Raw genomic sequence first — 57,366 nt, 5'->3', positions numbered from 1 at the left:
TCGCCCGATCCGCGTACGGCGCCGCCCGAGGTGCTCGCGACCCCGCCCGCGGGCACGAAGCTCTGCGTGGCGTGCCGGGCCGGGCACGTCGACCGGGACGGCTACTGCGAGAACTGCGGGCACGCACAGCCGCGCGAGCGCGATCACATGGAGCAGGAGCTGGGCGCCGTCGCCGCGGTCAGCGACCGGGGGCTGCGCCACCACCGCAACGAGGACGCGTTCGCGATCGCGTCGGCCGCGCTGCCCGACGGGACGCCGTCCGTCGTCTCGATCGTCTGCGACGGCGTCTCCTCGGCGACCCGCCCCGACGAGGCGTCCCTGGCCGCGTCGCGCGCCGCGAGCGAGGCGCTGCTGGAGTCCCTGCCGCGCGGCACGCATCCGCAGCAGGCCATGCACGACGCGATCGTCGTGGCGGCCGAGGCGGTCAACGTCCTGGCGCAGGAGCCCGGTTCGGCCCGCGAGCACGCCCCGCACCAGAACGCGCCCGCGTGCACGCTGGTCGGCGCGATCGTCGCCAAGGACCTGCTGATCGTCGGCTGGGTCGGCGACTCGCGCGCCTACTGGGTGCCCGACGACCGCACGGCCCCCGCGGCCCGCCTCACCGAGGACGACTCGTGGGCGGCGCAGATGGTCGCCGCGGGCCTGATGAACGAGGCGGAGGCGTACGCGGACGAGCGCGCGCACGCCATCACGGGCTGGCTCGGCGCTGATGCGTACGAACTGGAGCCGCACACGGCCTCGTTCAAGCCGGACCGCCCCGGCGTGGTCGTGGTGTGCACGGACGGACTGTGGAACTACGCGGAGGCCGCGGAGGAGATGGCCAGGGTCATCCCGGCCGACGCGGCGCGCCGGCCGCTGCACAGCGCCCAGGTCCTCGTGGGCCACGCGCTCGACGGCGGCGGCCACGACAACGTAACAGTGGCGGTGCTGCCGTTCCCCGTACCGCCCGCGGGGGCAGGATCGGCGTAGACCGGGCGGCGCGGGGAAGTCGCCGGGTCGTCGGGGAAGTTCCACGTAGGTGCACGAAGGTGTAGGGGGGACCAACAACCATGGCCAAGTTCTCGAAGTCGAGCGTTCCGCAGTTCTCGGTCGACGTCTATCAGAACGAGTTCCTGCCGGAGGGCGGCCGCGAGGTCAACGCGATCGTGACCGTGACGTCGACGGGCGGCGGCACGGTCGGCGGCGCGGTGGCCGCTCCGCAGTTCTACGCCGCGGGCCGGGGGGCCGACGCGGCGGTCGCGCTGATGGTCGACTGCTCGGGCTCGATGGACTACCCGCCGACGAAGATGCGCAACGCCCGTGACGCCACGGCCGCCGCGATCGACACCCTGCGCGACGGTGTGCACTTCGCCGTGATCGGCGGGACGCATGTGGCGAAGGAGGTCTTCCCGGGCGGTGGCCGGCTCGCGGTCGCCGACGCGCAGACCCGTGACCAGGCCAAGCAGGCGTTGCGGAAGCTGTCCGCGGGCGGCGGCACGGCGATCGGCACCTGGCTGCGCCTCGCCGACCGGCTGCTCTGGGCCGCCGACGTCCCCGCGTCCTCGGTGCGTCACGGCATCCTGCTGACCGACGGGCGCAACGAGCACGAGTCGCCCGAGGACCTGAAGGCCGCGCTCGACGCGTGCGCGGGCCGCTTCACATGTGACGCGCGTGGCGTGGGGACGGACTGGGAGGTCAAGGAGGTCACGGGGATCGCCTCGGCCATGCTCGGCACCGCCGACATCGTCGCGGACCCGGCCGGCCTGGCCGCCGACTTCACGCGGATGATGGAGACGGCGATGGGCAAGGAGGTCGCGGACGTCGCGCTGCGGCTGTGGACACCGCTCGGCGCCGAGATCAAGTTCGTGAAGCAAGTGGCGCCCACCGTCGAGGAGTTGACGGACCGTCGCGTCGAGGCGGGGCCCCGCTCGGGCGACTACCCGACGGGTTCGTGGGGCGACGAGTCCCGCGACTACCACGTGTGCGTACAGGTCCCGAACGCCGAGCTCGGCCAGGAGATGCTGGCCGGCCGCGTCTCGCTGGTGATCCCGGGCACCGACGGCAGCGCGCAGAACCTCGCGCAGGGACTCGTACGGGCCGTGTGGACGGACGACATGACGGCGTCCACGTCGATCAATCCGCAGGTCGCGCACTACACGGGTCAGGCGGAACTGGCACAGGTCATCCAACAGGGTCTGGATGCCCGCAAAGCGGGCGATGCGGATGGGGCAACGGCCAAGCTGGGACGCGCAGTGCAGCTCGCCGCGGCCTCCGGGAACGCGGATACGGCCAAACTGCTCTCGAAGGTGGTGGACGTGGTCGACGCCGCGGAAGGTACTGTTCGATTGAAGGCCAAGGTCGCCGAGGCGGACGAAATGACCCTCGAGACCCGGTCCACGAAGACTGTCCGTGTCAAGAAGTGATGACGTAGCGAAGTAACGGAGGGGGAAGCGCCGACATGCCGACCTGCCCGAACGGACACCAGTCGGGTTCCGACGACTGGTGCGAGGTCTGCGGTCACCGCATGGCCGGTGCCGTACCCCCGCCCCCTCCGCCGCCGCCCCCGGCCGCCGGTTACGGCTCCCCCCGGGGTGGCCAGACCCCGCCTCCCGGCTACGGCTACCCGCCGCCGGGGAACGCGGGGCAGCCCGCCCCGCCGCCGCCCGGCGCCGGCCCCGAGCTGTGCCCGCAGTGCCGCACGCCCCGTGAGGGCGGCGCGCCGTTCTGCGAGGAGTGCCGGTGGAACTTCCTGACGAACACGGCCACGTCGTACACCCCGGCCGCGCCGAACCCGTCGGCTCCCGGCCCCGGCCCCGGCCAGGGCCCCGTCGGCCCGAATCCGGCGCTCCGCTTCCAGCAGCCGCCGCCCGGTCCCGGTGACTCGTTCGAGTACCAGGGCTCGCGGCCCTCGCAGATGAACCGGCCCGCCGAGCCGATCCCGCCGTTCGGCGGCGACCCGGCGCAGGCCCCGCCGCCCCCGCCGGGCCCCCGCACGGGTGGCGCCCCGCAGGCGTTCCAGCAGCCAGGTCCGCCGGCGGCCCCGCAGGCATTCCAGCAGCCGGGTCCGCCCGCCCCGCCCGCGTTCCCGCAGGAGACCGGCCGCCCGCAGGGTCCGCCGCCGCCTCCGCCGGGCCCCTCGGGTCCGTCCTTCGGCGGCGGTGACGACTGGGTGCTTTCGCCCCCGTCGGCCCCGGCGCAGCAGGCTCCGGGTCCCGGTGCGACCGAGGCGCCGGGCGGCCCGCAGGGCTTCCCGCCGCCGCAGCAGACCCAGGCCCCGCAGGCGCCCCAGGGTTTCCAGCAGCAGCAGCCGGTGTCCTGGAGCGCGACGATCGGCCCGGACCGCGAGTACTTCATGGCGATGATGCACCGCAGCGGGCCCGAGGCCTCGGGCCTGAACCTGCCCGCGTACTCGCCCGAGCAGCAGCGCCGGCTCATCGGGAACCAGATGACGATCGGCCGTCGCCGCCACTCCACGGGCGACACCCCCGACATCGATCTGTCGGTGCCGCCGGAGGACCCGGGCGTCTCGCATCAGCACGCCGTGCTGGTGCAGCAGCCGGACGGATCGTGGGCGGTCGTCGACCAGAACTCGACGAACGGCACCACGGTCAACGGCGGCGACGAGCCCATCCAGCCCTTCGTCCCCGTGCCGCTCCAGGACGGCGACCGGGTGCACGTGGGCGCCTGGACGACGATCACGATCCACCGGGGCTAGCCCCTACATCCGGTCGGGGCGCAGTGACCAGGCGTACGGCCCTTCGGGGTCGTCCAGCCAGGCCCACTCGTGCTCGCCGCTGACCGTGATGCCGAACCGTTCCCGCACGGGCCGTCCCTCCCGCTCCCACAGGGCGAGGGCCTCGTGCGGGTCGAGCCGGCCCGCGGTCAGCGAGAGCAGAAACCGGAAGAGGTCGTCGGCGAGCACCCTGCGGGGCAGCCCGCCGATGTGCTGCACCGGTTCCTCGCCCTGCGTCCCGCCGCGCAGGGGCACGAAGTAGGCGGGCGTGTGCAGGAAGCGGCCCTCGGCGTCGCCGGCCTCGCGCACCGTGAGCAGGATCAGGCCGGTCGCGAGGGGCGCCAGGATGCGCGCACCGGGCCGGCACTGCGCGGGCCAGGCACTGGGTACGGCCCGTAGCGCGCAGGTCGCGATGATCCGGTCGTACGGGGCGTGCTCGGGGCAGCCGGCCGCGCCGTCGCCCGTGACGACATGGGGCCGGAAGCCCGCCGTGGCGAGGTGCCGGCGCGCGGACTCGGTGATCTCCGGGTCCAGGTCGACGGTGGTGACGTTCTCGTCGCCGACGCGTCGGGCGAGCAGCGCGGCGTTGTATCCGGTGCCCGCGCCGATCTCCAGGACGCGGTGCCCCTCGCGTACGTCCAGCTCGACGAGCATCCGTGCCATCAGGGACGGCTGGCTGCTGGACGACACCAGCTCACCATCGCGCACCCGGGTGGCGAGCGGCTCGTCGGCGTAGGCGCCGCGCAGCCAGCGCTCCCGCTCCCTTGGGTCGGGGTCCTCGCGCCACAGCCGCCGGTAGCCGGTCGGCGCCGGAAGGTAGTAGTAGGGCACGAACACATGGCGCGGGACCTGCTCGAACACCTCGCGCCAGGCCGGGTCGCCGTCGAAGGCCCCGCTCACGGCGATCTCCCGCACGAGCGCGGCCCGTGCCGCGTCGGCTCCCGCATCCGGGTCCGTGCCCTGTGCGCCCATGCGTCCACTGTGCTGTGCCGGGGGCGTAAGAGCGAGCCCCCGTCCGGGGTGTAGTCGGGGGCCCGGCGTGATCCACGTGATCCAAACGAGAGGCCCTAGGCCTCAAGTCCTCGTCCCGGTCGTCTGAGACGATGGACACGTGCTGCATTTCCCGGGGGACGACCCCCGGACCCCCGGCCGGAAAGGCATCGGGGTGACCCGAGTGAGAGTTGTGAGGCCCACCGACGTGACCGAGATTCCGCGCGGCACGCTTCAGGAGCAGACCTTCTACGAGCAGGTCGGCGGCGAGGAGACCTTCCGGCGCCTGGTCCACCGCTTCTACGAGGGGGTCGCCCAGGACCCGCTGCTGCGGCCGATGTACCCGGAGGAGGATCTGGGTCCGGCCGAGGAGCGCCTCACGCTGTTCCTGATGCAGTACTGGGGCGGTCCCCGCACCTACAGCGACAACCGGGGCCACCCCCGCCTGCGGATGCGGCACGCGCCGTTCGCCGTGGACCGGGCGGCCCACGACGCGTGGCTGCGGCACATGCGGACCGCGGTCGACGGGCTCGGCCTGTCCGAGGAGCACGAGCACACGCTCTGGAACTACCTGACGTACGCGGCGGCTTCGATGGTGAACACGGAGGGCTGAGACGCCGTTATCCGACGCGCCGCCCCCGTTATCCGGTTCAGACCCCTTCCCCAACTCCGTTCGCTCTGAAAGCATCCGGACAGACTTTCGGGGGATGTACGGCGTAGAGCGGGTACGGGGGCAGGGGTGTCAGGATTTGTTCTCCTTCGGGTGCGCGCGCACCGGTTGCTCCTGACGGCTGCGCTTCTCGCGGTCCTGCTGACGACGTCGGTCCTCGCGATGCTCAGCGCCTTCTCGGGCGCGATCGGTGACGCCGCCCTGCGCAACAGCCTGCGCACCCGCGACGCCGCGACCACGGCGCTGACGGTCAAGGCCGATGTGCCGGCCGAGGGCCGCGAGGCGGCGGACGCGGCGGTCCGGTCCGGGGCGCGGAACACCTTCGACGGTCTGCCGGTGCGGGTGCAGACGCTGATGAGGTCGGGCCCGTACGCGCTGCCGCGCTCCCTCCAGCCGCCCGCCGCCCGCTCCGGGAACCCCTACCTGACGCAGTTCGCGGCGCTGGAGCGCGGCGAGGTCCGCATCACGAAGGGCCGCGGCCCCAAGCCGGCACAAGGATCCGAGGCATCACAGGGATCGAAGGCGCCCGTCGAGGCGGCGCTCCCCGAGACCGCAGCCCGGCAGCTGAAGCTGCGCCCCGGCGACAAGCTCACCCTGAAGGACCGCATCGGCGGCCCCACGGTGTCGGTCGTGCTCACCGGCGTGTACCGGCCCGTCCGGCCGACCGCCCCCTATTGGAAGCTCGACGACCTGGGCGGTCGCGGCGTCCAGAAGATCTCCTTCACGACGTACGGGCCGCTGCTCGCCGCCCCCTCCGACCTCGCGGCCGGCCGGGTCTCCGTCGGGAAGTCGGCCTGGCTGGCGTCCGCGGACTTCTCGTCGGTGACGACGTCGGACATCGACACGCTGCGCACCAGCGCCCGCGAAGGCACCAGGGCGCTCCTGCACGAGAAGGCGCTCGCGGGCACGACCGGGGTGACCACCTCGCTGCCGGAGACCCTCGACCGGGCGGAGCGCGCCCTGCTCGTCTCCCGCTCCACCCTCCTCATCGTCGCGCTCCAGCTCGTCCTGCTCGCCACGTACACGCTGCTGCTGGTCGCCCGGCTGCTGAGCACGGACCGGGCGGGCGAGACGTGGATGCTGCGGGCGCGCGGCGGTTCGCGGGCCCGGGTGACCTCGCTCGCTGCCATCGAGGCGCTGCTGCTCGCACTGCCCGCGGCCGTGTGCGCGCCGCTCCTCGCGGGCCCGCTGACCCGGCTGCTGTCCTCCTGGGGTGCCCTGTCGCGGATCGGGCTGCGGCTCGACGTGAGCGCCGACCGCGGGGTGTGGCTCGTCGCCGTGGCGGTCGCGGTGGGCTGCGCGCTCGCCGTGACGGTGCCCTCGCTGAGCGCCGCCGGTCCCGGGCGCGGCCGGGCCAGGGCCCTGCCCGCCCCGCTGCGGGCGGGCGCCGATGTCGGGCTCCTGGTCATCGCGGCCGTGGCGTACTGGCAGCTGGACCGGCAGACGTCCGGTTCGGGCACGCTCAGCAGCAACGCCTCGGGCACCCTCGGCATCGACCCGCTCCTCGTCACGGCCCCCGCTCTGGCCCTGCTCGCCGGTACGGTCCTGACGCTGCGGCTGCTGCCGCCCGCCGCGAAGCTCGCGGAGCGGCGCGCGGCCGGCGGGCGCGGGCTGCCGTCGGCGCTCGCGGGCTGGCAGCTCAGCCGCCGCCCGCTGCGCGGCGCGGGCCCCGTCCTGCTCCTCGTACTCGCCGTCGCCATGGGCATGTTGGCGATCGGGCAGGGCGCGTCCTGGAACCGCTCGCAGGAGGACCAGGCGGACTTCCGGGCGGGCGCCTCCGTCCGTGTCCTCGCGCCGGGCGGCGGGCTCGGCCAGGCCGGGGTCTACGCGGCGGCTCCGGGCGTACGAGACGCGGCTCCCGCCCTCCGCGCGACGATTCCCCTGACCGGAAGCCGCGAGGCGACGCTCCTCGCCCTCGACACGGCGCACGCCACGGACCACTTGATGCTGCGGGACGACATGTCGGCGAAGTCCCCGTCGCGGCTGCTGTCGTCGCTGCGCACCGGCGGCGACCGCCGCTCGCCCGGCGTCGTGCTGCCCGCGGACGCGGCCGGCGCCTCCCTCACGCTGCGCCTGAGCACGCCCGCCCGTCCGCACGACGCCTCGCCGTCCGATGTGCGGGGCACCGTCACCGCGCTCGTCGAGGACCGCTACGGAATCCCGTACCAGGTGTTCCTGGACGACCTGCCCGCCGACGGGCGCGCGCACCGGCTCGCGATGGACCTCGGCGGGGGCGGCTCCTCTTCCCTCGACCGGCCCGCGACCCCGCTGACCCTGACCGGCCTGGCCCTCGACATCAACCAGTCCGTCACCGAGACGGTGAAGCACCGCCTGACGTTCGAGGGGCTGCGGTCCGTGAACGCGGAAGGGGCGCAGCAGTCGCTGAAGCTGGGCACCCAGTGGCGGGCGTCCGTGCGGGGTGGCGGGGAAGGCACCGGTGACACCCGGCCCGGCGCCCCCGTGGTCGAGCGTCCGTCGGGCGGCCACGTGTCCGTCGGGTTCGACACCGGGCAGCTCAATCCGCTGACCATCCCGTTCGGAGTGCCGCCCAGCATGAGCGTCCGGCTCACCGCGAAGCGCCCCGCGGTCAAGGAGGTCACCGCCGTGGCCACCGACCGCTTCCTGAGCTCCTCCGGCGCGAAGGTCGGGTCCACCGTCGCCGTGCCCGTCAACGGCTCGCCCGTCAAAGTGCGGATCTCCGCGAGCGTGCGCGCCCTGCCGACCACGGGACCCGAGGCCGGGGCCGACACCACGACCGGGACGGCCACCGGCCCCAAGTCCGCCGACGGGGGCGCCCTGCTGCTCGATCTGCCCACCCTGAACCGGGCGCTCGCCGACCGGCACAAGGAGACCGTCCTGCCCGACGAGTGGTGGCTGAGCACCGAGCCCGGCCGCAGTGCCGAGGCCGCCGCCGCGCTGCGCGCCCGCCCCGACGCCGACCCGGCGCAGGTCGTCGTGCGGTCCGAGATCGCCGAGTCGCTGCGCGACGACCCGCTCGGCGCGGGACCGCAGTCGGCGCTCGCCGCGGCCGCCGTCGCCGCCGCACTCCTCGCCGCGGTCGGGTTCGCCGTGAACACGGCGGGCTCTATGCGCGAGCGCGGCGACGAGTTCGCGATCCTGCGGGCGCTCGGCGCGCCCCGGCGCCAGCTCGCCCGCCTCGTCGCCGCCGAGCAGGGCATCCTGGTCGCGCTCGCCCTCCTGGTGGGGCTGGCCCTGGGGTCGTTCCTCACGAGAGCCGTCGTGCCGCTCGTCGTCCTGACCGGGCAGGCCGCCCAGCCGATGCCCCGGGTTCTGGTCGAACTGCCGTGGGGGCAGGTCCTGTTGCTCCTCGCGGGCGTCGCGGTGACGCCCGTCCTGATCACCGCGGGCATCGCCCTGCGCCGGCCGCCGGACGCCGCCATCACACTGCGCCGCCAGGGGAGTGAGTGACATGACGCCACCGACCGTCGCCCCCTGGGTGCGCACCCGCCTGCGCACCGCACCCGGCGCCGCCTGCGCGCTCGCCCTCCTGGTCGCCCTCACGTCGTGCCTGGCCGCCGTGTTCCCGCGCGCCGTCCAGGACTACGAGGACGCGGGCCTGCGCCACGCGGTCTCGACCGCGGCACCCCAGCGCACCGTCCTGTCGCTCACCACCGCGCAGCCCGCCATCGAACAGGAGGCGGGCGCGCGGGACGAGATGATGCGCTCCGAGTCCATGCGCGCCGTGTACGAGGAGATCGTGGGCTCCCTGCGCGCGCCGCTCGCCGTGGACAAGGCGCAGTCCTCGTACGGGCTGCGCACCACCGCGCAGTTGCCGGCGAAGACCGACACGTGGCTGCCGCAGCCCGACGGATTGGCCGCCGAGTTCACCCTCTCCGCGCAGAGCGGCCTCGCCCGGCACAGCACGGTCACGGCGGGGCGCCTGCCGCGCGCGACGGGCAAGGTCACCTGGGAGACGACCGAGGTGGAGGGCGCCGTGACGGCCGCGACCGCCGAGGCGCTGCACATCGAGCCCGGTTCGGTGATCCACGTGCCCGCCCTGATCAAGGGCTACGTGTCCGTGCGCATCACCGGTGTCCTGAAGGCGAAGGACCCCAAAGCCTCGTACTGGGCGGCCGCTCCGGTCCTCGCCGCCCCGTCGCTGCGCCAGACCGAGACGAGACCTCCGTCGAATTTCTGGGTCGGCGGGCTCCTCCTGGCGCCCGACGCGGCGCCCGCGCTGCTCGGCACAGCTGGCGACCCCGAGCAGTTCTGGCAGCTCGCGCCCGACCTGGGTTCCCTCGACGCGCGCACCATGCCCGCCCTCAAGTCCGCTCTCGCCTATACGAAGGACGGCCCGGGCCTGCTCGCGGTGCGCCGGGCCACGAGCGGCGACACCGAGGTCGCCACCGGCCTCGACGAGTTCATCACCGGCTACCAGGAACTGCGGTCCCGTATCGGCCCGGTCGTCTCCGTCGCCGCGTACGGCACGGGGACGGTCGCCTGCATCGTGCTCCTGATGGCGGGCGGCCTGGCCGCCGAGCGGCGCCGAGCCGAGTTCACCGTCCTGCGCTCGCGGGGCGGTTCGGTGCGCGGGCTCGCCGGGCGGCTGCTCGCCGAGACGGCGGTCGTGGCCGTGCCCGCGGGCGCGGGCGGACTCGCGCTCGCGCTGGTCGCGGTCCGGCACGGCCGCTGGCAGCCCGCCGTGCTCGCGGCCGCCGCGGTCGTCGTGCTCACCTGCCTCGCGCTGCCCCTGCGGGCCGTCGCCGCGCACCGCCGCGTCCACGTGGGCAGCGCGCGCGACGATCTCGCCCACGCCCGTCCCTCGCGCCGCCGCACCGTCGCCGAACTCACCCTGCTCGTCCTTGCGGTCGCGTCCATCGTGGCGCTGCGCCGCCGGGGCACGTCCGACGGCGGGGACAGCCTCGTCGCGCTCGCGCCGGTCCTGATCGGGGTCGTCGCCGCGTTCGTCCTCGTCCGCGTGTATCCGCTGCCGCTGCGCTGGCTGGCCCGCCCCGCGGGGCGGCTGCGCGGCGTCGTCGGCTATCTGTCGCTCGCGCGGACGGGCCGCGCGACGGCCGGTGCCGGTACGGCGGTACTCCCCCTGCTGGCGCTGCTCACGGCGCTGACGACGGCCGCGTTCGGCGGTTCGGTCCTCGCGGGCATCGACCACGAGCGGGACCGGGCCGCGGTCCTCGCGACCGGCGCGGACGCCCGCGTCGAGTCCGGCTCCGCGCTGCCCGCCGCGCTCGCCGGGCACGTCAGGAAGATGCCCGGGGTGCGGGACGTTTCGCCGCTCACGCTGCGGTACGACGCCGAGCCGAAGGACGGCAGGCGCAAGGTGCCGCTCGCGGTCGTGGACACGCCGTCGTACGCGCGCCTGGCCGCCCGTACGGACCTCGGGGCGTTCCCCGCCGGCGCGCTGACGACGGACGCCGCGAAGGCCGGCACCGCCGCGTCCCCGCTCCCCGTGCTGGCCTCCCCCTCGATGCGGGACGTCTTCGGGACCGGGCCGTTCTCGCTGTGGATGGACGGCGAGGACGTCGTGCTGCGCATCTCCGAGGTCCGTACGACCACGCCCGCCCTGTCCGACGACTTCCTCGTGGTCGACAGGACGGCCCTGGCCCGCCGGGTCGGCATCGGGCAGAAGGCCAACGAGGACATCGCGTCCCGCTACCTGCCCAGCTCCCTCCTCGTCACCGGCGACCACATCGACGGGCCCGCCCTGCACAAGGCCGCGGGCTCCAAGGTGTCGGTGCGGCTGCGCGCCACCGAACGCGCCCGGTACGTCGACTCGCCCCTCCAGACCGGCGCCGCCCGCGTCTACTCGGCGGCCGTCGTCATCGGCGCGGGGTACGCGGCCCTCACCCTGCTCCTCGCGCTCGCACGCGCCGCCCCCGAACGCACCGCGCTCCTCGCGCGCCTGCGCACCATGGGCCTCACCCGGCGCCAGGCCCGCCGCCTCCTCGTCCTCGAAGCGCTCCCCCAGGCCGCGCTCGCCGCGGCGGGCGGCGCCCTCACGGGGTGGGCGGCGATCCGGCTCCTCTCGCCGGGCCTCGACCTGACGGGTCTGGCCCTGGCCACAGCCGGTGACGGGGGCCCGGTGGCGCAGCTGCGCGCCGACGCCCTGTCGCTCCTGCTGCCCGCGCTGTGCGTCGTCCTGCTCGCCACGGCCGTGGCGGCCGGTCAGGCCTGGTGGACCGGACGGCGGGGATTCGTGCGGGAGTTGAGAGCGGGGGAAGCGTCATGAACCGATGGGGACAGCAGGCGTACGACGTCACCACACCGACAGGATCGGCAACGTCAGCGGCGAGGGCCGAAGGGACACCGGGAGAGACATCATGACCACCACCGACCCCACCCTCGCCGATCTCGAACGGCGCGCCGCGGACCGCCGCGAGCAGCCCGCGTACGGCCATGACGCCCTGATCACCTGCGACCGGCTGGTGCGGATCTTCTCCACGGACGGCGTCGAGGTGCAGGCGCTCCAGGGGCTCGATCTCCTGGTGCGCGAGGGCGAGTTGATGGCCCTGGTCGGCGCGTCGGGCAGCGGCAAGTCGACGCTGATGAACATCCTCGCGGGGCTCGACGAGCCGACGGCGGGAGCGGCGAAGGTCGCGGGCTGCGACCTGCTCACGATGGGCGCGAAGGAACGCCTGCGCTACCGCAGGGACATCGTCGGCTTCGTCTGGCAGCAGACGGCCCGCAATCTGCTCCCCTACCTGACAGCAGCTCAGAACGTGGCGCTGCCTATGCAGTTGAGGGGCGGCACCAAGCGCTCGCACAAGTCCCGGCGGGCCGTGGAACTCCTCGATCTGCTGGGGGTCGGCGACTGCCGCGACCGGCGCCCGCAGGCGCTGTCGGGCGGCCAGCAGCAGCGTGTCGCCATCGCGGTGGCGCTGGCCAATGAGCCGTCTGTCCTGCTCGCCGACGAGCCGACCGGCGAACTGGACTCCCACACGGGCGAGCAGATCTTCGCCGCGTTCCGCACGGCGAACGAGGAGCTGGGCACGACCATCGTGATCGTCACGCACGACCAGACCGTCGCCTCCGAGGTCCGCCGCACGGTCGCCATCCGCGACGGCCGCACCTCGACGGAGGTCCTGCGCCGCACGGAGGTCGACGCGGCGACGGGCCAGGAGTCCCTGATCTCACGCGAGTACGCGATGCTCGACCGCGCGGGCCGGCTCCAGCTCCCCGCGGACCACACGCGGGCACTGGGAATGCGGGACAGGGTGCTCCTGGAGCTGGAGGAGGACCACATCGGGGTGTGGCCGGACGACACCGAGCCGGGCTGATCCCTGTCCGGCAAGAGCGTGTCCGGTGCCGTCGGTCAGGCGGGCGTCACGGAGAGGCCGGAGAGCCCGTTGCTGCGCCGCAGCGCCACGGAGCCGTAGGCCGTGCGCAGCCGTAGCCACGAGCCGCCGCTCAGGAGGTCGAGCGAGTCCCCGCGCAGGAAGCCGAGGGACTGGGCCGCGTGGGCGGCCCGCACCGGAACGCCGGTGTCGCCGATGGTCCGCGACCAGATCTCCCGCCCGATCCGGTCCAGTTCGGCGCGAGAGCGCGCGTCGGGAGCCAACTCCTCGACACGCGCCTTGAATTCGGCGACAGCGGCCCGTACGAGCCCGCGCACGACGTCCATGTCAGGGAAGCCGGGAACCAGCTCCCAGCCGCCGCGAGGGGGCAGGACACCGGCCCACGGAGGCCCGGTCACCGCGGCGGGCACACACGCGGTCCCGGCGGCCTCGTCGATCGACTCGAGCAGCTCACCGGCCGACACGGTCACGTCGAGCGAGCTGTCAAGACCGTACTCGTACGGCTTCAGGAGGCGGGCCGTGCGGATCGCGAGCACCTCGAACGACGGCGGCCGCCCGAAGACGGCCAGCGCCTGTCCGCCCGCCTGGAGCCGCACGGCGGCGGCCCGGTCGTAGTGCACCAGCCGGCCGAGGAAGGCGGCGAGGTCCGCCCCTTCCCCGGCGTCGGCGAAGTGCAGCACGGGTGCCGTCATGCGGCCAGCGCCCCCGAGCCGCTGTCGTCCATGTACTCCTGGAGGTACGCCTTCTCCTCGGCGGTGATCCGCCGGGGCCGCTGCGCCTCCAGGTTGAACGGCACGACCACGGTCGAGGCCCGCACGTAGACCTGGTCCTCGTCCTTGATCTCGTACGTGATCGTGAGCGACGCGGCGCCGATCTTCGTCACCCACGACTCGATGGTGACCGGCGTGTGCCGGTGCACCAGCGGGCGTACGTAGTCGATCTCGTGGCGGGCCACGACGGACCCGCCGGAGAACGACGGCGACCCGTCCCCGGGCGCCAGCTGGAACATGAAGTCGATCCGCGCTTCTTCCAAGTACCGCACGAAGACAGCGTTGTTGACATGCCCGAAGGCATCCATGTCCGACCAGCGCAGGGGGCAGGCGTAGATATGACGCACGATCAGCCTCGCGTCAGCTTCTTGTACGTGGCCCGGTGCGGACGCGCGGCGTCCGCGCCGAGGCGCTCGATCTTGTTCTTCTCGTACGACTCGAAGTTGCCCTCGAACCAGTACCACTTGGAGTCACCCTCGTAGGCGAGGATGTGCGTGGCGACCCGGTCCAGGAACCAGCGGTCGTGGGAGATGACCACGGCCGCGCCCGGGAACTCGAGCAGCGCGTTCTCCAGCGACGACAGGGTCTCGACGTCGAGGTCGTTCGTCGGCTCGTCGAGGAGCAGCAGGTTGCCGCCCTCCTTGAGCGTCAGGGCGAGGTTGAGGCGGTTGCGCTCACCGCCGGACAGGACGCCGGCCGGCTTCTGCTGGTCCGGGCCCTTGAAGCCGAAGGCGCTGACGTACGCGCGCGACGGCATCTCGACCTGGCCGACGTTGATGTAGTCGAGCTCGTCCGACACGACGGCCCAGAGGGTCTTCTTCGCGTCGATGTTGGCGCGGCTCTGGTCGACGTAGGAGATCTTGACCGTGTCGCCGACCTTGATCGAGCCGTTGTCCGGCGTCTCGAGGCCCTGGATCATCTTGAACAGCGTGGTCTTGCCCGCGCCGTTCGGACCGATGACGCCGACGATGCCGTTGCGCGGCAGCGTGAACGACAGGTCGTCGATGAGGACCTTGTCGCCGAAGGCCTTGGAGAGGTTCTGGACCTCGACGACGATGCTGCCCAAGCGCGGGCCCGGCGGGATCTGGATCTCCTCGAAGTCCAGCTTCCGCATCTTGTCCGCCTCGGCGGCCATCTCCTCGTAGCGGGCGAGACGGGCCTTGGACTTGGTCTGGCGCCCCTTGGCGTTGGACCGCACCCACTCGAGCTCTTCCTTGAGCCGCTTGGCGCGCTTCTCGTCCTTGCGGCCCTCGACCTTGAGGCGCGTGGCCTTCTTGTCGAGGTACGTCGAGTAGTTGCCCTCGTAGGGGAGCGCGCGGCCGCGGTCCAGCTCGAGGATCCACTCGGCGACGTTGTTGAGGAAGTAGCGGTCGTGGGTGACGGCGACCACGGCGCCCGCGTACTTCGAGAGGTGCTGCTCCAGCCAGTTCACCGACTCGGCGTCGAGGTGGTTGGTGGGCTCGTCGAGGAGCAGCAGGTCGGGGGCCTCGATGAGGAGCTTGCACAGCGCCACGCGGCGCTTCTCGCCACCGGAGAGGTTGTTGACGGGCCAGTCGCCGGGCGGGCAGCCCAGGGCGTCCATGGCCTGCTCGAGCTGCGCGTCCAGGTCCCACGCGTTGGCGTGGTCCAGGTCCTCCTGGAGCTTGCCCATCTCGTCGAGGAGCGCGTCCGAGTAGTCGGTCGCCATGAGCTCCGCGACCTCGTTGAAGCGGTTGAGCTTCTTCATGGTCTCGGCGGCGCCGTCCTGCACGTTCTCCAGGACCGTCTTCGACTCGTCGAGCTGGGGCTCCTGCATGAGGATGCCGACGCTGAACCCGGGCGAGAGGTAGGCCTCGCCGTTCGACGGCTGCTCGAGGCCCGCCATGATCTTCAGCACCGTGGACTTACCGGCACCGTTGGGACCCACGACACCGATCTTCGCGCCGGGCAGGAAGTTCAGGGTGACGTCATCCAGAATCACCTTGTCGCCGTGCGCCTTGCGCGTCTTGCGCATGGTGTAGATGAACTCAGCCAAGAGAAACCGTCCGGCAATCGATGTGTGGGCAGATACACCCCATCTTGCCTGACGTCCATCCCCGGACGGAAACCGCGTGGCGTGCATCACTCTTGGTGACGCTCCGGGTGCGGCCGGGAACGCATACGGCCCCGGCCGCCGTGGAGGCGGGCCGGGACCGAGGTCAGGCGTGGTGGGGGTCAGTCCTGGGTCGGGGCCTTCTTCTTACGGACCAGGAAGACCGCGCCGCCGCCGATCACCACGAGGGCGATGGCGATGCCCGCGATCAGCGGGGTGGCGTTCGAGCTGCCGGTCTCGGCGAGGTCGCCGGCCTGGGTGCCGGTGCCGCCCACGGAGGCCGGGCTGGGCTGCGACGACGGCTGCTCACTGCCGCCCGTGGTGCTCTCGGTCTTGCAGTCGAGGACGCCCTTGAAGCGCTTCTCGAAGCCGTTCGGACCCTTGATCGTGAAGTCGTACGCCTGGTCCTCCTGCAACGGGATCGTCACCGTCTGCGAGGCACCGGCCGCGATGGTGTGCTCGAGGCCCATCAGCTTGAAGGTGAACGCCTCGTCACCCTTGTTGGTCGCCGTGATGTCCACGCCGCCCTTGGCGCAGTTCTTCTGGGCCGACAGCGCGGGGGCCGCGCCCTTCTTCGCCCAGTTCGCCGTGGCGGTCGCGGAGACCGTGGACTCGCTGGAACCGGCGAGGATCTGCGTCTGGCTGCGAGTCTCGGAGGCGAAGGCCCGACCGACCGGCACGGTCGTCGACGCCTGCACCGTCAGCGCGGCCGTGCCGTCGGCGGCGTCCGCGGGGACATCGAAGAACAGCTGCCCGCCGTCGACGGCGGACGTCACGGGCTTGCCGTCCTTGTCGACGACCTTGACCCCGCTGGCGGCCGCGTCGGCGGGCGGCGTCACGCTCACGCTGTCGGCGTTCGTACGGACCGTGACGGGGCCGAGCCGGTCGCCGGCGCGGCCGGAGACGGCGGAGGGCTCCAGATTCAGCGAGGCCTTCGGCTCGGCGAGGGGCTGGGCGCTCTTGTGCAGGTAGTCGGCGAGCTTCTCGGCCGCGGGGCTGACCGCGTCCACGTCCGCGCCGTCCGAGTAGCGCCAGATGGCGACCTGGGTGCCGGCCGCGGCGTCCTTCTCGGTGAGGCTGCCGGCGCCGGCCTTGCGGGCCAGCTCGGCGAGGTCGTTGACCTGGGGGTAGGAGTTCTGCAGGATCCAGCGGATCTTGCCCGCGTCCGCGTTCCCGTTCAGCGACGTGCCGCTCCAGGGGGTCTCCTGGTACTTGGCGTCCCGCTGGGTCGGGTTGTGGATGTCGATGCAGTACGTCTGCAGCGTGCCGCCGTTGTCGACGGACATCTCGAAGAGTCCGGCGGAGACGGGCTGGTCCTGGCCGTGGTCGTGGATGACGGCCTGACCGTAGGTCTTGAGCCCGCCGATCGTGGCGGTCGCGCCGCCCTGCTGCTGGGGGACCTCGTCCGCAGAGGCCGCACCAGCGCCGGATATCGCGGCGGTGGCCACGAGTCCGGACACCAGGGCCGCCGCGGCGAGGCGGGCGGCGCCCCGCCCGCGTGGGGTGACCGCCGACAACACAGATACCGCAGAGAACACAGAATTCCCCTTCAGGCGGGAGACATTGGCACGAGGGGGGTGACGTCCCGCCGACAGAACGATGTGTGAATCAGACGCGTGAGCAGACGTCCGAATCAATGGCCCCGTGGGCTACGCCCGGCATCCTAAGGAAGCCGCGCACCACAGTCCCCAGGTCAGAGGGGTACGAGAGCGATCCGACTCGGAATCGTTATCGCCGCTAATGATTACGACCCTGGCTTATCGACAAATCCACGGCGTGGAACCGGTGTTCATTCGCCGATAAGCCGCACTTCGGGCCGCATTCGCAACGCGCCTCCGTCCGAGGGTTCAGCGATCTGTTTCAGCCGACGGCGGCCGGTTCTCGCTGTTCGCTCTGTTCACCCTGCTCCTTGGGTTCGCCCTCCCCCTGCGGATCGATCTCGAACGACGGCTCGTCGCCGTCCGGTTGGCGTCCCAGCTGACCCTGCCGGGCGCGCCGGAACGCGGCCGTCCCGCGCGACAGGTCGTGCCCGACGGCCGACGCCTGGATGTCCGCCGACGTCCAGTGCTGCCCGCCCCGCTCCTCGTCCCGCACCCTCAACCTCCCCTGGACGAGCACCGGTTCACCGATGGACAGCGAGCCCTGCACATTCGTGCCGAGCGCGCCCCACGCCCACACCGTGAAGAAGTTCGTGTGCCCGTCCACCCACTCGTTGCGCACCCGGTCGAAGCGCCGGGCCGTCGCAGCGAGCCGGAACCGCGCCACCGGCCCCTTCGGCAGCTCCCGGTACACCGGCGTCGTCGCGACGTTCCCCACGACCGTCACCGTCGTCTCGCTCATGTCGGTCCACCCCTCCCCTGCGCACGGACGCGTGCGGGCCCGTCCCGCACGGTCTCGTCCGTACCGCGTTCCCGGTCGGTTCCGGGTTCGCGATCTCAGAGTGCCTGTGCCGGGACGAGCCCGCTGAAGCCTGTGTTCTACCGGCCGGTTGTGGAAAACCCCGTCACCCGGCCGGGGCCAGGTGGGGGCCGCGCCTCACCCCGCCCGGAGGCCGCGTCTCACCCCGTCACCTTCACGTACTGTTCCCTGACCTCCCGGTACCGCAGCAGCTCGGCGGCCACCGGATCGAGGACGCGGGCCCGTCCGCACCCCGCCGCGGCCTCCCGCAGGCGCCGTTCCGCGTCGAGCCCGTAGCGCCGCGCCGGCCCCTTCGCCGCCATCCGGCACGACCACTCCACGCACGGTCCGCCGACGATGCCGCACAGCATCAGCAGCACCGGCACCCCGAGGTTCGGGTCGAGGACGCCGATGATCTGCCCCAACAGCCACAGCCCGCCGATGATCTGAACGATCGTCATGGAGATCTGGGCGAGGACCGCGACCGGCCACCAGCCGGGCCTCGGCAGCCGAGGCGGCGGCGACCCCGCCGAGACCGCCAGGTCGTCGAGCGCCTCCGGGAGCCCCTCGGCTCCCCGCGTCGCCGCCTCCCGCACCGCCTGCCCCCAGGGCCCCGGCAGTCCCGCCGACGCCCGCTCGCCCACCATGCGCACCGCGTGCTCCACGCGCTGACGCGCCGTCGCCTCTTCGTCGGAGGGGGCGGGCCTGACCGTCAGCGTGGCGCTCGGGGTGCGCCGGTCCTCGTACCAGCGCCAGAGCCGCAGCCAGGGGGTGCCGCACGCCTTGTTGGCGTTGCGGCGCCAGGCGCGCTCGGCCGCCTGCCCCGCGGCCTCGGCGCCCACGGCGTCGGCGAGCCGGTCGGTGAACTCCTCGCGGGCGTCCTCGCTGAGCCCGCTCTTGCGCCCGGTCGCGTAGACGGGCCGCAGCCGCAGCGCCGCCGCGTCGATGTCGGCCGCGATCCGGCGGGCGGCGGCGCCTTGCTCCCGAGTGAACTGGTCCAGGGACTCGCGCAGTTCATCGACACCGTCACCGGTGAGCGCGGACAGGGAGAGCACGGTCGCGCCCGGTTCGCCGTGCTCGCCGAGCGCGATCCCGTCCTCGTCGAGGAGGCGCCGCAGATCGTCGAGTACGAGGTCGGCGGCCTCGCCGGGCAGCCGGTCCACCTGGTTGAGGACGACGAAGGTGACCTCCGCGTGGCCGGCCAGGGGCCGCAGATAGCGCTCGTGCAGCATCGCGTCGGCGTACTTCTCGGGGTCGACCACCCAGATGACGGCGTCGACGAGCTCGAGGATCCGGTCGACCTGCTCGCGGTGCGCGACGGCCGCCGAGTCATGGTCGGGCAGGTCCACCAGGACGAGCCCCTTGAGCGGCGCGTCAGCATTCTGACCGGCCGGGCCGCTCTGACCCTGGAGCGGGCGGCGGCGCAGCCGGCCGGGGATCCCGAGCCGGTCGAGGAGCCCCGCGGCGCCGTCCGTCCAGCTGCACGCGATGGGCGCGGAGGTGGTGGGCCTGCGCAGTCCCGTCTCGGACAGGGGCACGCCCGCGAGGGCGTTGAAGAGGGTCGACTTGCCGCTGCCGGTGGCGCCCGCGACGGCGACGACGGTGTGCCGGTCGGAGAGCCGGCGCCGGGCGGCCGCCTGGTCGAGCACGTGGCTCGCCTCGGCGAGGGCCGCACCGTCGACGCGGGCCCGGGAGAGACCGACGAGTTCGCGCAGCGCGTCGAGGCGCGCGACGAGTTCCGCGTCGGCGCCGTGCAGCTCGTCCTCGTGCGCGTACGGGTCGGGTACGGCCTCCACGTCGAAGACGCCGGAGTCCGCGACGCGCCGGGCGATGAGCCCGTCGTCCCAGACGCCGCCGCCGGAGCCGTCCGCGTCGTCCCGGGGCGGATCCACCGGCCCGGCCGGTTCCGTCCCGTCGGCGTGCTCGGCGTGCTCGGCGTGATCGGCGTGGTCCGTGACGGCGGTCACCGCGGTCACCTCTCCTTCTGCAGTACGGACAGCGCGGCGATCAGGTCGGCCTGGGACTCGGGGTGTACGTCGAGTGCGTCGAGCGGCGCGAGCCTGCGTTCGCGTTCCACGGCGAGCACCTTGTCCAGGTAGTCGGTGAGCAGCCGCCCGCCCCGGTCACGCAGGCGCAGGGCCCCTTGGGCGCCGATGCGTTCGGCGAGGCTCTCGCCCGCGCTGCGGGCGCGGTTCCCGCCGAGGAGGGCGGTGGCGAGGAGCGCGGCGACGAGTTCGGTGTCGGGCGGCGGGCTGGTGTCCAGGGTGCGTACCTGTTCCTCCGCGTACTCCTCGAGCATGCGGCGCCAGCGGCGTACGGCCATGCCGATGCGGTGTTCCGCGGTCTCCAGGTCGGGGTCGCGGGCGGCGAGTCCGTCCGCCGCGCCCGCGGGGTCGCGGTGCCAGGCCTCGTCGATGCGTTCGTCGGCGGCGGTGACGGCGCACAGGAGGAGCGCGCCGAGGCTCTCGGTGAGCGCGTCGAGGAGTTCGGCGGGCGCGCAGTCGAGGGGGTAGCTGCGCCACCGCTTGAGGGCGTCCCCGGCGAGCACGCCGCCGCTCTGGAGCCGCGTGCGCACGCGCGCGTCCTCCCTCGCGTACGTCTCGTCGACGGTGGCGGTGAGGCGCAGGGCGGCGGCGTACTGGGAGGCGACGGCGCCGGCGAGTTCGGGGGTGCGGACCCGGAGGGAGTCGATGACGCCGTTGGCGGTGCGGGCGATGGCCGTGCAGCGGGCGGTGGGTTCCTGCACGCGGTGGGTGAGCCAGGCGCGCAGTGGGGCGACGGCGGAGGCCGGCAGGAGGCCGCCGCCGCCGGTGGACTCGGGCAGTTCGGGGACGGTGAAGCGCGGTACGTCGCCGAGTCCGGCCTTGGCGAGCAGGGCCCCGTACTGGCGGGAGACCTCGGCGACCATCTGGTGGGGCACGCGGTCGAGGACGGTGACGAGGGTCGCGTTGTTCTCCTTGGCGCTGCGCAGCAGGTGCCAGGGCACGGCGTCGGCGTAGCGGGAGGCGGTGGTGACCATGATCCAGACGTCGGCGGCGCTGATGAGCCGGGCAGCGAGTACGCGGTTGTGGGCGACGAGGGAGTCGACGTCGGGCGCGTCGAGGAGGGCGAGCCCGCGGGGCAGGTTGCCGGAGGTCTCGACGCGCAGGACGTCTTCGCCGTCGTCGGCGGGGGCACAGGCGCCGAGCTCGGTGTCGTCGGTCCGCCGTGGCGTCCATACGCGGGTGAGGTCGGGCAGGACGCGGGCCCCGGAGAACCAGCGGTGGTCCTCCGGGTGGCAGACGAGTACGGGGGTGCGGGTCGTGGGCCGCAGCACCCCGGCCTCGCTGACCTTCCGCCCGACGAGGGAATTGACGAGGGTCGACTTCCCGGCGCCGGTCGACCCGCCGATCACGGCGAGCAAGGGGGCTTCGGGGTCTCGCAGCCGGGGCACGAGATAGTCGTCGAGCTGCGCGAGGAGCTCCGCCCGGTTGGCACGCGCACGGGGCGCCCCAGGGAGAGGGAGGGGAAAGCGCGCGGCGGCGACACGGTCGCGCAGCGCGGAGAGTGCGTCGAGCAGCTGAGGCCGTACGTCCAAGGTCACCACATGCGAAGAATGCCCAATTTTGGCGGCTTTCTGAAGCATATGGACGTCTCTGCGCGCCGATGCGGCCCATCCGGTCCATGGGACGGAAGGGACGACTGGGGCGCAGGCATAACGAGTGCACAACACCCGGGGCGTGAGACGCCAAAAGCGGTGCAGGATTCGTACCTGCCTGCGATTATCAGGACCGCTTCACCGAACCTCCACATCGTGCCACGGAGGCGAAGCAGCAGGGACAGGGATCCGGGAGCCCTATCCTTGGTCCCGGCAAGGTCACGGATCTCCCCCACATCCGTCCCGAGCCACTGGCCACACACCGGCCCCCGTAGCTCAGTGGATAGAGCAGGCGCCTTCTAAGCGCTTGGCCGCAGGTTCGAGTCCTGCCGGGGGCACCTCTCATCGGCCCTACTTCGGTAGGGTCTTTCTGCTGGTCAGAGGGCCTTCCCACGCACATGCAGAAGCCCCGGCCACTCCCCCGATGATCACTGAGTGGGTCCGGGGCTGTCCGGCTGTCACCGGGTTTTTGCGGGTCGCTGTGTCGAATACGTGTCGAAGTTCTTGGCGGCGGGTCAGTCGGCGCCTGAGAGGTCTTCGAGATCCCCAGCCGCTTCGAGCCGCTTCTTCAGGTCCGACAACTGGCCGTCGACACACCGAGCGTAGATCGCGAGCAGCCGCGAGGTCTGGGAAGAGACCGGCATCCACGTAGAGGTGGACGAGCTGACCGGGGTCTACAAGAACACGACCCGAGGCGTCGTAGCCCTGGTGTTCCGCTGCAAGCCCGCGGGCGGCATCGAGCGAACTTCGAGTGAGTCGACGGCCGTTGAGTGGCTGACGCTCGACGAGGTCACGCAGTACATGGCCGAGGTCTACTCGATCCGGCTCCTGGACGCCCTCGATGGAGCAGGCCCCCATGTGCGGAGCCACGACGGCAAGCACCTGACCCCAGCGCGATAGAACTTTCCCTACTTCATCAAGCACCCGGCTGCGCTCCGCTCCGCCGGGCGGGCTTCCCGGCTCCGCCGACGCCCGCCCACTGTGGATAGGCCCGGAGGTCATGAGTCGAGCACCCGACTCGCCCGGCCACCGGTCACAGACGATGCCTCCGGCGGGGGATCGGCCGGCACCGGGTGGGAGGGGGCGCCGTTCCCGGCCGCGGGCACATCGTGGCGAGTGGTGGGTTGAGTGGGATGCAGAGTGCACCCCCATTGGGCGATTAAGACAGCTCTCTTCGCACTGGCAGTTCTCGGCCCTCTAAGGCGTGCGCTGCCCGAGCAGCGAAGATTCCAAGGCGCTCGCTCCAGAGCTGGCTATTGCTGTCATGTTGCTGAAGCCACTCGTTCGGGTGCCCTGTGCCGTTGATCATGCTTGGCGCAGCCCGACTTAGGGACGAGATCCGCGAGTGCGTCAGCTGAAGCACGTCGTAAGAGCTACCAACTAGGCCCTGCGGCCCCAGGATCAGAATCTTGGCGTACCACTTACGTGCAACCGCCACTGCCTCCTTGGCGGCCATCAGGTGCTCTAACGCTGACTCCGCGTCCTCCAAGCGCTCCGTCTCGTCCTCTGCCTCATCAAGCCCATCAAGGTCGATCTGCGCGTCGAGAAGTGAAGCGTCGGCACTCTGTACTGAGTCAATGAAGGCAGAGAGCACTTCGACTCTTTCCGATCTCACTGTCTGGCGATGCTGGTTCGCGGCCGTCGTTGCCGTTTGGTGCCGCACCCCGATGTAGGTCACCACTGCAGTCCCCAAGGCTCCTATGACGCCCACTCCTGCGCCGAGGACAGCTGCCACCCCCTGATCCATATCTGGATCCTGCCAAACCTGACTCCCTCCAGGGACATGTCTGGCCCTATCGGTGGTTGGTTGGGCCGTCCTTGGGCCGTCCGAAGCCGCTCAACACCGGCCGACAACGACCAATGACGACCAGCCAGACGGCCGTGTCCAGGCCCCGGAGCTGCAAAAACGCAGGTCCACAAGATCCCCGACAAGACCCAGGGCAAGAAGACAGGTCGTGCCCGTCCGGAACTTCCACACGATCCCGTTGAGCACGGTTCGGTCGTCCAACCGCTTCCGCCCCCGCAAGGACTCAGGCAGCAGCGGACGGACGAACTCCCATTCCTCATCAGACAGTTCATGGCGACGTATCACCCGGCCATGACCCAACAACCAAGATCATTTGACGGACCCTGCTCCGGTGTGTCCCGCAGGAACTCGTCGCAGGCGGACCGCCGTCAGCGGTGGTGAGCTGGCCTGCGGCGCTGCTCGGAGTCGGTCAGCGCCGGCCGCCGGTAGTCGCTGTCCGCGGGGTTGAGCGTGACGCCGGGGGCGACGATCTCGTCGATGCGGTCGAGGATCTCGTCGTCGAGCCGGACCTCGGCGGCGGCGAGCTGGTCGGTGAGTTGCTCGACCGTGCGGGCGCCGAGGATCACCGAGGTGACGCCCGGGTGGGTCGACGCGAAGGCGAGCGCCAGGTGCGTCAGGGAGATTCCCGCTTCGGCCGCCAAGGCTGACAGGTGCTCGACGGCGTCGAGTTTGCGCTGGTTGCCCGGCAGGTCGAGGTTGAACTTGTGGGCGACCGCCTGCCGGAACATGTTCATCTCGATCGGCTCGCCGCGGCGGAATCGCCCGGTCAGCCAGCCGCTGTTGAGCGGACTCCAGGTCAGCACGCCGAGCCCGTACTTCTGCGCGGTGGGCAGCACGTCCGCTTCAATGCCGCGCACGAAGACGGAGTACGGGGGCTGCTCGGTGCGGAAGGGGATGTGGCCCCGGCGGTCGGCGGTCCACTGGGCCTCGACGAGCTGTTCGGCGGGGAAGTCCGAGGTCCCGATGGCCATGATCTTGCCCGCGCGCACCAGGTCGGACAGGACCGAGAGCGTCTCGTCGATGTCCGTGCTCGGGTCCGGGCGGTGCACCTGGTAGAGGTCGATGCGGTCGGTTCCCAGGCGGCGCAGGCTGTCGTCGACGGCCTTGGTGAGCCAACGGCGGGAGTTTCCCTGCCGGTTGGGGTCCTCGTCCTTGAAGCGGACTGGGAAGTGACCCTTCGTCGCGAGCACGACCTCGTCGCGGCGGTCTCGGATTGCCTTGCCCACGATCTCCTCGGCCTCGCCGCCCGAGTACTGGTCGGCGGTGTCGATGAGGTTGATCCCGGCGTCCAGGGCCGTGTGGATCAGCCGGGCCGCATCGTCGTGATCCGTGTTCCCCCACGCGCCCAGGCGCAGGGTGCCCAGCGCGAACTTGCTGACCGATATGCCGGTGCGGCCCAGCTTCCTCTGCTGCATCACTCACTGCTCCTTGATGTCGCCTCTCCCCGCAGACGGGGCGCGGAGTTGCTACCTCTCCGACGCCATGAACCTAAGACATGCAACAGGGATGTTGCAAGTAGAAGCTCTGAGGGAGTGCGGATGTAGCATGTAGGTGTGACGGCGCACAAGCAACAGACGGAACAGCAGGCGAAACGGCCCCTCCGGGCCGACACCGAACGGACCGTGCAGACGATCCTGGAAGCGGCCGAGCGCGTCCTGGCCACCAACCCGGCGGCGACCATGGAGCAACTCGCCCGGGCCGCCGGCGTCGCCCGAACCACGGTCCACCGCCGGTTCGCCACCCGTGAGGCGCTCCTGGACGAGCTAACCGACTGGGCCGCCCGCCAGTTCGCGGACGCCGTCGACACCGCCCGCCCGGACGCCGCCCCGCCACTCGTCGCCCTCTACCAGGTCACTGCCAACGTCCTCCGTGTGAAGACCGACTGGTCGTTCGCCATGAACCGCGCGGCCGACGACGCCCACCCCGAGGCGGCCCGCATCCACGCCGAGGTCCGGGCCACCTGCGTCCGGCTCTTCCGCCGCGCCCAAGAGGCGGACGTGCTCCGCCCCGACATCGACCTCGACTGGACCCGGCGCGTCTACTACGCCCTCATCCACGAGGCAGCCAAGGAAGGAGCGGGAGGCGGCGACACGGATGCGCTCGCCACCCGCGTCGTGGACACGCTGCTGCGGGGCGCCGGGGCTCCGGCCGGACTCGCGGGGCAGACGGGAATTTGAAGACAGGCCCTAGTACCAGTGGTGCCAGAGGGTCATCCGCCGACCAGCACGAGGGCGGACTCGTTGAAAGCACGGACACGGGCGGTGGCGGCGTCGGCGCGCCATTGGAGGGCCCACTCCAGTGGTGGGGCGTCGCTGAAGGGGACGTAAGTGACGTCGGGGCGGGCGTAGTAGCGGCGAACCTGCGCGCCGACGGTGAAGGCGCCCTGACCGGCGCCGATGAGGGTGAGCATCTCGTTGAACGTCGCGGTCGCGGGGCCGTGCTCGATCGGGCGTCCGGCCGGGGTGGCGGAGGGCGTGCAATTCCGCTGTAGGGAGTCCGGCACGTTTTCGGGCAGCCGCAGGAGCCTCACCTGGGCAAGATCCTCCAGGGACAGCGACTCGCGACGGGCGAAGGGATGTCCCGAGGGAACGGCCAACATGCGTGCCTCGCGCACGAGTACCGGGCCGCAGACGAGTCCGGCTTCGTCCACGGGGTGGTGGGTCAGGGCGATGTCGACCTCGCCGTCGCGGAGCCAGGGGAAGACGTCAGCCATCTGCGCCTCGCGCAGCCGTACCTCACAGCCGGGTTCGCGCCCGCGGAACAACTCGGCGGCTCCGGCCAGGAGCTGGCCGCCGGCGGCGCCGACGAACGCGACGCGCAGTGTGCCGGTGAGGCCGCGTCCGGCATCGACCGCCCGCTCGAAGGCGGCGGCGATCTGGATCCAGGCGGGCCGGAGCTCCTCCTCCAGCTGTCGGCCGACCGCGGTCAGTTCCACGCGGCGGCTGGTGCGGTTGAACAGCGGGACCCCGACACGGCGTTCCAGTTTCGCGATGGTCTGGCTGACCCGGGTGGTGGACAGGTGCAGACGCTCGGCGGTCCGGCCGAAATGCAGTTCCTCGGCCAGGGCGAGGAAGGCGTCCAGTTCGTGTCGTTCCAACATCGCGCCCCCTGCATCGTGAATCCGGACTTCACGATCGTTGCACAGGCCGGCGTTGATCGGACCGCTGCGCCCAGCGAGGGTTGATGCAGCTCGCACGCCCAATTGACCTGCATGGGAGCATGCAATGTACGTAACCGAGGCGCACGCCCTTTCTGCCCCGGCCGCCGAGACCGAGAAGGTTGTCGCGGAGCTGCGCGACCGTACGGAGATCCTCGACGCGCTGTACCGGTTCGGCCTGGGCCAGGACCTGAAGGATCCTCAGCTGTTTGCCTCCGCCTTCGCCGCCGACGCCGAGCTGGACTTTGCCCCGGCGGCGGCGAAGTGGGGAGGCAGACCGCCGCTGATGGTCGGCCGGGACACGATCGTCACCACGATCCTCGGCCTGTTCACCGGGCGGGTGGACACCACCCACCAAGTCACCAATGCTCGGATCGCCGTCGACGGCGCCACCGCGCGTCTGACCGCGCTGGTGGAGGCCCAGCACCTGCTCGTTGCCGACCGCGGAACCTTCGCCCTGCTGAAGAACCCCTACGCCGTCGATCTGGTCCGCGACGGCGACCGCTGGGTGATCCGCAGGATGCGCATCGACAACGCCTGGTTCACCGGCGACCCCGCCGCGATCTTCGCCGCCTGACCATCGAACGGGAGGAAGAACCTGATGACGTCGGCCTTTGCCCAGTCAACGAATACCGGCGACTCGCACGAGGAAGGAACACGAGACGTGACCGGCACCGGTACCCCGCTGGTTCGGGAGGCGACCGCGGAAGACTGGCCCGCGATGTGGGCGTTCATGGAAGGCATCGTGCGGGCCGGGGAGACCTTTTCCTGGGATCGCGAAACCACCCAGGAGCAGGCGCGGGTGATGTGGTTCCCGCAGCCGCCCGGGCACACGTTCGTCGCCGTGGGCAGCGGTGGCGAGATCCTCGGGACCGCCAACAGCGTCCGCAACCATCGCGGGGGCGCCTCGCACATCGCAAGTGCCAGCTTCATGGTGGATCCGGCGCACTCCGGGCGGGGCGTGGGACGGGCGCTCGGGGAACACGTCCTCGAGCAGGCGCGGGACGACGGGTTCCGGGCCATGCAGTTCAACGCCGTCGTGGAGACCAATACGAGGGCGGTCGCCCTCTGGCGCTCGCTCGGCCTCAAAGTGCTGGGGACCCTCCCGGAAGGCTTCCGGCATCCGGTGCACGGATACGTGGGTCTGCACATCATGCACCGGGCACTCTGAGCACGCCCATGCACTCCGACCAGGCCAGACCGGGCTCCGGGGCCCGGCGGCCACCACCACCATCGAGGCTCCGCCCTCGCGGGCTGTCTCGCCTTCCCGGACTGCACCCGGTGCAGAACCCGGCGCGCAGTCTCAACTCATTCCTCGTCGCTGTCCTGATCGCCGAGTTGGACGGTGACTGGTTCGCGCAGCGGCAGCTATCCCTGGAAAGGGCACGACATGAAGATCGCAGCGACCGGCGGACGGCCGGTGCTGACCCGTCGCTCCGAGGCCGAGACCTGTGCCGACCCCAGCAGTGTGATGACGCTGCTCGCCGACTCGGACAGCACTGCCGACGGCTTCACCAGCTACCGGTCCACGTTCGCCAAGGGGGCCGTGGGGGCACCTGCCCACTTCCACACCAGGGCGACAGAGCTGTTCTTCGTGATCAGCGGATCCCTCCAGGTCCTGGTGGGGGAGGAGGTCACCGTCCTGGAGGCGGGCGACTTCCTGGCCGTGCCGCCCCACACCCCGCACGCCTTTGCCGCGGCGCCCTGCTGTGAGGCGGACGTGCTGTTCGTGTTCACGCCGGGCATGGGCCGGTTCGACTACCTGCGCCTGCTCGGCCGGGTGATGCGTGGCGAGGCCGACGCGACGGAGATCGCCGCCTCCGCGAAGCGGTTCGACAACCATTACGTCGACAGTCCCGTCTGGCGGGCTGCCCTGGAGGCCTCGGCGTGATCGACTGCACCACCGCCAGCACGATGAGAGTGGCTCCCACGAAGGCCCACACCGTGGTTGCCGCGCTGTGTGAGGTATAGATCAGAGCAAGCATGCTCAGCCAGATACCCGGCAGGAGCGGCCGTAGCCAGTGGACGTTGGCGCCCCCTGTCGAATACGTGTCGAAGGCGCCGATCTATCGCACTCGGCGTCCGTGGAGCACCAGGTCAGGAGGGATGCGCCGACGATCACACCAGGCGCCGTCTAAGCGCTTGGCCGCAGGTTCGAGTCCTGCCGGGGGCACAAACAGCCTCTCACCTGCGGTAACGCGTGAGGGGCTCTTTCATGTCCGGATGCACATCGCTGCGACCCCACAGGGGGCGCGATCCGAGTTTCCCCTGGGGATGTCACGCCGGGGTTTCGGTGAGCAGCACGCGCCCATACGGTGACCGGATGATGTCGATCAAGAAGTTCCAAGTCACCTTCGACTGCGCAGAACCTGAGCGCCTCGCTCGTTTCTGGTGCGAGGTGTTGGGGTATGTCGTACCGCCGCCGCCGGAGGGGTTCGCCACTTGGGACGACTTCAAGCGCTCGCAGCCACCTGAGCAGCGGGATTCATGGTTCGCCTGCAGTGATCCCTCAGGTGTGGGCCCGCGACTGTACTTCCAGCGCGTCCCCGAAGGGAAGGCCGCCAAGAACCGGCTGCATCTTGACGTGCGGGTCGGCACCGGGCTCGTGGGGGAAGAGCGCCTCGCCGCGCTTGAGGCCGAATGCGCGCGACTGGTCCCGCTCGGTGCGGTACACGTGCGAACGCTGTATGACGGCAATGATTCGTGCATCCCGATGCAGGACATCGAGGGCAACGAATTCTGTATCGACTGAGGGGCCGCGAACGTGTCCTCGTTCTGCCCCAATGGGTCAGGGCGAAGCCACAAGGGACGGCAACCGGCCCAGGGCGCCCCGGAGATGACAGCAAGCGCCTCGACGATTTCCGTTCGCGAGGGACCTGCGTTTACGCAGGGTCGAGCGGTCTCTCGCGGTCTGGCATGCGGCCGGGTCTCCGGGCCCGTCCGAGTTCGGTGTGAGCGTCTCAGCCGGCCGTCAACGCGTCTGGCTCGGTACGCCCTCGGGGCCGAGTTGGGGCCTGCCGACCGGCTGACTCTCCCCCCGCGCCGAGCATGCCCGCCGCCCCGGCCCGCGCCAGAGGTCGTGGCGGCGCCGACGGCTGGTGGGGCTGGGCGTCGGAGCGGAGGGCAGCGTCACCGCAGCACCTCGGTACGCGGCGTCGGGGCGGGCGCTGGAGGGGGCGGTGGGGCCGAGGACTCGCGGAAGCCGTACTTCGACCACCAGCGGGCCAGCGGGGCGGGCGCCCACCAGGCCCACTTGCCGAGCAGCGCCATCGTCGCGGGCACGAGCAGGCCTCGTACGATCGTCGCGTCGACGAGGACCGCGATGACCAGGCCGACTCCGATCATCTTCATGAAGAGGATCGAGGAGGCCATGAAGCCGCCCACGACGACTACGAGGAGTAGCGCCGCACTGGTGATGATCTTTGCTGTGCGTTGGACGCCCAGAGCCACCGATTCGACCGGGTCGCCGCTCACCTCCCACTCCTCGCGGACGCGGGACAGCAGGAACACCTCGTAGTCCATGGCGAGGCCGAAGGCGATCGCGACCACCAGGACGGGGAAGTTGGCGTCCACCGCTCCGATCGGCTCGAAGCCCAGGAGGCCCGAGAGGTGGCCGTCCTGGAAGATCCACTTGATCGCTCCGAACGCGGCCAGGAGCGAGAGAAGGTTGAGGATCACCGACTTGAGCGGGAGGAGCAGGGAGCCGAAGGCCAGGAAGAGGACGAAGAAGGAGACGACCGCTACGAACAGGGCCATCCACGGGAGGCGCTCGCCGATCATGCCGACGATGTCGACCCGGGACGCGGGCATGCCCGTCAGGAGCGTGTCCGCTCCGGCCGGGGGCGCCGTGGCGCGCAGGTCGTGGACCATGCTCTGCGCGGCGTCGGACATGGCGTCCGGCGTGTAGCGGAGCGTGATGCGCGCGTCGTTGCCCTCGAATGCTGTCGGGGTCGCGGAGGCTACACCGTCCACCTTGGCCAACTTGGCTGCGTAGGCCCCTACTTCGGCGCGGTCCACAGCGCCGGTGGTGCCCTGGACGACCGAGGTCATGATCTGTGCGGGGTTTGTCTCGAAGTCCGACGCCAGTGTCTTGCTGACCACCTTCGCGTCGGCGTCCGAGGGCAGCACCCACTCGCCGGGGCGTGCCCAGTTGACGCCGAGGAGCGGGGCTCCGAGTCCTACGAGGACGGCGACGATCGCCAGCGAGGAGATCAGCGGCTTGCGCATGACCGCGTGGGCGGTGCGATACCAGCGGCCCTCCTTCTCCGGCTTGGGGGCGCGGTTCCTGCCGCCCAGCGGGATACGCCACTTGTCGATGCTGTGCCCGGTGTAGCGCAGGAGGGCGGGCAGGAGGGTGAGGGAGCCAGCCACCGCGAACGCCACCACGGCGACCGCCGCGTATCCCATCGAGGAGAGGAAGCGGGAGGGGAAGAAGGCCAGTCCTGCGAACGAGATCGCCACGGCGATGCCGGAGAACGCGACCGTGCGGCCCGCCGTCGCGGTGGCGCGCTCCACGGCCGTGTCGACGTCGGCGCCCGCGTGGAGTTCTTCGCGGAAGCGGTTGACGAGGAAGAGCGCGTAGTCGATCGCGAGGCCGAGGCCGAGGATCGTGATGACGTTGATGACCGTGCTGGAGATCTCCGTGAACATCGTCAGGACGCGGAGCACGACGAAGGAGCCCAGCGCCACGAACGAGCCGACGGCCAGCGGCAGGAGCGCCGCGATCGCGCTGCGGAAGATCAGGACCAGGAGGATCAGCAGGATCGGGACCGAGAGCATCTCGGCGCGCGCGATGTCCGAGCCGGTGAGGGTGTTGACCTGGTCGGTCATCGCGGCGACGCCGCCGTAGCGGACCGTGACGCCGTCGGCCGCGAAGTCGTCCTTGATCTTCTCCAGCGCCTCGACCTGCTTCTGGTCGTCGTCGCTGGTGAACTGGACGGTCGCGTACGTCTGTTGGTTGTTCTTGGAGACGTACGCGCTCGGGCTCTGGGTGCCGGGGTGCCAGAACGAGTCCAGGCGGGCGATGCCGGCGCGTGGGACGTCGTCCAGCGCGGCGCGGACAGCTGTGCCGAAGGAGTCGACCGTGGCGCCCTTGTCCTTCGACTCGTACAGGACGATGAGGTCGTTGGACTCGCGGCCGAGCGGGCCGTCGAGGACCTTGTCGGCCTGGACGGACTCGCTGGCCGGGTCGTCGAAGCCGGCGCCGCCGGTGAACGAGCCGAAGACCCCGGTGCCCCACACGCCGGCGAACAGCGTGAAGACGACTGCCGCGATGACGACCCATTTCCGGCGCCGCGCGGTGAACTTTCCGATAGCGGCAAACACTTCTGCCTCCCTGAATCAATCAAATGGCGTGTGGCGAACGCCTATTTCATGTGATGTCGGCGGCTGGCGGCTGGCGGCTGGCGGCTGCGGTGAATTCCGGTCCGCAGCACACGAATTCCGAGGCTTCCAGGAAAGGTGCGCGTCCGACATCCGCGTTTCGGGGAATGCGCTATGTCCCCTTCGCGACATCCGCGGCCGTGGCGGTCGCCCCGCGTTGGGCGAGCGCCGCGACCGCGCCGACGGCGACGGACAGGCCGAGGCCTATCGCGACGGAGTACACGGGGTCGTCGCTGACCGCTCCGCCGAAGTAGCCCACGCCCACCGAGTAGGCGGCCCAGACGACTTCGGCGAGCGCGGCGCCGATCGCGAACTTGCGGGCCGGATAGCGCGCCGCGCCGGCCGCGAGCCCGCCGAGGAGGCGCCCGCTGGGCAGGAAGCGGACGCCGACGACGAACGGGATCCCGCCGCGCTGCACCCGCCCCGCGGCCCAGTCGAACAGCTCGCCCCTGCGCCCGCGCCCCGCGGCGCCGCCGCGCACCCTGCGGCCGGCGAACCAGCCGAAGCGGTGGATGAGGACGTCACCGGCGAGCGCGCTGCCGGCCACCGAGAGCAGGACCAGGACGAGGGACATCTCGCCGCGCGCGGCGAGCATCCCGCCGGTGATCAGGAGTACCGCGTTCGGCAGCAGGGGCGGCAGCGTGGTGACCGCGAGGATCGCGTACGCCCAGCAGGCGGCGCCCGACATCCGGGTGGACAGGCCGGACGTGAAGTCGACCCATGACATGAGTGAGGCGAAGTCCATCGGTCTCCCTTTCCCTGGGCCCGATGCCTCTTTGGAGGCGTGTGCCGGGTATTTGGTGAGGCGTGTTCCCAGGTCAGAGGCCCACTGGCGTCGCCGTGGGCAGCGGCTGTGCGTGTCCCGGGCTTCAACAGTAACCTACGCTATCGATAGTTTCACTATCACTATGACGCAGGTGGCCATGACCGATGTGACGCTGTTCCTCCGAGAGTTCGCCCGCACCCGCCGGGACACCGGGGCCATCGCCCCCAGCAGTCTCCTGCTGGCCAGGGCCCTCACCCGCTATGTGATCCCCAGCCCCGGCCGCGCGCGCTCGGTGCTCGAGGTCGGACCCGGCACGGGCGCCGTGACCCGGCACATCAGGGCCTCGCTCGGCGCCCTGGACACCCTCGACCTGGTCGAGGCCAACCCCCGCTTCGCCGAACTCCTGCACCGCGACTACGGCGGCGACGAGCGGATACGGCTGCTCACCGGGCTGGTGCAGGAACATGAGTTAGGCAGCTACGACACGATCGTGTGCGGGCTGCCGTTCGCGAACTTCGACGCGGGCACGGTCGAGGACATCTTCGAAAGGATGCTCGCGGCGCTGCGCCCCGGCGGCACCCTGTCGTTCTTCGCGTACGCGGGGATGCCGCCGCTGCGCCGGGTGTTCACGACGGGCGGGGCACGAGAGCGGATCCTCGCGGTGCAGGCCGTCGTCGGGCGGACCCTGGACCGGCACCGGTTCCGCACGGAGACGGTGCTCGGGAATCTGCCACCCGCCCATGTGCACCATCTGGCGCCGGTGGCGCCGCTGCCGGCGCACGCCGGGTGAGCCGGCGGGGGCTACGCGCGGTGCTTGCGCCCGCTGCGGATACGGCCGGAGGCGTCCTCCTGGGCGATCCTGCGCAGCGCGGCCATGGCCGCGTCGCCGAGGACCGTGCCGAGGACGACGCCCTCGACCTTGCCGTCCGCGCTGGGCACGTCGGCGAGGGCGCCGAGTTCGGCGATCGCCAACTCCCCTGCCGCGGCGGCGTACTTGTCGAGCAGCGTGAGCAGGTCGCCCCGGTCGAGGTCGCGGTAGGTCAGCACGATCTGGACGAGCGCCTGCCAGCCCGGGTTCTCCGGCTTCGCCGCCCAGCCGTGCCGGAGCACGAGCTCGCGGACCTCGGCCTCGGCCCGCTCCCGGTCCTCGTCGGTGCCCCGCTCGACGGTGGCCTTGGTGACGGCGGACTGGGCGACGCCGAGCATCCCGTGGACCGTGCGGGTCGGGGAATCGACCTCGGACAGGACGTCACGCGCGGCCGCGATGGACAGGCCACCGACCTCCAGCATGGCCCGGATCAGCTTGAGCCTGCGGACATGGGAATCGTCGTACGCGACCTGGTTCGGGCTGGTGCGCTCACCCGGGGGCAACAGGCCCTCGCGCGAGTAGTACTTGATGGTGGGGACCGGAACTCCGGTGCGCCGCGCCAGCTCTCCGATACGCATTCCACGAGGATACTGCGCTTTCCCCGTGCCGTGTTCCCCGGCCGTGGTGCGGGAATTCGGGCAGCTTTTATCGCCGTTGAATTCCCGGACCATCGCGCTTCCATGCGCCGCCCCGGCGCTGATTCGGCGGCGTACCCCCTTTGCTCAGCCAGAAGCCTTCACGAGAAGGTCCCGCACGAGCGGCCTCGCTCCGTGCGGAAGCCCGCCGCCTGAGTGACGGTCAAGGGCTGAAACCGCGCAGACACCAGCGATTCAATGATCACTTAGACAACTGACCCCACCCGGACCACCCCCGCCCTCACCCCCCGTACAGTTCCTCGATCTCCCGCTCGTACGCGGCCGCGACCGCATGCCGCTTGATCTTCAACGAGGGGGTGAGCAGCCCGTTGTCCTCGGTGAACTCGCCTTCCACCAGGACGAATTTACGTATGGACTCGGCCCGCGAGACCGCCTCGTTCGCATAGTCGACGGCCTGCTGCACCGCCGCGATCATCTTCGGGTCACGGACGACGTCGGCCATCGGGGTGTCGGCGGGCATCTTCCGTACGGACAGCCAGTGCGCGACCGCCTCCGGCTCCAGCGTGATCAGCGCGGCGACGTAGGAACGGTTGTCGCCCACGACGATGCACTGGCCGACCGGCGGGCGGCTGCGCAGCCGGTCCTCCAGGACGGCCGGCGAGACGTTCTTGCCGCCGGAGGTGACGATGATGTCCTTCTTGCGGCCGGTGATGGTGAGATAGCCGTCCTCGTCGAGGGCCCCCAGGTCACCGGTGGCGAACCAGCCGCCGTCGAGCACCTCCGCCGTCGCCTCGGGGTTGTTCCGGTATCCGCCGAACACGATGCCGCCCTTGATGAGCACCTCCCCGTCGTCGGCGATCCGGACGGCCGTGCCCGGCACCGGGAGGCCGACCGTCCCGGGACGCGGGGCGAGCGGCGGAGTGATCGTGGCGGCGGCGCTGGTCTCCGTCAGGCCGTACCCCTCGTAGACGAGGATCCCGGCGGCGTAGAAGAAGAGGTTGAGGCGCCGGTCGAGGGGGGAGCCGCCGCTGATCGCGTAGCGCAGGCGCCCGCCGAGCTCCTTGCGCACGCGGCGGAACACCAGCAGGTCGTAGAGGCCGCGGGCGAGGCGGAGACCGAGGGACGGGCCGCCCTTGCCGTCGGGGCCCTTGCCGTCGGGGCCCTTGCCGCGGCTGAGGAAGCGGGCCATGTGCGCCTCGCCGTAGTTCACCGCGATCCGGTCGGCCCGGTCGAACGACGCACCGCGGCCGAGTTTCTCCGCGGTGGCCCGGCCCGTGTCGTGGATCTTCTCGAAGAGGTACGGCACCCCGACGATGAACGTCGGCCGGAACGACCGCAGTTGGGGCCGCAGCTCGTCGGGCTTGATGCCGGGGCAGTGGCCCAGTTCGATCCGGGCGAGCATGCAGGAGATCTGGATGGTGCGGCCGAGGATGTGCGCCAGGGGAAGGAACAGCAGCGTCGAGGCGACCTGTCCGGTCACCTCCTTGAAGATGGGGTGCAGCAGCTCCACCGTGTTCGCGGCCTCGGCGTGCAGATTGGCGTGGGTGAGGACGCAGCCCTTCGGCTTCCCGGTGGTCCCGGAGGTGTAGCAGACGGTCGCGACGGTGTCGGGGGTGAGGGCGGCGCGCCGCTTGGTCACCTCGTCGTCGTCCACCTCCCGTCCCAGGGTGGCGAGTTCGAGTACGGCGCCCGCGTCCAGTTCCCAGCAGCGCGGCCGCTCGTCCTCGGGCAGCGCGGCGAGCGCGGCCCGCGCGGTGGCCGTGTTCTCGGGCGTCTCGGTGATCAGATGGCGCGCGCCCGAGTCCCGGACGATCCACTCGATCTGTTCGGCCGACGAGGTGGCGTAGACGGGTACGGTCTGCCCGCCGGCCGCCCAGATGGCGAAGTCGAGGACGGTCCACTCGTAGCGCGTACGGGACATGAGGGCGACGCGCCCGCCGGGTTCGAGGCCTCCCGCGATCAGCCCCTTGGCCGCGGCGGTCACCTCACGCGCGAAGGCCGCCGCCGTGACGGGACGCCAGTGCTCGCCCTCCTTGCGCCGCAGGACCACGGCGTCGGGCGCCTCGGCGGCGTTCGTGAAGGGGATGTCGGCGGGCGTGCTCCCGCCGGGGTCCGCGGCGAGGGCGGCCGTGCGCACCTCGCGCACGGTTCCGTGCTCGTCCTTGACGGTCTCGACGGTGGCCCGGTCCGTCAAGTCGCTGCGCTGCTGTGCCCGTTGAAGATCCTTGCGTACGCCCATGACGGCTCCAGGTCGCGGCTGACGTGATCCCTGCGTCTCGCTCGTCCCACGCAGACTTACTCGGCCGTCAACTTACTCACGCGTAACGGAAATTCAATGGGGACGACGAGACCAAACGGCGCGGGCGGGTGAGGGTTCCTGCGCGGTCAGGCGTCGCGCGGGGTCCAGACCTCGCCGTCGAGGACGTGCCGCATCCCCACCCACACCATGTTCATCAGCCGCAGCGCGATCCCGTCCGGCGACTGGCCCGGGTGGCGCTCCATCCAGTCGGTGAGCGCGTCCGCGGCGCCGACGAGCGCGTGCGCCACGAAGTCGGCGTCCTCGGCGTCGAGCAGGGCTCCCCGCCCGCTGTCCGCGATGCCGTCCCCGACCAGGCCCGCGACCTCGGCCATGACGGCCCGGCGCGCCTCCGCGACCGCGGCGGCGATGGCGGCGCTGAGCTCGGAGGCCTGACGGTGCAGGACGACCCAGGAGTCGCGGTGTCCGGCGACGAACGCTAAGAACGCGGCGAGGCCCGCGTAGAGCCGCTCCTCGGGCTCGCCGCCCGCTCGCGCCGCCCCTTGGAACGCGGCGACGAGCCGGTCCGACTCCCGGCGCAGGCACGCCAGGAACAGCCCTTCCTTGGAGTCGAGGTAGAGATAGACCATCGGCTTGGAAACGCCCGCGAGTTCGGCGATCTCGTCGACGGAAGCGGCATGGTACCCGCGCTTGGCGAAGACCCGTACGGCCACGTCGATCATCTGCTGCTCGCGCTCGCGGCGCGGGACACGGCGCCGCCGGCCGGCGGGGGCGCCCGGTCCGCCACCCCGCGCCCCGGAAGGCTCCCCGAGCCCCCCGTAGCCTTCTGCCGGATCGCCCGTTATACCCGTCACGCTTGTCAGCCCATCTGCCCCGGCCGTAACCTTACTGGTTGGTAAGTTTACTGAATGGTAAGCAGTTTCGGTACACGGAGGGTTCCATGAGCGAGGGTGCAAGCACGCGCGACGGGATTGCCGGCCTCGACTTCTCGGCGGTCAGGCCCGAGCAGTTCGCGAAGATCGTGAAGGGCCTGTCCGCCAAGGAGATCGACCGGATCGCGCAGGACGGCGAGCTGCGGGCCCGCATCCTCGAAGAGGTCTTCGCGCGCATGGAGCGCCAGTTCAAGCCGGACGCAGCGGGCTCGCTCCAGGCGCTGATCCGCTGGAAGGTCACGAGCGCCGCCGACCAGGCGGAGGCCGTGTACGAGACGGCGATCGCGGACGGGACCTGCACGGTCACCGAGGGCCGCTCGGACGCCACGCCGCGCGTCACGCTCGCCATGGGCGACACGGACTTCCTGAAGCTGGTCTCGGGCAATCAGAGCCCCGTCACGATGTTCATGATGCGCAAGGTCAGGATCACCGGCGATGTCGCGCTCGCCGCGGGCCTCAACCGCTACTTCGACATCCCCAAGCCGTGACGGCGGGGCCTACGCTGCCGAGGTGACCACGACACCTCACGCGCACGCGCACGCGCACACCGACCAGGACCGGCTGATCTACGGATGCATGGGGCTGGGCGGGAGTTGGGACTCCGCGCCCTACAAGGCCGCCGACATCGACGCCGCCGAGGCCGCCGTACAGGCGGCCCTCGACAGCGGCATCACCGCGTTCGACCACGCCGACATCTACCGCGACGGCAAGGCCGAGGCCGTGTTCGGCGAGGTACTCGCCCGGACGCCCGGGCTGCGCGAGCGCATCACCGTACAGACCAAGTGCGGGATCCGCCTCGCCGACGGCGACCGCCCCGGGGTGTACGACCTGCGCGGCGCCCGCATCCTGCGGTGCGTCGAGGAGAGCCTGACCCGGCTGCGGACCGACCACGTCGACGTCCTGCTGCTGCACCGCCCCGACCCGCTGGCGGACCCGGGCGAAGTGGCCAAGGCCCTCACCTCGCTCCAGGAGCAGGGCCTCGTCAGGAGCTTCGGCGTCTCCAACATGAGCGCCCACCAGATCGCCCACCTCCAGTCCCACCTGGACTTCCCGCTCGTCGCCAACCAGCTGGAGATGAGCCTGAAGAGCCGGGACTGGGTGGAGGCCGGGGTCCTGGTGAACACGCCCGAGGCCGCCACGAACGGCTTCCCGCTCGGCACCCTGGAACACTGCGCCACCCACGGGATCCGCCTCCAGGCGTGGGGGCCGCTCGCCCAGGGCAGCTACACCGGCCGCGAGGCGACCCCCGCCGAATACGCCACGGCCCAGCTGGTCACGGCCCTGGCCGAGAAGAAGCACACCACCCCGGAGACGATCATCCTGTGGTGGCTCCAGCGCCACCCGGCCCGCATCGCCCCGGTCATCGGCACGGCGAACCCCGCCCGCATCCGAGCCTGCCGCGACGCCGCCCGCCGCGACCCCGAACTCACCCACGAGGAGTGGTACGAGCTGTGGGTGACGGCTCGGGGGGCGGCGCTGCCGTAGGGCTAAGCGCTGCGCAGCCGCGCCCTCGGGGGGGCGGCGCTCCCCTAGGACTAAGCGCTGCGCAGCCGCGCATACGCCCCGCCCCGGGCGAGGAGTTCCCTGTGCGTACCGCACTCCACGAGACGGCCGCCGTCCACGACGAGAATGCGGTCCGCGTCCGGCGCCAGCGCCAGATCGTGGGTGATCACGATGGTCGTACGGCCCGCCATCAGCCGGCGCAGCGGCTGCACCACGCGCCGTGTGGCCAGCGCGTCGAGTCCGGCGGTCGGCTCGTCGAGAACGAGGACCGGGGCGCCGCGCAGCATGGCACGGGCGATCGCGATGCGCTGCAGCTGACCGCCGGAGAGGGCGGCGGTGCCCGGGGCGATCCGGGTGTCGTAGCCCTCGGGCAGGTCAGTGATGAACTCGTGGGCGGCCGCCTCCAGTGCGGCCTGCCGGATCTCCCGCTCGCCGGCGCCCGGGAGGCCGCAGGCGATGTTCTCGCGGATGGTGCCGTGCAGAATCAGGGTCTCCTGGGGCAGCAGGGCTACGTTCTCGCGGAGGAACTCCAGCGGTACGTCGGTGAGGGGCACCCCGTCGAGGCGTACGGTCCCCGCCGTCGGGTCGTAGAAGCGCAGCAGCAGCTTGGAGAGGGTCGACTTGCCTGCTCCGCTTTCCCCTGTGATCAGGACGAGTTCGCCGGGCTCGGCGGTCAGTGACACGTCTGTCAGCGATTCCGCGGGAGCGTCCGGGTAGCGGAAGGAGACGCCCTCGAGGCTGATGCGGCCGTGCACGGGCCAGGCCGGCCGGGGTGAGACGGGGTCGGTCACGGCGGGCTCGGCGTCCAGGACCTCCTGAATCCGTTCCGCTCCGGCCGTGGCGGCGGTGAGCGTGAGGCCCAGCTGCCCGAGGTTGCGGATCGGCGGATAGAGGTAGCCGATGAAGGCCGCGAAGGCGAGCAGATCGCCGAGCGTCATGCGGCCCGCGGCGATCTCCCAGGCGCCGAATCCGATGACGGCCAGCACGCACAGCGTCTCGACGACCTCGACGAACTGCTCGTACAGCTCGCTCGCGCGGGCGCCGCGCACGGAGGCACGCAGCCACGCGCGGGCCTCCCGGTCGAGCCGGCGTTCCTCGTCCCGGCGCAGGTTGTAGGCCTGGGTGAGGACGACATTGCCGAGGGACTCCTCGACGACCGAGGTGATGGCGCCGTCGGCGGTGCGCTCGTCACGGGCCGCGGACTTGATGCGGCCGGCGAAGCGGCGGGCGGCGATGAGGAAGAGAGGGGCGAGCAGGAAGGTGACGAGGGCAAGGTCCCAGCGCAGCCAGAGGGCAGCGGCCGCGTAGAAGACGGTGGAGAACAACGCGGAAACGGTGCCGACCACGCCGGACACCACCATCTGTTCGATGGCCTCGACATCACCGGTGAGCCGCTCGACGAGATCGCCCTGCCGGTGCTTCTGGAAGAAGTGCGGGGGCAGCCCCTGCACATGACGGAACACGCCGGCGCGCAGCCGCAGGACGAACCGCTCCGCGGTCCATACAGCGAGCGAGTTTCCGGCATACCCGACCGCGGCACCGATCACGGCAACACCGAGCCACTGCGCGGCGGGCACCCAGAATGCGGAGAGCGATCCCGCAGCCAGCGCGTGGTCGGTGAGATTCGCGAAAATCAGGATCGAGGCTGTCTCGGCAAGCGCGGCGACCACGACGCAGACAATGATCAGCACCAGCCATCTGCGGTCACCACGCGTCAAGGGCCAGAAACGCCGGAACGCCTGACGGGCACCCGCGCTTTTACGCTCCACCAACTCCCCCAACCCCTCCGACTTCTCCGACTTTCTCAACTCTCTCCGCCCTGACCGGGAACACGGCCGAGGCGGGCCCCCGGCACACGCCGGGGGCCCGCCTCGACGGCACGGTTCAGCAGTCCTTGCCGGCCTTGTTGCCGACCGGACGGCGGCGGGGCTGCCGCTTCGGCTTGGGCGCCGGCTGGTGTGCAGCGGCCGGCTTCGCGCCGGGCTTGCGGGTCTTCTTGACGGGGGCGACCTTGTGGAAGCTCATGAGGGTTGTCCCTTTCTCGGTGACGCTTTTCCGTTTGCCGTAAGCCTCGTTCGGCTTCGACACGGAAAACATTACGCGGGCTCAAGGCCGGGAATGGCCAAATTGGATGAGAACTAGATCAGTTACGTCTGAGTTCAATTCTCATCACCCTTCAGGAACTGACCAGCCATTCACACAGAATTTACGCCGACCCATTCGGCGGCCGATGGCTTTCCTCGATATTCACCCAGAACTTACAGGGCAAAATGACAGCTTCTCCAATCCGCACGAGAATCGGACACGCGACTCAGATCTGTAGTTCGTCGGCCCTGCGTATCGCTTCCGCGAGCTGCCGCACGCCCTTGTCCTCCGTCGAACGGGCCAACTTGTCGGCGTGTGCGGCCAGTTGGGGCAGCGTCGGGGCTCCTGGAAGTGCACCCTGGCGCAGGGCGTCGGCGAAGTAGGCTGCCGTGGCCGCGAGTTGGAGGCCTTGGTTCGAGCGCCATACGTCCGTGTCCAGCGCGGACGCCTCGATCTGGGTCGTCTCCTCGTGCGGGGCTCGCGTGTCGGGGTCCAGCCAGCGCACGCCCGCCGTGGCGACGTGGCCGCTCGCGCCCGGGCGCAGCCGCACCGCGTACAGCGCGGTCACGGTGTGGCCGGGGCCGACCTCGCCGCCGTCCACGCGGTCGTTGCGGTAGTCGTCGTCGGCGACCTGCCGGTCGTCGTAGCCGATGAGCCGGAACCGCTGCACGGTCTGCGGGTCGAAGGCGACCTGCGCCTTGGCCTCACGGGCGCGCAGTTCGATGTTCTGCGGCAGCTCGTCGCAGAAGACCTTCCGTGCCTCCTCGGGAGTGGAGACGTACGTCGTGTGGCCGTCGCCCTTGTCGGCGAGGCGCTCCATCAGTGCGTCGCCGTACTCGCTGCCGACTCCTACGCCGAACAGCGTGATGCCGTGCTCGCGGCGGGCGTCGGAGATCCGGTCGAGGATCGCGTCGGCGTCGGTCTCACCGGTGTTGGCGAGCGCGTCGGAGAGGAGGACGACGCGGTTGGTGGCGCCGGGGCGCGCGCCCTCGACCGCGGTGTCGTAGCCGGTGCGCACGCCCGCGTCGAGGTTCGTGGAGGACATCGGCTCCAGGCTGTCGATCGCGTCGTGGACCCGTCCCCGGCCGCCGCCGACGCGGGTCATCGGCAGCACCGTCTCGGCCGTGTCGCTGAAGGTGACGAGTGCGAGTGAGTCGTCGGAGCGCAGTTGGTCGGTCATGACGCCGAGGGACTGCTTGACCAGGTCGAGCCTGCCGGGTTCGGCCATGGAGCCGGAGACGTCGATGACGAAGGTGAGGGCGGCGGGCGGGCGCTCGGACGCCGGGGCCGCCGGGCCGGTGGCGAGGCCGACCCGGAGCAAGGACCAGCCCTCGTCGCCGGCGCGGGCCCCGTCGGCCGTCACGGAGAAGCCGTTGCCCTCGGGGCGCGGGTAGTTCTGGCGGAAGCTGTTGATGAACTCCTCGGGCCGCACGGTCTTCGGGTCGGGCAGGCGCCCGTCGGCGAGGGTGCGGCGGGCGTAGCCGTAGGACGCGGTGTCGACGTCGAGGGCGAACGTGGAGAGGTAGTCCGCGGGCGTCGGTGACGGGGTGCCGGTCGGCGCGATGTCGCGCTGCTCGCCGTCGGCCTCGGTGCCCGGCGCGGGCGTCGCGGGCGCGGACGGGCGGGCCGGGGCAGGCGCGGGCAGCGGGCCCGTGCGCCGCGCCTTGCCGCCGTCCGCCGAGGAACCGTCGCTCCCGCCGCCGCACCCGGTGACGAGGAGCCCGCCCACGAGCGCCGCCACAAGCAGGCCGACCGCCCGCGCCCGTGTCCGCGCGCGTGGCCGCCTTCGCGCCCGCGCCGATGCCCGCGTACGGTCGCGGTCCCCTGCCCGGTGCTCGCTGTCAGGCCTCATCCGTGCCCCCTCGGTTCGCCGATCGTGCGTCAGCACTTGTGAATGTGACGTCCGAGACGGCCGGAACGAGCAGTCGGTGGCGTTGCGGATGAATCTCGATGCGGCTACGGAGGGGGCCCGCCGAGGCCGGAGGGTGATCCTCCGGAGACCTACGAGACGATGTCCTTGCGGCGAAATCCCCGGAAGGCCAGGGCGAACAGGATGACGGCGTACGTTACCGAGACGGCCGTCCCCTGGATCATGCCGCCCCACTCCAGGCGCGGCTGGATGGCGTCCGCCCACGCGAACTGCCAGTGCGCGGGCAGGAAGTCGCGCCAGTCGCCGAGCGCCGTCACCGCGTCGAGCACATTGCCCACGATGGTGAGCCCGACCGCGCCGCCGACCGCGCCGAGCGGCGCGTCCGTCTTCGTCGACAGCCAGAACGCGAGCCCGGCGGTGACCAGTTGGGACACGAAGATGTACGCGATCACGACGAGGAGCCGCTGCGCCGCCGTGCCCGCGGGGAGCGCGCCGCCGGTCGGGATCTCCAGCGGGCCCCAGCCGTACGCGGCCGTACCGACCGCGAGGGCGACGACGGGCAGCAGGACCATCGCGGCGAGGCTGAGGGCGAGCGCGACGGTGAGTTTGCTCCACAGGAGGCGGGCGCGGGGCACCGGCGCCGCGAGGAGGTAGCGCAGGCTGGACCAGCCGGCCTCGGAGGCGACCGTGTCGCCGCAGAACAGGGCCACGGGGATCACGAGCAGGAACCCGGCCGAGACGAAGAGGCACGTCGCGGCGAAGTTGGCGCCGGACGCGGTGGCCGTGTCCATCAGCGTCACCTGCCCGTTGCGCGCGCCCGGGTCGCCGCCGATGGCGAACGCGACGACCAGGACGAACGGCAGCAGGGCGAGGACGGCGCCCATGACGAGCGTGCGCCGCCGCTTCAGCTGGCGTACGGCCTCGACCCGCAGGGGCAGGGTGCGGCGCGCGCGGTATCCGGGCGCCACCTCGGTGGACTCGACGAGCGCGGTCATCCGGCTTCGCCTCCGATCAGGGTGAGGAACGCGTCTTCGAGGCGGCGGTGCGGGCCGAGCGATGCGACCGGCACGTCGAGCCGGACCAGCTCGGCGAGGAGTCTGGCGGCGGCCATCTCCCGGTCGGCGGAGGGTGGCATGAGGTCTGCGGACCGAGCCGGGTCCTCAGGTGCCGCCGGGGCGCTCTCCGTGGCGACCGCCGCGGGAACCGCCGGAACCGTCGCCGGGACTCCCGCGTGCGCAGGGGCGGCGAGACGGACCAGGAGTCCGCCGTCCGCGCGGGCCGCCGACTCCACGCCGGGCAGCGCCTCCACCTTCTCCACCAGCGCGTCGGAGATGTCCGCCGCGAGCCCGGCCAGGAGGGTGTCGCCGGAGCCGATGATGTCGGTGACCGGGCCCGCCTGCACCAGGCGGCCGCGGTCCATGACCACCAGGTGCGTGCAGGTCTGCTCGACCTCGGCGAGGAGATGGCTGGAGACGATGACCGTGCGGCCGGCGGCCGCGTACCGGATCATCACCTCGCGCATCTCGCGGATCTGGGGCGGGTCGAGGCCGTTCGTCGGCTCGTCGAGGATGAGGAGGTCGGGCAGGCCCAGCATGGCCTGCGCGATGGCGAGCCGCTGGCGCATGCCCTGCGAGTAGGTGCGCACGGCGCGGGCCAGGGCGTCACCGAGCCCGGCGATCTCCAGGGCCTCGTCCAGGTGGGCGTCCTCGGCGGGGCGGCCGGTGGCCGCCCAGTACAGCTCCAGGTTCTCCCGGCCGGACAGGTGCGGCAGGAAGCCCGCGCCCTCGACGAACGCGCCGACCCGCGACAGGACGGGCGCGCCCGGCCTGATGGCGTGCCCGAAGACGCGGATCTCGCCGCCGTCGGGCCTGATGAGGCCCATCAGCATGCGCAGGGTCGTGGTCTTGCCCGCGCCGTTCGGCCCGAGGAGGCCGAGGACCTGGCCCTTCTCCACGCGGAAGGACAGGTCACGGACCGCGTACCTGTCGGCCGACCTCGCGTACTTCTTGCTCAGGTCGGTGATCTGGAGCGGGACTTCGGCGAGGGCCGGGTCGGGGGCTCCGGCGCTCGCGCGGCGGCGGCCGGTGAGCAGCAGGGCGAGCGCCGCCAGGACGCCGGCGAGGGGCAGCCACCACACCCAGGCGGGCAGCGGCGCGGCGGCCGTACGCACTGCGGGTGCGGTGGGCACGGACAGGTCGCTCTTGAGGGAGACGGTGTACGTGGCGGGGTGCGTCGGGGACGCGTAGCCGAGGTCCGTGGAGGACAGGACGAGGCGCAGCCGGTGGCCCTTCTGCACTTCGTGGTCGATGGCGGGGAGCGTGAGCGTGACGTCCTTGCCGCCGTCGGCTCCGGAGCCCACCACCCTTATGGGTGAGGCGAGTTGGGAGGGCAGGACCGGCTGGGACCCGCCGCCGGGCGCGACGTCGTACACCTTGCCGAACAGGACGGCGTCGTCGCTGTCGGACGCGACGTGCACCGTCACCGTCGGGGACCCCGTGACGTGCAGGTCGTCGCGCAGGGGCGCCGACTCGAAGTGGGCGAACTGCCCGGGGAAGTCGAGGGAGAGGCCGACGCCCAGGGAGGAGAGCTGTCCGAGTCCACCACCGCCGCCGCCTCCGAGCCCCGGCAGGTTCGAGATGGCGGGCGGGCTGGCCCCTGCGGGGTTGTCGACGCGCTGCTCGCGCCCGGTCAGCGGCACGCGCCGCGGGTCGTTCGCGAGGCCCGGGTACGTGTCGCTGCTCGCGCCGCGCAGCTGGGCGGCGCCGTCGGTGGAGTCGATGCCTCCGGTGCGGGTGACGCGGAAGGCGGGGCCGGTGTCGGCCGCCTTGTCGTCCTTCAGATAGCGGTCGAACCAGGAGTCGACGCGGGCTTCGACGCGCCCCGTCTCGCGGTCGCCGCCGTCGTGACCGCCCGCGATCCAGTCGACGTCGACGGGCGCGCCGTTGGCCCGGATCGCCTGGGCGGCCGCGTCGGCCTGGCCGAGCGGGAACAGGGAATCCGTCTGGCCCTGCATCAGGAGCGTGGGCACCTTGATGCGCTTGCCGACGGCGATCGGCGAGCGCTCCTCGAGAAGTGCGCGGGCCGCGGCGTCCGGCTTCCCGGCCTCGGCGACCCGCTCGTACATGCGGCACAGCTGCGGCTCGAACCGGTCGCAGCCGCCGCCTGTGTTGATGAAGAGCCCGGCCCAGAGCTTCTTGTAGACGCCCTGGGGGAACAGTGCGTCGGCGAGGTTCCAGTACGTGATCTGCGGGGCGATGGCGTCGACCCGGTCGTCGTACCCGGCGGCGAGCAACGAGACCGCGCCGCCGTACGAGGCGCCGGTGACGCCGACGCGCGGGTCGCCCTTCTTGTCGAGCTGCACCTCGGGCCGCTTCGCCAGCCAGTCGATGAGCTTGGAGGCGTCGGCGACCTCACCCTTCGGGTCGTTGAGCCCGATCTTGCCGGTGGAGCGGCCGAAGCCGCGCGCCGACCAGGTCAGCACGGCGTATCCGTCGCGGGCGAGGCCCTCGGCCTGGGCACGCAGCTCGTCCTTGCTGCCGCCGAAGCCGTGGGCGAGCAGGACGGCGGGGCGGCGCTCGGATCCGGGCGTCGTGAAGTACGACGTGTCGATCCTGGCTCCGCCCGTGTCCATCACCGTGTCGCGGCGCTGCACGGGGGGCGCGTCGTCCGTGGCGGCCGCGGCCGCAGCCATCGATGGCCCGGCGCCCGCGAGCACCACGACGGCCGCGGCGGCAGCCGCCCACCGCCGCGGCCTGGCCCGCGGACCGGTCAGTCGTAGATCCATGCGTCAACGGTACGGGCGACCGCCGACAACGGGGGCAGCCCCCGGTCTGAACCGGCGGACCTCCCTGGGGAGTACGGTCCCGCCCCCGCGTACACCGCTCGTGGTACGAAGCGTCATGCAGAAATCCGGCATCCGCCGTGCGCGCACCGTCGACGAACTGTCCGCTGCCGGGCCCCTGTTCGACGGCTGCCCCGCCCTGCCTGGGGGTACCCCCACGCCCTTCAGGCAGTGGCGGCGGTCGGCCCGCTACCGCGGACAGCGAAGGGCGCGCAGGCCCAGGAGTTCCCGGACCCGCGCGCCCCGCGCGGTGCTGCGTGCTCAGACGGTCTGCTCGTCCTCGGGGATCGAAACCAGCCAGCGGGTGTCCTTGCGCGGCCGCAGGTAGAGCGCCCAGTAGAGGGTGGCGGCGGCGGTGATGCCACCGGTCCACAGCAGGTAGGAGACCTCCTGCTGGCTGAGGATGTAGGCGAGTACGGCGATCAGGACCACCGGCACCGCGGGCCACAGCGGCATGCGCCAGGCCGGCTGGTCGCGGTGGGAGCCGCGGCGGGCGAGCAGCGCGGCGACGGCGACCAGGAGGTACATGCCGGTGACGGAGACGCCGGTCACGCCGTACAGGGTGTCGAGGTTGACGAAGCAGAGGGCCGCGCCGGGCACGCCCACGACGAGGGTCGCGACCCACGGGGAGCCGAAGCGGCCGAGCTTGGAGAGCGCGTTGTTGACCGGCTCGGGCCAGGACTTGTCGCGGGCGGAGGCGAACAGGACGCGGGAGTTCTGGATGACCATGACGATGCCCGCGTTGATGATCGCGAGGGCGACGCAGAGGCTGACGAACGTGCCGACGGCGGAGTTGGACCAGGCCTCGACCATGCCGCTGATGTCGCCGCTGGTGAGGGCGGCGAGGTCGGGTGCGCCCATGGTGATGGCGACGACCGGTACCAGGATGACCACGGTGGAGATGGCGAGGGTCGCGAGCACCGTGCGGGCCACGTTGCGGCGCGGGTTCTCCAGCTCCTCGGAGAGGTACACCGCGGTCGAGAAGCCCTGCGTGATGAAGAGGGCGATGGCGAGCCCGGAGATGATCAGCATCGCGGTGACGGTGTCGGTGTGGCCGCCCGCCCCGGAGACGTGCAGGTCGACGAGGGAGCCGGCGCCGCGCTCGGAGTGGGAGAAGCCGAGGACGGCGACGACTCCGGCGGCGATGACCTCGAGGACGAGGAAGATGCCGGTGATCCAGGCGTTGGCGCGCAGGTCGAGCAGGCCCGCGAGGGTGGCGAGGAGCATGACGCCCGCGCCGGCGCCGGCGGCGGGCAGGTGCACGAGCGGGGCGAGGTAGTCCGCGGTGCCCATCGCGATGACGGGCGGCACGATCATGACGACGAGCAGCGAGAGCACGAAGACGAGCCAGCCGGCGAGGCGACCCGCGAGGGTCGACACCATGGCGTACTCGCCGCCCGCGCTGGGGATGAGGGTGCCCAGCTCCGAGTAACAGAACGCCACGGCTATACAGAGCAGCGAGCCGATCCCGATGGTGAGCGCGGTGGCGGTGCCGAGCGAGGAGAACAGGTCGGGGACGACCACGAAGAGCGTGGAGGCGGGCGTCACGCACGAGAGCGTGAGCAGGGTGCCGCCGACGACGCCGATGGAACGCTTGAGCTTCTGGGGACTGGCCGTGTTGCCGAGGGGCGCGAGGGGCTCCTCGGTGACGGTCGTGGGGCTTGGGCGAAGCGTGTCGGACATAGGGGAGCGGTTCCGATCGACTCGTGCGGCAGGCGTTTCTGTTACTCGGGCCGGGAGCGCTATCGCCTCCGAAGGGCTGTCGCGGTGGGGGGTTCTTCATCCGCTCCCGGCGCGTCATTGCACCCTGCGAAATCCGGAACGTCAACGGCCGTTTAGCTGCGGATTCCGCACCCGGGCCTTGATCCAACTGCGGCCACTTCCAAGCCGGTTCGCCGCAGCAGGTGCATTCCATCAGGTCGCCCGGATTAATGACCTTGCTTTCCCAGGTAAACAGCGCACGTCGACTGGGACACCCGATACATCCCCTACGTACGGGAACCGCAGTCCCCGCTCCGAAGTCCGCGGGAATTCGTCCGCACTCCGGACACTCCCCCGGCGCCCCGGGCACACACAGAGGTGCCCCGGCCGCGCTGTGTGGCGGCCGGGGCACCTGGTGCTGCCGGGACCTCAGTGGTTGCGCGGGAAGCCCAGGTCGACGCCCGCGGGGGCGTCGGACGGGTCGGGCCAGCGCGTCGTGACGACCTTGCCGCGGGTGTAGAAGTGCGTGCCGTCGTTGCCGTAGATGTGGTGGTCGCCGAAGAGCGAGTCCTTCCAGCCACCGAAGGAGTGGTAGCCCACCGGCACCGGGATCGGCACGTTCACGCCGACCATGCCCGCCTCGATCTCCAGCTGGAAGCGGCGGGCGGCGCCGCCGTCGCGGGTGAAGATCGCGGTGCCGTTGCCGAACGGCGAGGCGTTCATGAGCGCCACGCCCTCCTCGTAGGTGTCGACGCGCAGCACGCACAGGACCGGGCCGAAGATCTCGTCCTTGTACGCGGCAGCCGACACCGGCACCCGGTCGAGCAGCGAGAGGCCGATCCAGTGGCCGTTCTCGTGGCCCTCTACGCGCAAGCCGGTGCCGTCGAGGACGACCTCGCACCCCTCGGCCGCGGCGCCGGTGACGTAGGACGCCACCTTGTCGCGGTGCGCGGCGGTGATGAGCGGGCCCATCTCCGAGGTCGGGTCGTTGCCGGGGCCGATCTTGATCTTCTCGGCGCGGTCCTTGATCTTCGCGACGAGCTCGTCGGCGATCGAGGCCACGGCCACGACGGCCGAGATGGCCATGCAGCGCTCGCCCGCGGAGCCGTACGCGGCGGAGACCGCGGCGTCGGCGGCGGCGTCCAGGTCGGCGTCGGGAAGGACCAGCATGTGGTTCTTGGCGCCGCCGAGCGCCTGCACGCGCTTGCCGTTGGCGGAGGCCGTGGTGTGGATGTGGCGGGCGATCGGGGTCGAGCCCACGAAGGAGACGGCCGCGACGTCCGGGTGCTCCAGGAGGCGGTCCACGGCGACCTTGTCGCCGTGCAGGACGTTGAAGACGCCGTCGGGCAGGCCGGCCTCGGAGAGCAGCTCGGCGATCTTCATGGACGCCGACGGGTCCTTCTCCGACGGCTTCAGCACGAAGGTGTTGCCGCACGCGATGGCGAGCGGGAACATCCACATCGGCACCATGGCCGGGAAGTTGAACGGCGTGATGCCGGCGACGACGCCGAGCGGCTGGCGGATCGACGACACGTCGACGCGCGAGGCGACCTCGGTGGACAGCTCGCCCTTCAGCTGCACGGTGATGCCGCAGGCCAGGTCCACGATCTCCAGGCCGCGGGCGACCTCGCCGAGCGCGTCCGAGTGGACCTTGCCGTGCTCGGCGGTGATCAGCTCGGCGATCGCGTCGCGGTTGGCGTCGAGCAGCGCGCGGAACTTGAAGAGGATCGCGGTGCGCTTGGCGAGGGACGAGGTGCCCCACGTCGCGTACGCGGCCTTGGCCGAGGCGACCGCGGCGTCGACCTCGTCGACGTCGGCGAAGGCGACCTGCGTCGTGACGGCGCCGGTCGCGGGGTCGGTGACCGGGCCGTAATTGCCCGAGACACCCTCGACGGTCTTCCCGCCGATCCAGTGGTTGACGGTCTTGACGTCGGTCGTCATGAGGGCAAGCTCCTTTGGGGTCCTACGGGTGTTTCGGGTGTTTCGCGTTCGTTCACAGCCGGCGGCGCCGAGCGGTGACGCGCCGGTCGTACTCCTCGCGGGCCTTGACCGCCGACGGTCGGGTCGCTGTCTCGGCCACGGGCACATCCCACCACGCCTGCGCGGGGGGCGCGCCCGACACTGTGTCTGCCGTTTCGGTCTCCACGTAGACACATGTGGGTCCGTCCGCCACGCGCGCCGCCGCGAGGGCTTCCCGCAGATCACGGACGGTTTTCGCGCGCAGCACCGTCATGCCGAGGCTGGCCGCGTTCGTCGCGAGGTCGACGGGCAGCGGGGCACCCGTGTACGTGCCGTCGGCGGCCGGGAAGCGGTAGCCCGTACCGAACCCCTCACCGCCCACGGAGGCCGAGAGCCCGCCGATGGACGCATACCCGTGGTTCTGCAGGAGGACCACTTTGACCGGGATGTTCTCCTGGACGGCGGTGACGATCTCGGTCGGCATCATCAGATACGTGCCGTCGCCGACGAGCGCCCACACGGGCCGGCCCGGCGCGGCGAGCGCGACCCCGATCGCGGCCGGGATCTCGTAGCCCATGCAGGAGTAGCCGTACTCGACGTGGTACTGGTCGCGGGACCGGGTGCGCCACAGTTTGTGCAGGTCGCCGGGGAGCGAACCGGCCGCGTTGATCAGGATGTCGTCCTCGGTGACGAGTTCGTCGAGCGCGCCGAGCACCTGGGGCTGGGTGGGGTGCACCAGGTCGTCGTCGGCCGTGAAGCAGGCGTCGACGCGGTACTCCCAGCGCTCCTTGTCGTCGGTGTACTCCATGACGTACGAGGGTTCCGCGCGGTGGCCGCGGAGCCCGGCCGTGAGCGCCTCCAGTCCGGTGCGGGCGTCCGCGACCAGGGGCAGGCCCGCCATCTTGTGGCTGTCGAAGGCCGCGATGTTGAGGTTGAGGAAGCGCACGCTGCCGGGGCCGAAGAGGGTGCCGGAAGCGGTCGTGAAGTCGGTGTAGCGGGTGCCGACGCCGATGACGAGGTCGGCGGTGCGGGCGAGTTCGTTCGCGGTCGCGGTGCCGGTGTGGCCGATGCCGCCGACGTCCGAGGGGTGGTCCCAGCGCAGGGAGCCCTTGCCGGCCTGGGTGGAGGCGACGGGGATCCCGGTCGCGTCCGCGAACTCCTTCAGCGCCTCCTCGGCCCGGCTGTGGTGGACGCCGCCGCCCGCGACGAGCAGCGGCCTGCGCGCGGCGCGCACCGCGCGGACGGCCTCGTCCAGCTCGCGCGGGTCGGGCGCGGGCCTGCGCACGCCCCACACCCGCTCGTCGAAGAAGGCGTCGGGCCAGTCGTACGCCTCGGCCTGTACGTCCTGCGGCAGCGCGAGGGTGACCGCGCCCGTGTCGACCGGGTCGGCGAGGACGCGCATCGCGGCGAGGGCCGCGGGGATCAGGGCCTCGGGCCGGGTGATCCGGTCGAAGTACTTGGAGACGGGGCGCAGACAGTCGTTGACCGACACGTCGCCCGCGTAAGGGACTTCGAGCTGCTGGAGCACGGGGTCCGCGGGCCGGGTCGCGAAGGTGTCGCCGGGCAGCAGCAGGACGGGCAGGTGGTTGACGGTGGCGAGGGCGGCGCCGGTGACGAGGTTGGTGGCGCCGGGCCCGATGGACGTGGTCACGGCCTGCGCGGCGAGCCGGCCGCTCTGCCGGGCGAAGCCGACGGCCGCGTGCACCATGGCCTGTTCGTTGCGGCCCTGGTGGTAGGGCATGTCGTCGGCGTACTCCAGGAGGGCCTGGCCGATCCCGGCGACGTTGCCGTGCCCGAAGATGCCCCAGGTCGCATCGATCAGGCGGCGGCGCTCGCCGTCGCGCTCGGTGTACTGCCGGGACAGGAACCGCACGAGGGCCTGTGCTGTGGTGAGCCGCGTCATCGGTATCCCTCCGTCAGGTGATCGGGGTGGAAGCAGATCCGCCACTCCCGCTCCTCGCCCGGTCCCGCCATCACGTTCAGGTAGTACATGGTGTGCCCCGGCTGCGCGATCGACGGGCCGTGCCACCCGTCGGGGACGAGGACCGCGTCGCCCGTACGGACCTCGGCGAGCAGGTCGGTGCCGCCGGGCCTGGACGGCGAGACGCGCTGGTACCCGTACCCGCCGGGCCCCTCGATCTCGAAGTAGTAGATCTCCTCCAGCTCGGTCTCGACGCCCGGCCGGTGCTCGTCGTGCTTGTGGGGCGGGTACGAGGACCAGTTCCCGCCGGGCGTGATCACTTCCACGGCGATGAGCTGGTCGCACTCGAAGGCGTCGGCGGACGCGAAGTTGCGCACCTGGCGGGCGCTGGTGCCGGAGCCGCGGTGCTCGACGGGAACCTCCGGCGCGGGGCCGTAGCGGGCGGGGAGCTGACGCTCGCACTTCGCTCCTGCCAGGGCGAAGCGGCCTCCCGCGCCGGAGGCGATCTGCGCATGGGCGTCGCGGGGCACGTACGCGAAGTCGCTGACCCCGCCGAACACGCACTCCCGGCCCAGCAGTTCGATGATCCGGCCTCCCGTGCGCACGGTGCAACCACCTGTCAGGGGCAGCACGATCCATTCACTCTCGCCGGTGTCCAGATCGTGGGTTTGTCCGGGCCTCAGTTCGATCACTCGCAGCCCCGCACGGGACCAGCCGGCCCGCTCGGGGCCGACGGCCAGGGCGTAGGGCCCGTCGGCGGCGCTCCCCCGGGGCAGGTACGGGTTCATGAGGTCCCTGTCGTTCGTCACCGTCCCCTCCTACAGCAGCGACGCGGCGGTGTCGACCGCGCCCGCCACATCCCCGTCGGCCGGGTAGAGCAGCGAGCGCCCCACCACCAGGCCCTGCACGGTGGGCAGCTGGAGCGCGTGCCGCCACTTCTCGTACGCCGCGTCCTGGTCGTCACCCACATCGCCGCCGAGCAGCACCGCGGGCAGCGTCGACGTCTCCATGACGCGCGCCATGTCGTCGGGGTTGTCGGTGACGGGCACCTTGAGCCAGGTGTACGCGGAGCTGCCGCCAAGGCCGGAGGCGATGGCGATGGACGTGGTGACGGCCTCGGCGCTCAGGTCGCTGCGCAGGGTCCCGCTCACCGAGTCGCGGCGGCACAGGAACGGCTCGACGAACACGGGCAGACGCAGCTCGGCCATCTCGTCGACGGCGCGGGCCGCGGACTCCATGGTGCGCAGCGATCCCGGGTCGTCGTAGTCGATACGAAGGAGCAGCTTGCCGGCGTCGAACCGGAGCCGGTGCAGGTCCGCGGGCCGGTGTCCGGTGAACCGGTCGTCGAGTTCGAAGGAGGCCCCGGCGAGCCCGCCGCGGTTCATCGAGCCGAGGACGACCTTGCCGTCGAGCGCGCCGAGCAGAAGCAGGTCGTCGAGGATGTCGGCGGTGGCGAGGACCCCGTCGACGCCGGGCCGCGCCAGGGCGAGGCAGAGCCGTCCGAGGAGGTCGGCGCGGTCGGCCATGGCGAAGGGCCGCTCCCCCACGGCGAGGGCGCCGCGCGCGGGGTGGTCGGCGGCGACGATCAGGAGGCGCCCGGCCTCGTGCGCGATCAGCGGCCTGCGCGGCCGCCGCGCCGCCGCCTCGGCGACGGCCTCGGGATGGTGGGCCCGCAGCCGCACCAGCTTCAGGGGATCGACGCTCATGTCCCGGCCGCCCCGCGCGGGGACGTGTCCCGGGCTGCTCCCGCCGACCCGGCCCGCCCGGCTCATCGGACCTCTCCCGCCGTGAGTGCGGCCTCTACCTCGCCGCGGGTCGGCATCGCCGACGAGCACTCCAGGCGGGACGCGACGATCGCGCCCGCCGCGTTCGCGAACCGCATGACTTCCTCCAGCTCCCAGTCGGCGAGCAGTCCGTGGCACAGGGCGCCGCCGAACGCGTCGCCCGCGCCGAGCCCGTTCAGGACGTCGACGGGCAGCGGCGGCACCTCCGCGCAACTGCCGTCCGCGGCCATGGCGAGTACGCCCTTGGGGCCCTGTTTGACGACGGCGAGGCGCACCCCGGCGGCGAGCAACGCCCGTGCCGCCGCGGCCGGTTCGCGCTCGCCGGTGGCGATCTCGACCTCGTCGACGTTGCCGACGGCGACGGTGGCGTGGCGCAGGGCCTCGGCGTAGTGGGGCCTCGCCTGTTCCGGGTCCTCCCAAGCTGCGTCTCCCCAGAGCACCGGCCGCCAGTCGAGGTCGAAGACGGTGATGCCCGCCTTCGCCCGGTGCGCCAGCGCGGCCAGGGTCGCCGAGCGGCTCGGCTCCTCGCTCAGCCCGGTCCCCGTCATCCAGAAGACCCGGGCCGCCCTGATGGCGTCCAGGTCGAGTTCGGCGGGGTGGATCTCCAGATCGGGCGCCTTGGGCAGGCGGTAGAAGTAGAGGGGGAAGTTGTCCGGCGGGAAGACCTCGCAGAACGTGACGGGCGTCGGCAGGCCCGGCACGGGGGTGACCCAGCGGTCGTCGACGCCGAACTCCCGCAGCCGGCGGTGCAGATACTCCCCGAAGGGGTCCGCCCCGGTGCGGGTGACCGTCGCCGTGCGGCGCCCGAGCCGGGCCGCCGCCACCGCGACGTTCGACGACGATCCGCCCAGGAACTTGCCGAACGTGTCCACCTCCGCCAGCGGCACGCCCGTCTGCAACGGATAGAGGTCCACGCCGATCCGGCCCATGGTGATCAGGTCGTACGGCTCGCCGGGACTGGCCTGCATACGGATTCCCTTCGGCGGGGCGCGCGCCCCTTCGGCGGTCTCAGGCTCAGGTCTAGCCCTGCCACAAGACCCTGTCAACATTTTGTCCGGACATTCGGACCACGTCTTGACACCCGTCTCCGGCGCCCTGAAGGCTGGTCCCATGACGACGATGTCACCTCGTATCCGCATCGGCTCGGCACCCGACTCCTGGGGCGTGTGGTTCCCCGACGACCCCCGCCAGGTCCCCTGGCGGCGCTTTCTCGACGAGGTCACCGAAGCGGGCTACGAGTGGATCGAGCTCGGCCCGTACGGCTATCTGCCCACGGACCCGGACGTCCTCGCAGAAGAGACGGGCCGGCGTGGCCTGAAGGTCTCCGCCGGCACGGTCTTCACGGGCCTGCACCGCGGCCCCGGCGTCTGGGACGCGACGTGGGAGCACGTCTCGGCCATCGCCGAACTCACGCGCGCGACCGGCGCCGGGCATCTCGTCGTCATCCCCGCGTTCTGGCGTGACGACAAGACGGGCGAGGTCATCGAGGACTCCTCGCTCACGGCGGCGCAGTGGCGCGACCTGACCACCCAGACCGAGCGGCTCGCCCACGAGGTCCGCGAGCGGTACGGCCTGCGGGCCGTCGTCCACCCGCACGCCGACACGCACATCGACAGCGAGGAGAACGTCGCCCGCTTCCTCGACTCCACAGACCAGGACCTCGTCTCCCTCTGCCTCGACACGGGCCACTACGCGTACTGCGGCGGCGACAGCGTCAAGCTCATCGAGACGTACGGCGAGCGCATCGGCTACCTCCACCTCAAGCAGGTCGACCCGGCCGTGCTCGCCGGGGTCCGCGCGGGCGGGGTCCCGTTCGGGCCCGCCGTGGCGCGCGGCGTGATGTGCGAACCCCCGGCCGGGGAGCCCGCGTTGGAGCCCGTGATCGCGGCCGCGCAGCGCCTCGACGTCGATCTCTTCGCGATCGTCGAGCAGGACATGTACCCGTGCGAGCCGGACCGTCCGCTGCCCATCGCCCGCCGCACCAGGGGCTATCTGAGGTCGTGCGGGGTGTAGCAGGACGGCGCCACCGGCACCACCGGACGAACGGTCACGCCCGCGTACGCGCCTTCCATGCGCCGCCAATGCGTCACTCGTGTCACAAACACCCCTGTCCTGTCACACATGTCCCGTGCACGCGGGTCTTGCGTCACACCCCGTCGACAGCCCCTTGCCTCTGCTGTGGGCGGGTCGTTGTCCGGGCACAGGCTGACTGATCGCCAGCGTTCGCGCCGCAGCTCCCCCAACGGCCACCCCGAGCCGCCGCTGCGGCACCCGCAGCAAGGAGCCACAGATGACCGACCGAAGGCTCTGGTCGTACCAGGACATCGCCGCGCACATCCGGGTCCAGCCGGACACCGTGCGCTCGTACCGCAAGCACGGGCTCCTGCCCCCGCCCGACCACGTGGAATCGGGAAAGCCGTACTGGTACGCGGACACCGTCCGCGCCTGGGTCGCCTCCCGCCCCCGCAACCGCGGCCTCAAGCAGTGACCACCCCTCCGTCGCACGGGCACCGCCCCGCACGCATGCCACCGTGCGGGGCGGCGCCCCCGTTATTCGATTGCCCCGCGCGGCCGCCCCTTTGGACAATCCCCGGATGACCCAAGAACCCCTGGCGGCCGGCTTCTCCGTCAAGCCGGTACTGACCGGCGAGAAGACCGTCCTGCGGCCGTTCACCGCCGCCGACGCGGACACGATGGCCGAGATCATCGACGACCCGGAGGTCCGCCACTTCACCGGCGACCCGTCGAACGAGCTCACCGTGGACTCCCTGCGCTCCTGGTACGGCTCACGCAGTGCCCAGGACGACCGCCTCGACCTCGCGGTGACCGACCGCGCCACCGGCCGACTCGTCGGTGAGGTCGTTCTGTACGACTGGGACCCGGAGCACCGCAGCTGCACGTTCCGCACGCTCGTCGGCCCCGAGGGCCGCGGCCGGGGCCTCGGCACGGAGGCGGTCCGCCTCATCGTCGGCCACGGCTTCGAGCGCCTGGGCCTGCACCGCATCGGCCTGGACCTCTTCAGCCACAACCACCGGGCCCGCCGCGTCTACGAGAAGGTGGGCTTCGTCGAGGAGGGCGTGGCCCGGCAGTCGGTGCTGCGCGACGGCCAGTGGTACGACTCGACGCTGATGTCGGTCCTCGCGCCGGAGTGGGCGGAGCACCGCGGGCGGCCGGAGATCTAGGGTCTTTCGTTTGGATCAGGCCGGATCAGGGAGCGGGGTCTGGTGCCGTGCATCGCAAGGCGGAGGAGGGAGTCGACGCGGAGCGTCGGGGACCGACGACAACGCCGCGAGGTGCGGTGCCAGACCCCGCGAGCCCGGCATGATCCAAACGAGAGGCCCTAACCGAACGGGACCCGGCGCGTGAAGGACGGCCGTGGCGCAGGCTCCGAAGAGAGGAACGGCGCCGCGTCACCG

General features: G+C 71.6%; 48 protein-coding genes, 1 tRNA gene and 1 pseudogene (2 of these 50 running past the window's edge). 20 read left to right on the top strand and 30 right to left on the bottom strand.

Going from position 1 to position 57,366, the window contains the following annotated elements; all coding sequences use genetic code 11:
* The 3 genes from OHA58_RS23445 to OHA58_RS23435 form a co-directional block, all read left to right on the top strand.
* On the top strand, positions 1–969 hold the 3' portion of the coding sequence (locus OHA58_RS23445; RefSeq protein ID WP_405485129.1) for a PP2C family serine/threonine-protein phosphatase. The gene continues 351 nt to the left of window position 1, outside the view; the window shows 969 of its 1,320 coding nt (coding positions 352–1,320); its start codon lies off the left edge, out of view; it ends in the stop codon at positions 967–969.
* 80 nt (positions 970–1,049) lie between these two features.
* On the top strand, positions 1,050–2,402 hold the full coding sequence (locus OHA58_RS23440) for a vWA domain-containing protein (protein WP_405481144.1): 1,353 nt from the start codon (positions 1,050–1,052) through the stop codon (positions 2,400–2,402).
* Positions 2,403–2,437: 35 nt separating this feature from the next.
* Positions 2,438–3,694 (top strand): FHA domain-containing protein, encoded by a 1,257-nt coding sequence (locus tag OHA58_RS23435; RefSeq protein ID WP_405481143.1) that lies wholly within the window; start codon positions 2,438–2,440, stop codon positions 3,692–3,694.
* A gap of 3 nt (positions 3,695–3,697) precedes the next feature.
* Here the strand turns inward: OHA58_RS23435 and OHA58_RS23430 are convergent, their stop codons facing one another.
* The gene (locus OHA58_RS23430; RefSeq protein WP_405481142.1) at positions 3,698–4,684 is read right to left on the bottom strand and encodes a methyltransferase domain-containing protein; all 987 of its coding nucleotides are present in this window, start codon (positions 4,682–4,684) and stop codon (positions 3,698–3,700) included.
* 226 nt (positions 4,685–4,910) lie between these two features.
* Between OHA58_RS23430 and OHA58_RS23425 the strand changes: the two genes are divergently transcribed.
* From OHA58_RS23425 to OHA58_RS23410, 4 genes are all read left to right on the top strand, one after another.
* Positions 4,911–5,315, top strand: coding sequence for a globin (locus OHA58_RS23425; RefSeq protein WP_405481140.1), 405 nt, complete (start codon positions 4,911–4,913; stop codon positions 5,313–5,315).
* A gap of 126 nt (positions 5,316–5,441) precedes the next feature.
* The gene (locus OHA58_RS23420; protein ID WP_405481139.1) at positions 5,442–8,801 is read left to right on the top strand and encodes an FtsX-like permease family protein; all 3,360 of its coding nucleotides are present in this window, start codon (positions 5,442–5,444) and stop codon (positions 8,799–8,801) included.
* Between the two features lies 1 nt (position 8,802).
* Positions 8,803–11,580, top strand: coding sequence for an FtsX-like permease family protein (locus OHA58_RS23415; RefSeq protein ID WP_405481138.1), 2,778 nt, complete (start codon positions 8,803–8,805; stop codon positions 11,578–11,580).
* Positions 11,581–11,671: 91 nt separating this feature from the next.
* Positions 11,672–12,628: an ABC transporter ATP-binding protein gene (locus tag OHA58_RS23410; protein ID WP_405481137.1), complete on the top strand. Its 957-nt coding sequence runs from the start codon at positions 11,672–11,674 to the stop codon at positions 12,626–12,628.
* A 35-nt stretch (positions 12,629–12,663) separates the two neighbouring features.
* On the opposite strand, the gene OHA58_RS23405 is transcribed toward OHA58_RS23410, so the two are convergent.
* The 7 genes from OHA58_RS23405 to OHA58_RS23375 form a co-directional block, all read right to left on the bottom strand.
* The gene (locus tag OHA58_RS23405; RefSeq protein ID WP_405481136.1) at positions 12,664–13,338 is read right to left on the bottom strand and encodes a hypothetical protein; all 675 of its coding nucleotides are present in this window, start codon (positions 13,336–13,338) and stop codon (positions 12,664–12,666) included.
* Complete coding sequence (locus OHA58_RS23400; RefSeq protein ID WP_405485127.1) at positions 13,335–13,766, bottom strand: acyl-CoA thioesterase; 432 nt, start codon at positions 13,764–13,766, stop codon at positions 13,335–13,337. The genes OHA58_RS23405 and OHA58_RS23400 overlap by 4 nt, the downstream gene beginning before the upstream one ends.
* A complete protein-coding gene (gene ettA, locus OHA58_RS23395) occupies positions 13,766–15,430 on the bottom strand; it encodes an energy-dependent translational throttle protein EttA (RefSeq protein ID WP_405481135.1) in 1,665 nt (554 codons plus the stop codon). The genes OHA58_RS23400 and ettA overlap by 1 nt, the downstream gene beginning before the upstream one ends.
* 179 nt (positions 15,431–15,609) lie before the next feature.
* Positions 15,610–17,025 (bottom strand): Cys-Gln thioester bond-forming surface protein, encoded by a 1,416-nt coding sequence (locus OHA58_RS23390; protein WP_405481134.1) that lies wholly within the window; start codon positions 17,023–17,025, stop codon positions 15,610–15,612.
* 322 nt (positions 17,026–17,347) lie between these two features.
* On the bottom strand, positions 17,348–17,827 hold the full coding sequence (locus OHA58_RS23385; RefSeq protein WP_405481133.1) for a single-stranded DNA-binding protein: 480 nt from the start codon (positions 17,825–17,827) through the stop codon (positions 17,348–17,350).
* A gap of 218 nt (positions 17,828–18,045) precedes the next feature.
* Positions 18,046–19,860 (bottom strand): GTPase, encoded by a 1,815-nt coding sequence (locus tag OHA58_RS23380; RefSeq protein WP_405481132.1) that lies wholly within the window; start codon positions 19,858–19,860, stop codon positions 18,046–18,048.
* Positions 19,857–21,470 (bottom strand): dynamin family protein, encoded by a 1,614-nt coding sequence (locus OHA58_RS23375; protein ID WP_405481131.1) that lies wholly within the window; start codon positions 21,468–21,470, stop codon positions 19,857–19,859. The genes OHA58_RS23380 and OHA58_RS23375 overlap by 4 nt, the downstream gene beginning before the upstream one ends.
* 316 nt (positions 21,471–21,786) lie before the next feature.
* On the opposite strand from OHA58_RS23375, the gene OHA58_RS23370 reads away from it, so the two are divergent.
* Positions 21,787–21,859, top strand: a tRNA-Arg gene (locus OHA58_RS23370).
* A gap of 177 nt (positions 21,860–22,036) precedes the next feature.
* On the opposite strand, the gene OHA58_RS23365 is transcribed toward OHA58_RS23370, so the two are convergent.
* The gene (locus OHA58_RS23365) at positions 22,037–22,165 is read right to left on the bottom strand and encodes a hypothetical protein (RefSeq protein WP_405481130.1); all 129 of its coding nucleotides are present in this window, start codon (positions 22,163–22,165) and stop codon (positions 22,037–22,039) included.
* On the opposite strand from OHA58_RS23365, the pseudogene OHA58_RS23360 reads away from it, so the two are divergent.
* Positions 22,137–22,421 (top strand): annotated as a pseudogene (locus OHA58_RS23360) (NUDIX hydrolase); the annotation flags it as partial. The gene OHA58_RS23365 and the pseudogene OHA58_RS23360 overlap by 29 nt on opposite strands.
* Before the next feature lie 259 nt (positions 22,422–22,680).
* Here the strand turns inward: OHA58_RS23360 and OHA58_RS23355 are convergent.
* The 3 genes from OHA58_RS23355 to OHA58_RS23345 form a co-directional block, all read right to left on the bottom strand.
* On the bottom strand, positions 22,681–23,202 hold the full coding sequence (locus OHA58_RS23355) for a hypothetical protein (protein ID WP_405481129.1): 522 nt from the start codon (positions 23,200–23,202) through the stop codon (positions 22,681–22,683).
* 156 nt (positions 23,203–23,358) lie between these two features.
* A complete protein-coding gene (locus OHA58_RS23350) occupies positions 23,359–23,613 on the bottom strand; it encodes a transposase (RefSeq protein WP_405481127.1) in 255 nt (84 codons plus the stop codon).
* An 83-nt stretch (positions 23,614–23,696) separates the two neighbouring features.
* Positions 23,697–24,743 carry an aldo/keto reductase gene (locus OHA58_RS23345; RefSeq protein ID WP_405481126.1) on the bottom strand — a complete coding sequence of 349 codons (1,047 nt, stop codon included), beginning with the start codon at positions 24,741–24,743 and terminating at the stop codon, positions 23,697–23,699.
* Positions 24,744–24,881: 138 nt separating this feature from the next.
* On the opposite strand from OHA58_RS23345, the gene OHA58_RS23340 reads away from it, so the two are divergent.
* Positions 24,882–25,505 (top strand): TetR/AcrR family transcriptional regulator, encoded by a 624-nt coding sequence (locus tag OHA58_RS23340; RefSeq protein WP_405481125.1) that lies wholly within the window; start codon positions 24,882–24,884, stop codon positions 25,503–25,505.
* Between the two features lie 32 nt (positions 25,506–25,537).
* Here OHA58_RS23340 and OHA58_RS23335 read toward each other — a convergent pair whose 3' ends face one another.
* Positions 25,538–26,428: a LysR family transcriptional regulator gene (locus tag OHA58_RS23335; RefSeq protein WP_405481124.1), complete on the bottom strand. Its 891-nt coding sequence runs from the start codon at positions 26,426–26,428 to the stop codon at positions 25,538–25,540.
* A gap of 124 nt (positions 26,429–26,552) precedes the next feature.
* Here OHA58_RS23335 and OHA58_RS23330 point away from each other — a divergent pair, with 124 nt between their 5' ends.
* From OHA58_RS23330 to OHA58_RS23315, 4 genes are all read left to right on the top strand, one after another.
* Positions 26,553–27,062, top strand: coding sequence for a nuclear transport factor 2 family protein (locus tag OHA58_RS23330; RefSeq protein ID WP_400059595.1), 510 nt, complete (start codon positions 26,553–26,555; stop codon positions 27,060–27,062).
* Between the two features lie 87 nt (positions 27,063–27,149).
* Positions 27,150–27,656, top strand: coding sequence for a GNAT family N-acetyltransferase (locus OHA58_RS23325; protein ID WP_405481123.1), 507 nt, complete (start codon positions 27,150–27,152; stop codon positions 27,654–27,656).
* Positions 27,657–27,875: 219 nt separating this feature from the next.
* A complete protein-coding gene (locus OHA58_RS23320; protein WP_405481121.1) occupies positions 27,876–28,376 on the top strand; it encodes a cupin domain-containing protein in 501 nt (166 codons plus the stop codon).
* Between the two features lie 432 nt (positions 28,377–28,808).
* Positions 28,809–29,237 carry a VOC family protein gene (locus tag OHA58_RS23315; protein ID WP_405481120.1) on the top strand — a complete coding sequence of 143 codons (429 nt, stop codon included), beginning with the start codon at positions 28,809–28,811 and terminating at the stop codon, positions 29,235–29,237.
* A gap of 377 nt (positions 29,238–29,614) precedes the next feature.
* On the opposite strand, the gene OHA58_RS23310 is transcribed toward OHA58_RS23315, so the two are convergent.
* Positions 29,615–31,810 carry an MMPL family transporter gene (locus OHA58_RS23310; protein WP_405481119.1) on the bottom strand — a complete coding sequence of 732 codons (2,196 nt, stop codon included), beginning with the start codon at positions 31,808–31,810 and terminating at the stop codon, positions 29,615–29,617.
* Between the two features lie 169 nt (positions 31,811–31,979).
* The gene (locus OHA58_RS23305; protein WP_405481117.1) at positions 31,980–32,612 is read right to left on the bottom strand and encodes a DedA family protein; all 633 of its coding nucleotides are present in this window, start codon (positions 32,610–32,612) and stop codon (positions 31,980–31,982) included.
* Between the two features lie 163 nt (positions 32,613–32,775).
* On the opposite strand from OHA58_RS23305, the gene OHA58_RS23300 reads away from it, so the two are divergent.
* The gene (locus OHA58_RS23300; protein ID WP_405481116.1) at positions 32,776–33,423 is read left to right on the top strand and encodes a class I SAM-dependent methyltransferase; all 648 of its coding nucleotides are present in this window, start codon (positions 32,776–32,778) and stop codon (positions 33,421–33,423) included.
* Between the two features lie 11 nt (positions 33,424–33,434).
* Here the strand turns inward: OHA58_RS23300 and OHA58_RS23295 are convergent, their stop codons facing one another.
* The 3 genes from OHA58_RS23295 to OHA58_RS23285 all read right to left on the bottom strand — a co-directional run bounded on the left by OHA58_RS23295 (position 33,435) and on the right by OHA58_RS23285 (position 37,208).
* Positions 33,435–34,079 (bottom strand): MerR family transcriptional regulator, encoded by a 645-nt coding sequence (locus OHA58_RS23295; RefSeq protein ID WP_405481115.1) that lies wholly within the window; start codon positions 34,077–34,079, stop codon positions 33,435–33,437.
* Positions 34,080–34,377: 298 nt separating this feature from the next.
* Positions 34,378–36,336 carry an AMP-dependent synthetase/ligase gene (locus tag OHA58_RS23290; protein ID WP_405481113.1) on the bottom strand — a complete coding sequence of 653 codons (1,959 nt, stop codon included), beginning with the start codon at positions 36,334–36,336 and terminating at the stop codon, positions 34,378–34,380.
* A gap of 146 nt (positions 36,337–36,482) precedes the next feature.
* On the bottom strand, positions 36,483–37,208 hold the full coding sequence (locus tag OHA58_RS23285) for a TetR/AcrR family transcriptional regulator (protein WP_405481112.1): 726 nt from the start codon (positions 37,206–37,208) through the stop codon (positions 36,483–36,485).
* 86 nt (positions 37,209–37,294) lie between these two features.
* On the opposite strand from OHA58_RS23285, the gene OHA58_RS23280 reads away from it, so the two are divergent.
* A complete protein-coding gene (locus OHA58_RS23280; RefSeq protein WP_405481111.1) occupies positions 37,295–37,774 on the top strand; it encodes an SCP2 sterol-binding domain-containing protein in 480 nt (159 codons plus the stop codon).
* Between the two features lie 22 nt (positions 37,775–37,796).
* A complete protein-coding gene (locus OHA58_RS23275; RefSeq protein WP_405481109.1) occupies positions 37,797–38,771 on the top strand; it encodes an aldo/keto reductase family oxidoreductase in 975 nt (324 codons plus the stop codon).
* A 50-nt stretch (positions 38,772–38,821) separates the two neighbouring features.
* Here OHA58_RS23275 and OHA58_RS23270 read toward each other — a convergent pair whose 3' ends face one another.
* From OHA58_RS23270 to iolC, 11 genes are all read right to left on the bottom strand, one after another.
* A complete protein-coding gene (locus tag OHA58_RS23270) occupies positions 38,822–40,480 on the bottom strand; it encodes an ABC transporter ATP-binding protein (protein WP_405481107.1) in 1,659 nt (552 codons plus the stop codon).
* A gap of 193 nt (positions 40,481–40,673) precedes the next feature.
* On the bottom strand, positions 40,674–40,814 hold the full coding sequence (locus OHA58_RS23265) for a hypothetical protein (RefSeq protein WP_405481105.1): 141 nt from the start codon (positions 40,812–40,814) through the stop codon (positions 40,674–40,676).
* Positions 40,815–41,100: 286 nt separating this feature from the next.
* Entirely contained in the window at positions 41,101–42,726 is a 1,626-nt protein-coding gene (locus OHA58_RS23260; protein WP_405481103.1) for a von Willebrand factor type A domain-containing protein, read from the bottom strand.
* 149 nt (positions 42,727–42,875) lie between these two features.
* Positions 42,876–43,739, bottom strand: a complete 864-nt coding sequence (locus OHA58_RS23255; RefSeq protein ID WP_405481102.1) for an ABC transporter permease — start codon at positions 43,737–43,739, stop codon at positions 42,876–42,878.
* Positions 43,736–46,528 (bottom strand): alpha/beta fold hydrolase, encoded by a 2,793-nt coding sequence (locus OHA58_RS23250; RefSeq protein ID WP_405481100.1) that lies wholly within the window; start codon positions 46,526–46,528, stop codon positions 43,736–43,738. Before OHA58_RS23250 ends, OHA58_RS23255 begins: the two co-directional genes overlap by 4 nt.
* A gap of 318 nt (positions 46,529–46,846) precedes the next feature.
* Entirely contained in the window at positions 46,847–48,268 is a 1,422-nt protein-coding gene (locus OHA58_RS23245; protein ID WP_405481099.1) for an APC family permease, read from the bottom strand.
* Between the two features lie 447 nt (positions 48,269–48,715).
* Positions 48,716–50,227, bottom strand: coding sequence for a CoA-acylating methylmalonate-semialdehyde dehydrogenase (gene mmsA, locus OHA58_RS23240; protein WP_405481098.1), 1,512 nt, complete (start codon positions 50,225–50,227; stop codon positions 48,716–48,718).
* A 52-nt stretch (positions 50,228–50,279) separates the two neighbouring features.
* Positions 50,280–52,148: a 3D-(3,5/4)-trihydroxycyclohexane-1,2-dione acylhydrolase (decyclizing) gene (iolD, locus tag OHA58_RS23235; RefSeq protein ID WP_405481096.1), complete on the bottom strand. Its 1,869-nt coding sequence runs from the start codon at positions 52,146–52,148 to the stop codon at positions 50,280–50,282.
* Positions 52,145–52,954, bottom strand: a complete 810-nt coding sequence (gene iolB, locus OHA58_RS23230) for a 5-deoxy-glucuronate isomerase (protein WP_405485125.1) — start codon at positions 52,952–52,954, stop codon at positions 52,145–52,147. The genes iolD and iolB overlap by 4 nt, the downstream gene beginning before the upstream one ends.
* A 30-nt stretch (positions 52,955–52,984) precedes the next feature.
* Positions 52,985–53,872 (bottom strand): deoxyribose-phosphate aldolase, encoded by an 888-nt coding sequence (locus tag OHA58_RS23225; RefSeq protein ID WP_405481095.1) that lies wholly within the window; start codon positions 53,870–53,872, stop codon positions 52,985–52,987.
* 62 nt (positions 53,873–53,934) lie between these two features.
* A complete protein-coding gene (gene iolC, locus OHA58_RS23220; RefSeq protein WP_405481093.1) occupies positions 53,935–54,918 on the bottom strand; it encodes a 5-dehydro-2-deoxygluconokinase in 984 nt (327 codons plus the stop codon).
* Positions 54,919–55,060: 142 nt separating this feature from the next.
* Here iolC and OHA58_RS23215 point away from each other — a divergent pair, with 142 nt between their 5' ends.
* From OHA58_RS23215 to OHA58_RS23205, 3 genes are all read left to right on the top strand, one after another.
* Positions 55,061–55,963: a sugar phosphate isomerase/epimerase family protein gene (locus OHA58_RS23215; protein ID WP_405481091.1), complete on the top strand. Its 903-nt coding sequence runs from the start codon at positions 55,061–55,063 to the stop codon at positions 55,961–55,963.
* Positions 55,964–56,240: 277 nt separating this feature from the next.
* A complete protein-coding gene (locus OHA58_RS23210; protein ID WP_227294765.1) occupies positions 56,241–56,438 on the top strand; it encodes an AlpA family transcriptional regulator in 198 nt (65 codons plus the stop codon).
* Positions 56,439–56,544: 106 nt separating this feature from the next.
* Positions 56,545–57,132 carry a GNAT family N-acetyltransferase gene (locus OHA58_RS23205; RefSeq protein WP_405481090.1) on the top strand — a complete coding sequence of 196 codons (588 nt, stop codon included), beginning with the start codon at positions 56,545–56,547 and terminating at the stop codon, positions 57,130–57,132.
* 158 nt (positions 57,133–57,290) lie between these two features.
* Here OHA58_RS23205 and OHA58_RS23200 read toward each other — a convergent pair whose 3' ends face one another.
* A protein-coding gene (locus OHA58_RS23200; RefSeq protein ID WP_405481089.1) for a BTAD domain-containing putative transcriptional regulator crosses the window boundary here: on the bottom strand, positions 57,291–57,366 show its end. 839 nt of this gene lie beyond the right edge of the window; the window shows 76 of its 915 coding nt (coding positions 840–915); its start codon lies off the right edge, out of view; the stop codon is at positions 57,291–57,293.

This window comes from Streptomyces sp. NBC_00009, assembly GCF_045040855.1.
Taxonomy (GTDB): domain Bacteria; phylum Actinomycetota; class Actinomycetes; order Streptomycetales; family Streptomycetaceae; genus Streptomyces; species Streptomyces aureus.
The sequence above is the reverse complement of the archived record's forward strand: the minus strand, read 5'-3'. Positions and strand labels throughout refer to the sequence as shown.

Excerpts from the sequence above, each read along its gene's own strand:
- OHA58_RS23440 (WP_405481144.1), top strand. The coding sequence starts at position 1,050 with ATGGCCAAGTTCTCGAAGTCGAGCGTTCCGCAGTTCTCGGTCGACGTC.
- OHA58_RS23435 (WP_405481143.1), top strand. The coding sequence starts at position 2,438 with ATGCCGACCTGCCCGAACGGACACCAGTCGGGTTCCGACGACTGGTGC.
- OHA58_RS23430 (WP_405481142.1), bottom strand. The coding sequence starts at position 4,684 with ATGGGCGCACAGGGCACGGACCCGGATGCGGGAGCCGACGCGGCACGG.
- OHA58_RS23415 (WP_405481138.1), top strand. The coding sequence starts at position 8,803 with ATGACGCCACCGACCGTCGCCCCCTGGGTGCGCACCCGCCTGCGCACC.
- OHA58_RS23410 (WP_405481137.1), top strand. The coding sequence starts at position 11,672 with ATGACCACCACCGACCCCACCCTCGCCGATCTCGAACGGCGCGCCGCG.
- OHA58_RS23405 (WP_405481136.1), bottom strand. The coding sequence starts at position 13,338 with ATGACGGCACCCGTGCTGCACTTCGCCGACGCCGGGGAAGGGGCGGAC.
- OHA58_RS23385 (WP_405481133.1), bottom strand. The coding sequence starts at position 17,827 with ATGAGCGAGACGACGGTGACGGTCGTGGGGAACGTCGCGACGACGCCG.
- OHA58_RS23365 (WP_405481130.1), bottom strand. The coding sequence starts at position 22,165 with ATGCCGGTCTCTTCCCAGACCTCGCGGCTGCTCGCGATCTACGCTCGG.
- OHA58_RS23345 (WP_405481126.1), bottom strand. The coding sequence starts at position 24,743 with ATGCAGCAGAGGAAGCTGGGCCGCACCGGCATATCGGTCAGCAAGTTC.
- OHA58_RS23335 (WP_405481124.1), bottom strand. The coding sequence starts at position 26,428 with ATGTTGGAACGACACGAACTGGACGCCTTCCTCGCCCTGGCCGAGGAA.
- OHA58_RS23330 (WP_400059595.1), top strand. The coding sequence starts at position 26,553 with ATGTACGTAACCGAGGCGCACGCCCTTTCTGCCCCGGCCGCCGAGACC.
- OHA58_RS23320 (WP_405481121.1), top strand. The coding sequence starts at position 27,876 with ATGAAGATCGCAGCGACCGGCGGACGGCCGGTGCTGACCCGTCGCTCC.
- OHA58_RS23315 (WP_405481120.1), top strand. The coding sequence starts at position 28,809 with ATGATGTCGATCAAGAAGTTCCAAGTCACCTTCGACTGCGCAGAACCT.
- OHA58_RS23305 (WP_405481117.1), bottom strand. The coding sequence starts at position 32,612 with ATGGACTTCGCCTCACTCATGTCATGGGTCGACTTCACGTCCGGCCTG.
- OHA58_RS23300 (WP_405481116.1), top strand. The coding sequence starts at position 32,776 with ATGACGCAGGTGGCCATGACCGATGTGACGCTGTTCCTCCGAGAGTTC.
- OHA58_RS23295 (WP_405481115.1), bottom strand. The coding sequence starts at position 34,079 with ATGCGTATCGGAGAGCTGGCGCGGCGCACCGGAGTTCCGGTCCCCACC.
- OHA58_RS23290 (WP_405481113.1), bottom strand. The coding sequence starts at position 36,336 with ATGGGCGTACGCAAGGATCTTCAACGGGCACAGCAGCGCAGCGACTTG.
- OHA58_RS23280 (WP_405481111.1), top strand. The coding sequence starts at position 37,295 with ATGAGCGAGGGTGCAAGCACGCGCGACGGGATTGCCGGCCTCGACTTC.
- OHA58_RS23265 (WP_405481105.1), bottom strand. The coding sequence starts at position 40,814 with ATGAGCTTCCACAAGGTCGCCCCCGTCAAGAAGACCCGCAAGCCCGGC.
- OHA58_RS23260 (WP_405481103.1), bottom strand. The coding sequence starts at position 42,726 with ATGAGGCCTGACAGCGAGCACCGGGCAGGGGACCGCGACCGTACGCGG.
- OHA58_RS23255 (WP_405481102.1), bottom strand. The coding sequence starts at position 43,739 with ATGACCGCGCTCGTCGAGTCCACCGAGGTGGCGCCCGGATACCGCGCG.
- OHA58_RS23250 (WP_405481100.1), bottom strand. The coding sequence starts at position 46,528 with ATGGATCTACGACTGACCGGTCCGCGGGCCAGGCCGCGGCGGTGGGCG.
- OHA58_RS23245 (WP_405481099.1), bottom strand. The coding sequence starts at position 48,268 with ATGTCCGACACGCTTCGCCCAAGCCCCACGACCGTCACCGAGGAGCCC.
- mmsA (WP_405481098.1), bottom strand. The coding sequence starts at position 50,227 with ATGACGACCGACGTCAAGACCGTCAACCACTGGATCGGCGGGAAGACC.
- iolD (WP_405481096.1), bottom strand. The coding sequence starts at position 52,148 with ATGACGCGGCTCACCACAGCACAGGCCCTCGTGCGGTTCCTGTCCCGG.
- iolB (WP_405485125.1), bottom strand. The coding sequence starts at position 52,954 with ATGAACCCGTACCTGCCCCGGGGGAGCGCCGCCGACGGGCCCTACGCC.
- OHA58_RS23225 (WP_405481095.1), bottom strand. The coding sequence starts at position 53,872 with ATGAGCGTCGATCCCCTGAAGCTGGTGCGGCTGCGGGCCCACCATCCC.
- iolC (WP_405481093.1), bottom strand. The coding sequence starts at position 54,918 with ATGCAGGCCAGTCCCGGCGAGCCGTACGACCTGATCACCATGGGCCGG.
- OHA58_RS23215 (WP_405481091.1), top strand. The coding sequence starts at position 55,061 with ATGACGACGATGTCACCTCGTATCCGCATCGGCTCGGCACCCGACTCC.
- OHA58_RS23210 (WP_227294765.1), top strand. The coding sequence starts at position 56,241 with ATGACCGACCGAAGGCTCTGGTCGTACCAGGACATCGCCGCGCACATC.
- OHA58_RS23205 (WP_405481090.1), top strand. The coding sequence starts at position 56,545 with ATGACCCAAGAACCCCTGGCGGCCGGCTTCTCCGTCAAGCCGGTACTG.